The sequence below is a fragment of the Motilimonas cestriensis genome, from assembly GCF_021295315.1.
Taxonomy (GTDB): domain Bacteria; phylum Pseudomonadota; class Gammaproteobacteria; order Enterobacterales; family CBDFNC01; genus Motilimonas; species Motilimonas cestriensis.
The window spans coordinates 1-57,671 of the sequence record NZ_JAIMJA010000008.1 but is presented as its reverse complement, the minus strand read 5'-3'; the positions used below and the strand labels follow the sequence as shown (position 1 = coordinate 57,671).

The following is a 57,671-nucleotide window of genomic DNA, read 5'->3' as shown; positions in this document are numbered from 1 at the left end:
GTTAAATAGTGCTTGTTGCGCCGCCTTTACTTCTGGATGGGTCCAGTAATAGCGAATGCGATCGCTCAAGCTATAGCTACAATCAAGAAACTGCTGATGGCCCTTACTGGAGTAATATGAACGCCAATAGTCAGGCTGTTCATGCATCACCTGCTCTATGGTGTCGCGTAAATGGGACGCATGATGTGAGCCGAGCCATTCTTGCTCGGCGCGATCGAGTCCATATAGGGCTTCACGTAATGCAAAAGTCAGGGCTGGACCTACTTTTAAAATAGCGAAATGATCTTGTATCAGCTGGTGGTAAGCAGGGGCATTCTGGTAATCGGTAGAGTGGGCTTCAAACACTAGGTGTGGTTGACCCTCTATTATTTGGCTCAGTGATTGCGCTTTGTCACTGTTATAGTGATGCACATGATGATGATCAAACTCAACACCAGGTTGCACCACCAAACCAATGACGCGAGGCCAAACATAACCCACACCGACATCACTAAAAGCTTGATGATGAGCATCGAGTGTCGCTAAGGCTTCTTCCGGTTTGGTCACTTCAATGCCCTCGTGCTCCAATGATTCAAGGGCGCCACCTGGGGTGGGAACTTCCGTGCCGATAACATAAAGCGGCGCTTCACCACCCACTTTTTGCCATGCTTGCTCGGCCACTAAACAAAGTTGTGCCGCGCGCGCTGCCATCACAGCCTCACTTAACGGCATGGTGTCATCGGCGCACGACATGGAGCAATCAAGATGGATCTTTTTAAAACCAGCGCAGACGTAGTCATTAATCATTTGCGATGAATATGCCATCGCTTGTTTGGCGGTGAGATTTTGCCAACAGTTAGGACCTAAATGATCACCCCCCAAGATGATGTTTTGCGCAGGGAAATTGAGACGCGCTGCCAAAGCAAACACATGATCAGCAAAATCTTGTGGTGTCATTCCGGTATAACCGCCAAATTGATTGACTTGATTCGAGGTTGCTTCAATTAAAACCAACTGCTGATCGTGAGCGGCTTGCTTAATCGCCGCTTCGAGCACCAATGGGTGCGCAGAGCAAACCGAGTAAATCCCCGTGGCGCGGCCTTGTTTATGTTGCCCTATCAGTGAAAGTAACGTTGTCATAATGATTCCTAATTTCCGGCTTGGTCAGCGAGGATCACATCGACCCCCATCTCAAGCAGTGCTTGATGTGTTTCGTGAGGAATATTGCTGTCAGTCACCAGCCCATCAATTTGATTAGCGGCTCTGATCATGCAAAAACTTTTACGGCCAAATTTGCTCGAGTCTGTCACCGCGATTATCTTTCTCGCGACGGCACACATGGCGCGGTTAACTTGAGCTTCATGGTTATCCGGTGTCGTAATACCTGCGTGCAGGTCAAAGCCATCCACGCCTAAAAACAATGTGTCGAATAAGTAAGAGCGCATTTGCTGTTCGCCGTGATGGCCTATCAATGAGCAAGAAGCGCGGCGTAAACGTCCACCTACTACATGTAAGTCGATGTTTTCAAACTGACTGAGTTGGTAAGCAGTATTGAGAGCATTGGTCATTACAACCAATTGTTTTTTATTGGCAAAATATTGCGGCATTAAGCCAATCGTTGAACCTGAATCGAGGATGATGGCTTCGCCATCCTTAACTAAATTGGCCGCCGCCAGTGCGATATTTTGCTTGGCACTGCGGTTCAGTTGATCTTTACGATAAAGGGGCTGATCGAAAGCAAAATTGGGATTAAGGTTAGCACCGCCATAACAACGAAACACGCACCCTTCTTTTTCCAACACGTTAAGATCATGACGAACAGTGACAGCAGACACATTAAACAAGCCCACAAACTCATCGACCTTACCGCTACCGTGAGTGCGAATATGCGCCATGATAAGTTGTCTTCGCTCTGAACTAGTCATTGTTCCGCCCTTCTTTCGTTACATTTCACTTTCGTGATTTATTTGTTTCGATTCATTTGATTGCTATTAAATCAGGTCCAAAAAAATAAAAGTGAAAGCTAGATCACAAGCAAAATGGTTTCGTTTTTTCGCAAAAAACCTTTCGATTCAGTAAAAGTGAAAGTAATACATTTCAATTGAAAGCAGATATTTATTAGAGGAAAGTGCGGTAATGCTGGCTTCTAGAAACAGAAAAGTGAAAGAGGGACATGAAAGAGGAGAAACAGTAGCATTTCGAACTGCGATCTGCGCGAGATCACATAACCAGAGCTTGGCTAAGTTGATGACCAGAATAAAGCAACAACATCAACCCGATTAGACAGATGGTTAACCATGGGTGAATGAGGGGATAGGCACAATAAGAGCAGCTAAAAAAATAGCAGAAGCGAACGGTCAGGGGAGAATTAGTCGACGATTCTTACATCCACCCCTAGAGCGGTCAAGTATTCAACATAATCAGGTGGAATGCCACTGTCGGTGATTAGCATGGCAAGTTGCTCAGGGCGCGCAATCAAGCAAAAGCTTTGCCGATTAAATTTTGAAGAATCCGTGATCGCAATAACCTGTTGCGCGGCTTCAACCATTTTTCGATTGATATCTGCTTCACCTTGATGGGGTGTCGTGATCCCGGCTATTTTATCAAAACCGTCTACCCCTAAAAATAAGGTATTGAAGCGAAAGCTAGACAGCAGGCCTTCACCACTCGCGCCATTGATAGAATATGAACGCTTACGAATAGTGCCACCAGTGAGCATGACTTCTATATCAGGTTGATTGGCGAGGTGATAAGCGATGTTGATTCCATTCGTCATCACAGTAAGGTGACGCATAGAGTGAAGATGGTAAGCAATTTGTTCAGTGGTCGAGCCAGAATCAAGAATGATCTTATCGCCATCTTTAATTAATGAAGCGGCGTATTCGCCAAGCTTGGCTTTAATGCTGGTGTTGAGCTGCTTTTTGTCGTTCAGTGGTTTATCGAAGGTAAATTGATTATTAAGTAACGCGCCACCATAACAACGGATAACACATCCTTTTTTTTCTAAATAATTTAGGTCGTTACGAATAGTCACAGTAGAGACTTGGTACAATTCAGCAAACCAACTGACCTCACCTTGTTGATTTTTTTGAATGTATTCTAAAATCGCTTTACGCCGCTGCGCAGTATCAAGAGCCATGTCAATTCGCCAATAGAGTTAACCTAGCAATGAGTCTACCCAGTAGTGGTGAAAATTAACAACCCGAATTATCAATTTTTAGCCTGAGAGGTGTTATTAATTGCTTTGACAACAAGTGGTTGGAGATAGCTATACGTTGCAAAATCAAGCTGCTTGGGTCTAGATAAAATAAAACCCCAAACTAAATATTTGGGGTTTTTCACTAACCACAAGCTGCTAGTGCAGACATGGGATTAACCAGTATGAATTAAACGAAATCCACGCCTTTTTGAATGTCACCTTTTAGGGTATCTAGCATTTCGGTTAATGCTGTTTGTTCAAATGCGCTGATGTCGCCGTAAGGCAGTACTTTCTCTACGCCGTTTTTACCAAGTAATACTGGTTGTGCGAAGAACTCTGCATGCTCGCTGCCAGCATCCACATAAGTACATTCAACAACACCTTGCTTACCGTTTAGCGCTGCCACTACTGACAGACCAAAACGCGCTGCCGCTTGACCCATTGAAAGTGTTGCAGAGCCGCCACCGGCCTTCGCTTCAACTACTTCAGTACCCGCGTTTTGAATGCGTGTGGTTAGGCTAGCGATTTCTTCATCAGAGAATTCAACACCTTGAACTTGTGAAAGTAGCGGAAGGATAGTAACACCTGAGTGACCACCGATAACGTTAACTTTAATATCCGTTGCTTTTAAGCCTTTCGCTTCAGCGATGAAGGTTTCAGAGCGGATAACATCCAAAGTAGTGATACCAAATAATTTGTTCTTATCGTAAACACCAGCATTTTTTAACACTTCACGCGCAATCGCAACAGTCGTGTTAACAGGGTTAGTGATAATACCGATACATGCTTTTGGACAAGCAGCCGCTACTTTTTCAATCAGGTTTTTAACAATACCTGCGTTTACATTAAATAAGTCCGCGCGATCCATGCCTGGCTTACGTGCTACACCAGCAGAAATAAGCACCAAATCAGCACCAACAAGTGCAGGTGTTGGATCTTCGCCAGCAAAGCCTTCAATCGCAACATCAGTTGGGATGTGGCTAAGATCTTTTGCAACACCAGGGGTAACAGGTGCAATATCGTATAATGATAATTCTGAACCAGCTGGCAAATCATTTTTCAGCAAAAGAGAAAGGGCTTGACCGATACCGCCCGCAGCGCCTAGAACAGCAACTTTCATGTGGTTGTCTCCGTTATGTGTAGGTGAGGATTCATTCCTTTTATTATGTAAACAAAGTCTATGAGATCCATCTAAAAAACACAATCTGTTAACAGAGCTGAAACCCTAAGTTGTGAGCAAATATAAAAAACCCAACCATAACTTATCTGTTTTTTAACATTCCATTAGCATTTGAGCCACCTTTTATACCTAAGACACTTCAAGATGCAGGATTCAGAGCCGCTCATTCTGTTCAGTTTGAGGCAAAAAGACGAAGGAATGGCATTCCCTTTCGAGGCTTTTTAACGAAAAAATGGACATAATGAGCTGCTCCCAAAGGGCGAGTTTTGTAGGCTGTTATGCTTTGTTGCTGATTTTCAACGTAGAATGACTATGTCTCAAATCAGCGTCGCGCCTAACAGCCTACAAATTCTCGCTGAACAAGCATCTTGAAGTAACTTGGGTATAGATGCTATTGCCTCCTGTTCACTAGGCTTAAGTCTGCCTTTTATTGGTGAAAGTACTTCATAATAATCCGCTTGTATTCTCCTGACGCTTTGATTTGCTTTAATGCATTATTTAAATCACGTAGCAGGCGCTTATTCGATTTGTTAACCGCTATAGCATAACCAAGGCCAAAAAAATCCACATCGGTGATCTTTTCCCCCACCATCTCAAACTTGTTATTTTCTGGTAGCAGTAGCCAAGCTTCGGCGACAGCAAAATCTACTAAGACCGCATCAATATCACCCGCTTTAAGGTCGGTAAAGGCCTTCGCGTAGCTGGCATAAGGCACTGTCAGCGCCCCTTGCATCTCTTTTTCTTCAATAAGATAACGCTGCTGCTGGCTACCATTTTGCACACCAACAGCTTGATTTTTAACGTTAACTTTTCCGCTATATACACCTTTTTTAGCAACAAAAACCGCGCTACTATCGTAATATATATCAGTGAATGCCACTAAAGCGCTGCGTGCTTCGGTAGCATTAAGTGCGGCAATCACCGCATCATAATTACGAAACTGTAATGCCGGTATTAAACTATCGAACGCCTTATTATGAAATACACACTCAGCTTTTAAGTGGCGGCAAAGGGCGTTAGCTAAATCGATATCTAAGCCGGCGAATTGCCCTGCATCATCTAAATATTCAAAAGGTGGATAACTGGCTTCAGTAGCAAATTGAATCCGACTCGCAGCAATGCTCTGAAAACTTAAACAACACAATAACAACACTCGCCACATAACACTTTACCCTTTATTTAAATCAACTAGCGCTTGACTCTATTCTAGTTTAGAATCCCGTTTTTTAGTCAGCGACGCCTTTAAACAGAATCAAACTCGAAATTTTACTAAATTTTCGAGTATTTACCTGTTAAATGTATTTATCAGCTTTAATTTGAGCTGTAACAACCTATCTATTGAGACTTTTAAGTTTATTTGGTGATACCGCTCGCTTTTAGCCTTTCTAACTAACCATATCGCTTGCTAGAAAATGATTTTTTATGCAAAATATTGGTTCATTTTTGACTGATTATGTATTTCTAATGAAAAACAACGACAAACAAGATCGCCTTATTGAAGCATTTAAGTCCCTTTTAAAAGAAGAAACGTTCGGCTCACAAGGTGAAATTGTCAGTGCACTGCAATCTCAAGGCTTTGATAATATCAATCAATCAAAAGTATCTCGTATGCTAAATCGCTTTGGTGCGGTGCGTACTCGCAATGCTAAATCTGAAATGGTCTACTGTTTGCCAGCAGAGTTAGGCGTACCTGCCACCAGTAGTCCGTTGAAAAATTTAGTCAGTGATATTGATTATAACGACGCATTAGTCGTTATCCGCACCAGCCCGGGTGCAGCGCAACTGATTGCTAGGCTACTCGACTCGCTCAGTAAAGCAGACGGTATTTTAGGTACGATAGCGGGCGACGATACGATTTTTATCACTCCCACTAATACCAAAGAAATTCAGCGCACAGTGCTTACAGTAAAAAGCTTGTTTGATATGCGCTAAGACCACTAGGCGCTTTGCTTATCGAATAAGATAAGTTCATGAGGCTCTACCGCTAAATCCACTACTTGTTGCGTTGTAAAATGCTGCGCAACCTGACACTCAAATTCTTGCTGCGCCAATTTTACATACACCTTTGAGCTGGCGCCAAGAAACTGCACATCACTCACCACCCCCGCTCCCGCATCATTAGCGGTTAAGCTGATCTGTTGCGGCCTAATGAAAATATCGTAACTAGTCGCATCTGATTTGTGATGAGCCACGGTGCTACACACCCTGCCTAAAGGCGTATTGACGTGGTGTTCATCAATCACAGTGGCTGGTAAGTAGTTGCCACCGCCAAGGAAATCAGCAACAAAACGAGTGGCCGGACGCAGATATAGCTCATCCGGTGTGCCGACTTGCACAATACTACCTTGGTCGAGCACCGCCAGCTTATCAGCAAAGGCAAACGCCTCTTCCTTCGAATGAGTGACAAACACCGCACTCACTCCCGCTTTTTTGAGAATTTGTCGAATTTCAGCTATCAACTTCAGCCTAACCTGACTGTCAATATTAGAAAAGGGCTCATCAAGCAACATTAAATCAGGCTGGTACGCAAGTGCTCGTGCAATCGCCACACGCTGTTGCTGGCCACCTGAAAGCTGATGGGGGTAGCGTTCACTGAATTCACTCAGATTAACCAAATCCAACACTTGCTGGGCACGTGTTTGTTGCTCTTTTTTCGGCAGCTCATCAATGCCAAACACCACATTATCCATCACTGTCATATGTGGAAATAAGGCGTAGTCTTGGAAAATCATGCCAATTTTGCGTTGCTCCGGAGGCAAGTGGAAACCTGTTTTATTCACCACTTTGCCATTGATCGTTATTTCGCCCGACTTTAATGGCAACAACCCCGCAATGGCTTTAAGTAGCGTGGTTTTACCACAACCACTTGAGCCTAATAAACAGAGGATCTCGTTATCTTCTAGCGTGACACTCATATCTGACAAGATATCGAGGCCGTTGTAGCTACAATGAACGTTTGAGATAACCAATGCTGACATAGCTAAGCGTGTCCTTTTAAAAAGAGAGCGTAATAAATTCTGTTAATGCTGTTCGATCGAACGACTCAGTATGATCAGTGGCACTAAACCCACTAAGATAATCACTATCGCAGCCAGTGCCCCCTGCTCGATCATCTCATCAGAAACGAACTGATAAACATAAGTCGCTAAGGTTTCAAAATTAAACGGGCGTAAAATAAGCGCCGCCGGTAACTCTTTCATTGATTCAATAAAAACCAACAAAATAGCGGTAAAACAACCCTTACTAATCAATGGAATGTGAACTTTTCGCACCATTTTCACCGGGGAGTGACCTAAGGTTCGTGACACCATATCAAGTGAAGGTGGAATTTTATTGATACTGCTTTCTACCGCACCGACCGCAATGGCAGTAAAGCGTACAAGATAACCAGCAATCAACGCCAGCATGGTGCCACTAAATAATAGCCCCGGCCCTTTACCGCCAAAATGCTCAATCAAATCATTTAGGCTATGATCAAGCCAGCCAAAGGGAATCAATATACCAATGGCCAACACAGTGCCCGGCACCGCATACCCCATCGAGCTCAAGCGAGCGGGAATATCAGAGCCACGCTGAACATGCAAACGGCGGAACAAGCCGACCAGTATAGCGATAAGACAGGCCAGCACGGCAACCACACCAGCAATGAAAAAGGTGTTTAAGCTAAATTCTATGAATTCAGTGGTCCAAGAATCAGTAAAATATTGCGCAGCAAAATAAATCAACATCGAAAATGGAAACAGAAAGCCTAGCACCACTAAGGACCAACAAAACAATGCCGCCAACCACTGTTGCCATGGCTTCATTTGCAATAAACGCGCACTCTCTTGGCCCATATTTTTTTGAAATACTTTTTGTTTGCGTCGACTAAAACGCTCCAGCGCCAACAATAAAACCACCACAACGAGCATCAGCGTCGATATTTTTGCCGCGGCATGTAAGCTACCGTAGCCCTGCCAAGTGTCAAACACAGCACGCGTTAAGGTGTTAACAGCAAAAAAGTTAACCGTCGCAAAATCGGCTAAGGTTTCCATCGCAATTAAAGATAATCCAACCGCAATAGCAGGCCTTGCTAGCGGCAGACTAATACGCCAAAAGGCTTGTAACGGCGTTTTGCCCAGCAACTGAGCAGACTGCATTAAGGTAACTGATTGCTCTAAAAATGAGGTGCGTGCTAATAAGTAAAGATAGGGGAACAGCACACTGGCGATAATCACAATAGCGCCACCCAAGCTGCGGATATTAGGAAACCAATAATCACGCGCGGTTTGCCAACCAAGTAGGTCTCGCAATACACTTTGCACCGGTCCGGCAAAATCCAGCAATTCAGTATAAATACCGGCAACAATATAAGCTGGCATCGCCAAGGGCAACATTAAAGCCCACTGCAAATATTTACGCCCGGGAATGTCGCACATGGCCATAAACCATGCGGCGGGGATCGCCATGGCAAAGCTTAAAACGCCAACCCCAAGGATCAACAAAACCGTGTTGCGGATATAGTCCCACATCACGGTGTCCATCAAGTGCTGAAATAAATCTCCAGCGGGTTGTAAGCCTTGATAAATAATGGCTATAACAGGAAAAACCAGTAGCAAGCCAATGGCCCAACTACTGGTAATCCAAGATAATGATAATCTTGAGTACATCTATTCACTCAAGGGAAAAACCCTTATAAATCGAATTTAACTTCGTCTAATAGTTTAAGAGCTACTGGACGCTGCTTAGCAATTTCAGCCAGTGGAATCGAGTCTGATTTAAACTCGCCCCAAGACGATACTAGCTCAGAAACAGCCACACCCGGCTTAACTGGGTATTCAAAGTTAACTTCGGCGTATATTTTCTGTGCCGTATCATCAGACAAAAACTCCATCAGTTTAACGGCATTATCTTTGTTTGGTGCAAATTTAGTTAAAGAAACACCGCTGATATTTACGTGCGTGCCGCGATTAGCTTGGTTGGGAAAGTTAATCTCTACCGCATTGGCCCAAGCCACTTGCTTCTCGTCGTTTAACATCTTACCTAGGTAGTAATTATTACCCAGTGAAACATCACAAAAGCCTTCTTTAATTGCTTTTACTTGATCGCGATCGTTACCTTGCGGTTTACGCGCTAGGTTAGCCTTAACACCTTCAAGCCACTGCTTGGTTTTAGCTTCACCATTAGCCGCAATCATTGAAGAGATAAGTGCAACATTGTATGGATGCTTACCGCTACGAGTACAAATTTTACCTTTAAATTTAGCGTCGGCTAAATCTTCGTAGTTCAACTCAGGTTGTTTACCTAGGCGCTCTTTTGAAGAATAAACATTACGAACGCGAGTAGTTAAGGCAAACCATTGATCCGCAGGGTCACGATATTGGGCAGGAATATTACCTTCTAGGGCTTCACTTTGCACGGGTTGAACTAAGTCTTTTTCTACTAGTTCAACTGAGCGGCTAATGTCGGTCGTTAACACTAAATCAGCGGGGCTTAGCTTACCTTCACGCTCCAAACGCTCAATGAGGCCATCTTTAGCAAATACGATGTTTACTTTTACGCCTGTTTCTTCAGTAAACTTGGCCATAATAGGCTCAATTAGAAACGATTGGCGGTAAGAATATACATTCACTTCTTCTGTTGCAGCCCAAGAAGAGGTTGATGCTAAGACACTGCTTAAAACGACTGAAGCAAGAATAAAGCTTTTTTTCACTTGATAACTCCTAATTGAGTGTAATGATAACGATTACTATCAAGGTTATTATAAACAAATTTTTACCGCTGTCACCTTATTCAGATAATAATCATTTCTATTTAGAATACCTTTTAGGAATAAGCATAGATAATAAAAACAAAAAAGCCCCGAATCATCGGGGCAAAAGTAGACAACACACAACTGAAGCTACCAATTAACGGCTTGGACGTACCGTTACAAATTCTGGGTAAGCATCAACACCACAATCGTGAATATCCATACCGGTCATTTCTTCTTCTTCTGTGACACGGATACCCATGGTTTGTTTCAAGATAGCCCACACAATAAATGAGGCGATGAATACGAAACCAAAGATAACTGCAGCGCCAAATAACTGGGCCGTAAACGACGTCTCTGCATTTGAGAACGGCACTACCATTAGACCAAACAGACCGCACACACCGTGTACTGAAATTGCACCTACTGGATCATCAATTTTGATTTTGTCAAAACCAACGATACTGAACACCACAAGGCCACCGGCAACAACACCGATTAGTGCAGCGAATAATGGGCTTGGTGATAACGGGTCAGCTGTTATTGCCACTAGACCTGCCAATGCACCGTTTAACATCATGGTTAAGTCTGCTTTACCCCATTTTACTTTTGTTACCACTAGCGCAAAGATGGCACCTGTCGCCGCAGCAGCATTAGTATTAAGGAAGATTTTGCCAACAGCGGTTGCATTCTCGGCATCCGAAACCATTAGCTGTGAACCACCGTTAAAGCCGAACCAACCCATCCAAAGAATAAATGTACCTAAAGTAGCCAGTGGCATGTTTGAGCCCGGGATCGGGTGAACTTCACCGTTTTTACCGTATTTACCACGACGAGCACCCAGTAGTAACACTGCTGACAGTGCCGCTGCCGCGCCAGCCATATGCACAATACCTGAGCCAGCAAAGTCAGAGAAACCCGCAGCAGATAGGAAACCACCACCCCAAGTCCAGTAACCTTCAATAGGGTAGATAACGCCTGTTAGTGCCACACTGAAAGCAAGGAATGCCCAAAGCTTCATTCGCTCTGCTACCGCACCCGATACAATCGACATTGCCGTTGCAACGAATACCACTTGGAAGAAGAAGTCAGATTCGAGTGAATGGTCAGCGCCATCTGCTTGGCTACCTATCAAGGCACCAAAAGAAGGAATGATGCCACCCTCGGCATTATCGACGTACATAATGTTGTAACCCACTAGCAAGTACATGGTGCAAGCAATGGCGTATAACGCGACGTTCTTAGTTAAAATCTCAGTAGTATTTTTTGAGCGCACTAAACCCGCTTCTAGCATCGCGAAACCCGCGGCCATCCACATCACCAATACACCTGACATTAAAAAGTAAAAAGTATCTAGCGCAAAGCGCAATTCAATCACTGTGTTTTCCATGATCCTGTCTCCCTTACAGTGCTTCGTTGTCTAGCTCACCAGTACGGATACGTACTACTTGAGTTAGCTCATAAACAAAAATTTTGCCGTCACCGATTTTGCCGGTATAAGCAGCGCCAGTAATTGCCTCAATAAGGCGATCAACGTTTTCTTCACTGGTCGCAATATCGAGCTTTACCTTAGGTAAAAAGTCGACATTGTATTCCGCGCCGCGGTACAGCTCGGTGTGCCCCTTCTGACGGCCAAACCCTCTTACTTCTGTCACTGTCAAACCATCTACACCGACTTCTGCAACAGCTTCTCTGACATCATCCAATTTGAATGGTTTGATAATCGCACTGATCATTTTCATAACAACTCTCCCTAAGCATGTATTTTTTAATTTTCTTACACTAGTTATTACAAACTCCGTGCCAAAAATTAAAATAAAACAATTTCAACAACTTAAATAAAATTGATAAATCCAACTGACCTTTACGCACCAAATTAAAGCAACATATTTTTAACAATGCGCAGGATCGGGGCAAAACAAGCCCTTCAGGACATCAAAGCAGGAAAAGGTTACAATATCGCGATGTAGGGCAGATTAGAGAGACGGCATTTGGACAAAATTAAAGTATCAGAGCGCGTATTTATTCCACTTAAAGAAGTTGAATTCACCTTTGTCCGCGCCCAAGGTGCAGGCGGGCAAAATGTAAATAAAGTCAGTACAGCGGTACAGCTAAGGTTTAATTTCTTAGACTCAAGCACACTTCCTGATAGCTATAAAGAGCGCCTGCAACAGGTCAGTGACCATCGCATCACAAAAGGTGGCGATATCATTATCAAGGCGCAAAGTAGCCGCAGCCAAGACTTCAATAAGCAAGATGCCATCGAGCGATTAGTGGCATTAATAAAAAATGCCAACGTGGTGCAAAAATGCCGTATTGCTACTAAGCCGACCAAAGGCTCAAAAACGCGCCGCCTGCAAGGAAAAGCTGTGAAAGGAAATGTGAAGAAACTGCGATCTAAAGTAACTTTTTAAAAGTAACTTTCTAAAAGTAATTTTTTAATTTTCCCGAAAAAGATTAACCCAACCAAGTACTAAACTGCCACACCATATAAAATGAGTGCGATTAGGGGAAAAATTTACGCGGTTTTAAAATTTAGTTTATTTACTCAACGAGCGAGTGAATAGGTTCAATAACCAGTTTGAATAAATCTTTGGTAGGAAAGTAACATCTGCTCGAAATCCTCTAAACCACACAAAGCCAGGCTCTCTTCATCATAAAAGCCCATGTCATCGGGTAATTCGTCGTTATCGGATAGCAGGATGTTGGCAGCTACCTTGGCTTCTTCTTGATTAAGAAACAAGGAAAACTCAGCGCCTAATAATTCAAACTGCTCCACCCCTTGGGTTTGGAGCAGCTGAATTTGGTCTAATAAACGCGATATGCAGGCAAGATCCATATTTATCTCTTGCTCTAACCATGTTCCAAGAGCTTCATGGCCCATGGAAAAATGGCTTTTTATTGTGTTATGTAACATGTCACGTTTAAATTCAAACTCCAAAATCGAACCTCATATTGTCAGTCGTGCTCGATTGAGGATTATACCTTAGAGCTTGAACTTAGTACTTAACTGTTAACTTCTGGTAAACCAGAAAGTCTCGTCCTAAGCCAGCTCTGGTGTTATTTATTGTATTTAAAACTGTCTAAGTTTTGTCAGCGTTTATTTTTAGTTTGTCGCTGTTTTTAATGCTGCTTCTTTGCTTAATACATGAGTTGGTACCAACTCATAAGCGGCTTGTGGTTTAAGTACCACAGCTGATTTGCTAGCAACCATTAACATTTGCTTTAAGCGACTGTCTTCTAATGGTTTTAGTAATAGACCTTGAATATCAAGTAAGCTGTTAATACCGAGTAGCTCACGTTGAACATCAAAGTGCGTCACTAGAACGCGAATATCTGCAACGGCTGAGGTTTCCCCCATACGGATACGTTTTACTAGTTCAATACCCGCAGTGTCATTCAACAATGCATCGATCACTAGTAGGTCAAAGTCTTGTAGAGCAAACGCTTGCTCTGCAGCTTCAACAGTTGCTGCACTTTCAACGTAAGCAACATTTAGGTTTTCAAGCTGTGCAACCATAGCATCACGGTCGCCGTTATTACCTTCAACTACCAATACTTTTAGGTTAGTTGTAACAGCTTCTGGTTTATTCACTAGCGGCGTAGGTTGACCAACTTCAGCACCTTCTAAACGAGCAATGTAGCCACGCTTAGGAATGGTTGAAATGTTCAAGCCATGAATGCTTAGGTTACCAATGCTTTTACGCAATTGTGAAATGTGTTGGTTGATCGTGTGGTCGGTTACCAGACGGCCCCATACATGCTGCGCAAGATCTTCACGTGTTACTACCGTGTTTAAATTCTTACACAAGAAGTGCAATAGCGATGTACGTAGTGGTCCTAAGTAAACTTTACGATTACTATGGATCAGGCTGTTCTGACTCGTATCTATGTGGTATTCACCCACAACAAGGCTTTTTTCTAGCATAATGACACCCATATAATTAAAAAAATAAAATTGTGACTGACAACATAGTTTTATCAAGACTTTGTAAAAAAATCCAGCCGTGTATGCAAATTAATTGACTTTAATTTAATCAAATCCCTGCAATCTAACTAATTTGTATCGCTATCTTATATTTATCCAATAAAAAACCCTCCTGAGAGGGTTTTTTTTGGTGTTTTTTACTTTTTAAGCGATTTAAACGGCTTGTGTAAAAATTACCTTCTCAGCCTTCTTAGTATAACTTGGAAGCTGATCAAAGTTTAGATATCTATACGTATCTGCCGAAGTAGCATCTAATTGTTTGGCATATGTCATATATTCATCAACTGTTGGTAATTTTCCGATAATCGCTGCAACCGCTGCCAGCTCTGCTGAACTGAGGTAAACATTGGCACCGGTTCCCAAACGGTTAGGGAAGTTACGAGTTGAAGTCGATACAACCGTTGAGTTGTCAGCCACACGCGCTTGGTTACCCATACATAAAGAACAACCTGGCATTTCAGTACGTGCGCCTACTTTACCAAAGATGCTGTAGTAACCTTCTTCGGTTAGTTGTGCTTCATCCATCTTAGTTGGCGGAGCTACCCAGAGACGAGTTGGTAATTGACCAGAGAAGTTATTAAGCAGTTTACCTGCGGCGCGGAAATGACCAATGTTAGTCATACATGAACCGATAAACACTTCATCGATATCCGTGCCTGAAAGCTCGCTTAACAGTTTCACGTCATCTGGATCGTTAGGACAAGCTAAGATTGGCTCTTTCACTTCGTTCATGTCGATTTCGATAACAGCAGCGTATTCAGCGTCAGCGTCAGCTTCCATTAGTTCTGGATTAGCAATCCACTCTTGCATCGCAGTAATACGACGCTCGATAGTGCGCACATCACCGTAACCTTCGGCTAGCATCCACTTCAGCATCACGATGTTAGAGTTTAAATACTCAATAATCGGCGCTTCATTTAGCTTGATAGAACAACCCGCAGCACTACGCTCAGCAGATGCATCTGACAGTTCAAATGCTTGTTCAACTTTCAGATCAGGTAAACCTTCAATTTCTAGTACACGACCAGAGAAGATGTTTACTTTACCTTTCTTCGCAACCGTTAATAGACCATCTTTGATCGCGTAATAAGGGATAGCATTAACTAGGTCACGCAAGGTGATACCTGGTTGCATTTCACCTTTAAAGCGGACCAATACTGATTCAGGCATATCCAATGGCATTACGCCTGTTGCAGCAGCAAACGCCACTAAGCCAGAACCAGCAGGGAAAGAAATACCTAATGGGAAACGAGTATGAGAGTCGCCACCAGTACCAACGGTATCTGGTAATAGCATACGGTTTAACCAAGAGTGGATAACACCATCACCCGGACGCAGTGATACACCGCCACGGTTCATGATGAAATCAGGTAGCGTGTGATGCGTGTTTACATCGATTGGTTTCGGGTATGCCGCAGTGTGACAGAAAGACTGCATGGTTAGATCTGCAGAGAAACCTAAACACGCTAAATCTTTTAGCTCATCACGCGTCATTGGGCCGGTAGTATCTTGCGAGCCTACTGTAGTCATCTTAGGCTCACAGTATTGACCTGGGCGTACGCCAGCAACATTACAGGCTTTACCAACCATCTTCTGCGCTAAGGTGTAGCCCTTAGTGGAAGCGGCAACATCTTCAGGTAGCTTGAAGATATCTGTTGGGCCTAAACCTAAAGATTGACGCGCACGATCCGTTAAGCCACGGCCAATAATTAATGGAATACGGCCACCAGCACGTACTTCATCAAGAATAATAGTGGTCTTTAGCTCAAACTTAGCAATTTCTTCACCGGTTTCGGCATTTTTAACCACGCCAAGGTGTGGGTAAATGTCAATTACATCACCCATGTTTAAGTCGCTTACATCCATTTCAATCGGTAGTGCGCCTGAGTCTTCCATAGTATTAAAGAAGATAGGGGCAATTTTACCACCGATACACACACCGCCAGCACGTTTGTTAGGTACGTTTGGAATATCATCACCCATAAACCAAAGCACAGAGTTAGTGGCTGATTTACGAGAGGAACCGGTTCCCACTACGTCACCCACATAAATTAACGGATGACCTTTAGCTTTAAGTGCATCAATTTGCTTAATTGGACCCACTTCGCCCGCTTGATCGGGTTCAATACCTTCGCGCGCATTTTTCAACATCGCAAGTGCATGTAATGGGATGTCTGGACGAGACCATGCATCTGGTGCAGGAGACAAGTCATCAGTATTGGTTTCGCCAGTTACCTTAAATACGGTACCGGTAATTTTTTCTGCCACTTGCGGTTTCTTTAAATACCACTCGGCATCCGCCCAAGACTGCATGACCTGTTGTGCATACGCATTACCTGCTTTGGCTTTTTCTTCTACGTCGAAGAAAGCATCAAACATCAGTAATGTATGAGATAACGCTTTAGCCGCAATTGGGGCTAACTCGTCATTATCTAGCTGAGCAATCAAAGGCTCAATATTGTAGCCCCCTTGCATGGTACCGAGTAACTCAGTAGCACGGGCAGCTGATAAAATAGGAGAGTTGGCTTCGCCATTAGCAACAGCAGCTAAAAAGCCTGCTTTTACGTATGCCGCTTCATCTACGCCAGGGGGTATACGATCGGCTAGTAATTCAAGAATAAACTCTTCTTCGCCAGCAGGTGGCGTTTTGATTAGTTCGATTAGGGCAGCGGTTTGTTCAGCATCTAACGGCTTAGGAACCACTCCTTGGGCAGCACGCTCTGCGACGTGTTTACGATAAGCTTCAAGCACGACTCGTTCCTCTTTTTAATGTATATCACCTATTTGCGGTGATTTTTATCCTTTGACGGGTACATTGCTGTTAATGCGATAGATCGACTTAAATAACGATTTAAAAGCAAAAATGCAGGCAATATGACCATTTCGAAGCAGCAAGAGTATATAAGATTCAAGTAAAAATTAAAATTTAATACGTCAGTAAATTATTTCATTTATGTTATCAAGTTATTAAAATGCGAACTTAAACCCACTTAGGTAAGTACCCATGAATTTTTTGCAATTAAACGATAATCAATTGATAAAGCAAGCAAACTACCTTAATGGAGAATGGCAAGCGGGTAACAAATCCATAACAGTTAGCAACCCGGCTAACGGGGTAAATCTAGGCTCGATACCTGTGATTAATGAGATAACCCTTGAACAAACCATTGCAGCTGCAAGCAACGCGTTTGATACCTATTCAAAAACAAACACTTATCAACGAAGTGAGTGGTTACTCAAGTGGTACAATTTAATCTTAGCGGCGCAAGATGACTTAGCCAGTATATTGACTCAAGAACAAGGCAAAGCACTAGCAGAAGCCAAGGGTGAAATTCTTTATGCCGCCTCGTTTATTAAGTGGTTTGCCGAGCAAATCAATGCCGACCACGGCTTAACCTTAAACTCACCCGTGGATAACAAGCAGTTTCACACTCGTAAACAAGCGGTGGGCGTGGCGGCATTGATTACCCCATGGAACTTTCCCGCCGCGATGATCACCCGCAAAGCCGCTGCCGCCCTTGCCGCTGGCTGTACCATTATCATTAAACCCTCAGAGCTTACGCCCTTTACTGCCATTGCTCTAGTCGAACTAGCTCACCGTGCCGGTTTTCCAAAAGGTGTTATCAATCTTGTTACCGGGGACGCGCCAATGATTGGCGATGCACTGTGTCACGATCAACGAGTAAAAAAGCTTTCTTTTACAGGTTCAACGCCCGTCGGACAAAAATTGTTTGCCCAAAGTGCCACCAGCTTAAAACGCTTATCGCTTGAACTCGGCGGCAATGCGCCCTTTATAATTTTTGCTGATGCCGATCTCGACGCAGCGATTGACGCCTTGATGATCAGTAAATTTAGAAACAACGGTCAAACTTGCGTCGCAGCTAACCGTATTTATGTTGATCAAAGCTTACAGCAAGCATTTTTAACTAAGCTAAAAGCAAAGTTGCCATCACTAACAGTCGGTAATGGCATGGATAAAAATGTGCTGCTTGGTCCGCTGATTAACCAAGCCGCTGTTGATAAAGTAAATAACTTAGTTGCAAGCGCGATCAACGCAGGCGCTAAACTTGAATACCAAGCTGATTTAAGTGAATTAAGCGGCCCCTTCTTTCCCGTTACCTTGCTGAGCGACATCACCCCTGATATGGCCATCGCCCAACAAGAAATTTTTGGTCCGGTATTGGCGGTGCAATGGTTTGCTCAAGAAGATGAGGTGATTAAGCGAGCCAACAACACTGATGCTGGGCTCGCTGCGTATTTTTTTAGTAATAACATCCATCGCTGTCAGCGCGTTGCTGCGGCATTAGATTACGGCATTGTAGGGATAAACGATGGCATGGTGTCAAATGCGGTGAGTCCTTTTGGTGGCATCAAGCAGTCAGGCTTAGGCCGAGAAGGAGGCCACACAGGTTTAGCTGAATATCAATTTATTAAAGCCCATTGTTATGGCCAGTTAAGTTGATATAGTCAAAAGCCCCCTGTTCATGGGGGCTAAACTGTTAAGATGAGGTTATATTTTCGATCCTAAGAAGAAATAAACGCTGGAGTGGCCTCCTTCCGCCAATCCCGTCGCTAATGTAATTGGTCCTAAACCTGTATCCACAGACACGCCCAAACTACCAGCCGTTATCATGTTGTCAAAGCGTATGTCTCGACTACTTTGCCAAACATTGCCTTGCTCAAACGAAGCGGAAAAATACAAGGGCAACCGCACCGCTCCAAAATTGTTATCGAGAATGCGATAGCGATATACCACTGAACCAAAAACCTTATAACGCCCCGAAATTTCGTTGCGCAGTAAGCCAGATAAGTTCTGAAAACCACCTAAATCCTGCATCACAGAAGGGATCCCTACTTTTGTAGTCACCCCACCGTAACTAGCATTTAGCTCCAACACATGGCGATCCCAACTCTGCACGTTCATCCAATCGACTTGCCCTAGCCAACCATCGTCTTTTTCGCCATCACTGCGCTCGGTGATCCATTGCAATTTTGCATCAAACACACCGCCTTGGCTGGGAAAAAAGGCGTTATCTAAACTATCAAAGCCTAGCAACAGATAAGGGCCATAAAAGGTAAAATCGCTGTTCAGGTTAGAGCCGATAAACTCCATATCGCCATCTTCAATCGACCACCCTCCTTCCAAAATGGCGCGTGAAGAGATATTGAGACCAAGGGCTGTATCAAAACCAAGGGAGCTATATTCCGTTTGCCAATATTTTATACCGCCATTACTGCCCCTTTCATCGGGGAAAAAGTAATTGCGCTTATCTTGCTGATAAAAGACTTCCGCATCCCAGTAGTAATTTTGTGTCACATTCAGCGGAACATGCACTTCACTGGATAGCCAAGTCCGCGTGCCCATAATGACGCGGTTGCGCCACTCAGCGCCATGAGAAGTCAAATCTGTGAGGGTATAAGAGAGACCAAAGGCAATTTTTGAATTTTCAGCTTTAGTTTCTTCAATTCCCAGCAGCATGTCGAAATAGCCTGGCCCCCAAGGCTTCTCTTTTGCCGTCACTTTGAGAACGCGCTCACCTTGATCGGTGGTAAATTCATAATCGACCCGTTCAAAAATGCCTTCGGCATAAAGGCTCTGAATATTTTTTTCGAGCTGTTTTTGGTTATAGGGTTGAGCAGGTTTCACTTTTAACCGCGATCTAATAGTGGCTTCAGATAATTGAGCATCGGTTTCAATGTCAACGCGATCAACAATAAACATATCCCCTGAGCGTAAACCAGCCCTAATGGTCATCTTATTAGCAGCATATAGCGCATATTCATCTGTCGACACAGAAAGCCTCTTCAATTGTGTCAACTTCCCTTGTGCAGCAGCAATCCCTAACGGCAAAATTTCCGCCATGCGTTCAAACTCACCAGTACCGATTTCACTAATAGCAGGCTTGAGTAAAATATCTTGTTCCGACATCAGGGCGATTTGCTTTTGTGTACTGGATTGCGTCATGTAGTTGCTGAGCTGATCTAAAATAGTCAGGTAAGAATCTAATTTATCTTTACCCACTAAAGGAGAACCAATATCGACTGCAATAATGATATCTGCTCCCATTTCTTTTAATACATCAATGGGCAGGTTATTCACTATGCCCCCATCAGCGAGATAGCGGCCATCTATTTCCATCGGCTTGAGAGCACCAGGGACCGACATACTGGCTTGCATCGCATTAACTAAGTTACCTTGCTTTAATACATAAGGTTCCATTTTCTCTAGGTCAACGGCCAAGGCGCGATAAGGGATTGGCATATCATCAAAGCTATCAAAATTGGGTAAGTTTAACGTTGACTCACGCAATAGCCGCGCCATGGTTTCACCTTGAATAACACCATGGGGTAAGGCAATACTTTTGCCATCAAAGCCGATGTCTGATTGCAGTAAAAACTGCTCATTTTGTTTTTTCTTGCGGTAGCTTAATTTTTCGCGAGCAACCTTGTCAGAAAAACCTCGATTCCAATCGGTTGCAAACATGCGTTGCTCTATTTCTGCGGCGCTTAAGCCCGAAGCATACATACCTGCTACATAAGCGCCCATCGACGTGCCCGCGATGTAGTCCACCGGAATATTGAGCTCTTCAAGCACTTTAAGCACGCCGACATGAGCAGCCCCTTTCGCACCACCGCCACCCAAGGCTAAGCCAATTTTTGGCCGCTCAGACGCCAGTACCACGGCACTAAAACCAGACAACAATAAAATAAACATTAAGCGGATCATGGTCTTCCCTAAGCGAAATGGAGATTCAATAGCGCTGCAATTATACCTATCAGCCAAATTTATGCCCTATCCAAGATGATTATTTTTCCTACAAAAACGCCTTAAATATATCCCGATACGCTTAGCTTATCTAAACTGGCCAAGGCCAAAACAATAAAGCCTATTAGCGACCAACTAAGAATGGCTTAAGCACTCTGCAGAGTTAACATTTCAAATGCCTTAAATATTAAAAAGCCCGATACAGCAAGCTATATCGGGCCTATATTTAATCAACTAGCGCTTGGCACTACGGGCGAGGAATAAACCCTACTGCGTCGTACACGGCTTTTAACGTCACTTCAGTACGCGCTGACGCTTTTTCCGCTCCTTGCTTCATAATGCGATCAAGCTCAGTTTGGTCTTCACGAATTTGATGAAAGCGCGCTTGGATCGGCTCGATCATTGCCACCATCGCCTCAGCGGTATCTTTCTTGAGATGGCCGTACATTTTGTCTTCGTAGTCAGGCACTAAATCAGCAATACTGCGCCCTGTTGCAACAGAAAGTAGTGTGAGTAAGTTAGACACGCCCGGCTTTTCAGTAGTATCAAAGTAGATTCGCGCTTGCTCATCAGAATCCGTTACCGCGCGCTTTAGCTTTTTCTCAATTTGCTTTGGCTCGTCAAGTAGCATGATGTAACCACCCGGATTCTCATCCGACTTCGACATCTTTTTAGTCGGCTCTTGTAAGCTCATCACCCGCGCCCCCACTTGTGGAATAAACGGATCAGGCACTTTAAACACCTCACCATAGAGGTTGTTAAAGCGGGTTGCAATATCGCGAGTCAGCTCAAGATGCTGCTTTTGGTCTTCCCCTACCGGCACTTTATCCGCTTGATAAATCAAGATATCTGCAGCTTGTAGCACAGGGTAGCTAAATAGGCCCACATTCACGTTGTTAGAATGTTTATCTGATTTATCTTTAAACTGCGTCATCCGGCTTAGTTCACCCATTTGGGTGTAACAGTTAAGCACCCAAGCCAATTGCGCGTGCTCACGCACTTGCGACTGCACAAATAATGCTGATTTTTCAGGATCAATACCACAAGCGGTATAAAGAGCTACGCCATCTAATACACGATCACGTAGCGCCTGAGGATCTTGGCGCACCGTGATAGCATGCAAGTCGGCAAGCATAAAGAAACAGTCATGGTCCTGCTGTAACGTTCGCCACTGGTTGATAGCACCTATATAGTTTCCTATTGTCATGCCACCGGTTGGCTGAATGCCACTTAGTACAACTGGGTTTGCCATAAAACGTTCCTTTATTTTTACTGTTCTTGCTGATGCATCGCTTAAATTAAGCGTTAACTTTGCAAGCTAATGAATTCAATAACTCTGAAATATTATCTAATACTAAATCAGGCTCAGATATGCGAATATCTTCACCGTAGTTATACCCGTAGGTTAAGCCTGCCACTGCCATGTTGGCGGCCTTTGCAGCGAGAATATCATTTTTTGAATCACCTACCATCAAGGTTTCTTCAATCTTGCTACCTAGCACTTCACAGGCATGAAGTAGCGGCGCTGGATCAGGCTTACGTACTGGTAAGCAATCGCCCGCGACAACCAAGTCAAACAACCCGGTTAAGCCATATGCAGACAAAATCGGCGCCATGTATTGGCCCGGCTTGTTGGTCACGATGGCCAGTTTGTAGCCCACTTGCTTTAAGCTGATTAAGGTCATGCGTACATCGGGGTATAATACCGATTTTTCACTTAAACAAGCCGCATAATACTGCTTAAAAAGTTGATGTGCTTGTTGTAACTCTTCAGCACAAATGTTTGCAGTGAGTTCAGTCGAGCCAGACAGTGCGCGCTTGAGTAGCACGTTCGCGCCATTGCCGACCCAGCCTTTTACTTGCTCTTCTGGGAAGGTTGCTTTGTTCATTGCCGTTAGGGTTTGATTAACGGCTTGGGCTAAATCTGGCGCGCTATCAAGCAGCGTGCCATCCAAATCGAACAATACGGTATTTATTTGTTGATAAGCGCTCATGCACCAACCTTAGCGAGTTCGCCACGCATTTCATCAATAACTGCTTTGTAATCGGGTTGATTGAAAATGGCAGAGCCAGCCACGAACATGTCCGCGCCTGCTGCAGCGATTTCGCCAATATTGTTAACGTTAACACCACCATCAACTTCAAGGCGAATGTCGTAACCACTGGCATCAATTTTTGCGCGTACTTGGCGCAGTTTATCGAGGGTGCCAGGAATGAAAGACTGACCACCGAAACCAGGGTTAACCGACATCAGTAAGATCACGTCTAATTTATCCATCACGTAATCAAGATAATGCAGCGGCGTCGCTGGGTTAAACACTAAGCCCGCCTGACAACCATGATCTTTAATGAGTTGAATGCTACGATCGATATGCTCTGACGTTTCCGGATGAAAGGTAATAATAGAGGCGCCAGCTTTAGCAAAATCAGGGATAATACGGTCAACCGGTTTAACCATTAAATGCACATCAATTGGCGCAGTCACACCATGGTCACGTAAGGCTTGGCACACCATTGGGCCTATCGTTAAATTAGGCACATAATGATTATCCATCACATCAAAGTGCACAACGTCGGCACCGGCGGCTAATACATTGTCTACCTCTTCGCCGAGACGGGCAAAGTTTGCAGATAAAATTGAAGGGGCGATCAAAAAGTCTTTCATTTTATTATTCTCATGGTAGGGCTCGCGGGCATTTTACCTAAGGCAGGCGATTCAAGCTAGTGCGGATTATTTGTGCTAGGCAATCTAACTGGATTTAAAGGTTTATAACAACAATTAGGAATAAAATAGATGACTTCTAACGAGCAAAAAACCAGTTTTAAACAGAATTTTAAAAGTGCGTTGGCCGCTTTATTCGGTATTCAAAGCAGTAAGCAACGTGAGCAAGACTTTAAGTCTCACTCACCGTGGCGCTTTATTTTGGCGGGTGTGATTGCGATAGGTTTATTATTAGGAACGCTATTACTCGTGGTGCAATGGGTACTAAGCTAACACGCTGAGTTTTTTTGATTAAAACAAAGCCAATAATTCCGCCACTTTATTACGCTGACTACCTTTGCTACTAATAGTACGCTTAACGTGAACAACGTTTAATTGCGCGCCATGATAGAGCTCACGCGTTAATTCAATATCATGATTGCTTACTAACACAGGAATCTTACGCGCCGCGGTTTCACGACTTAATCGCCCGAGCACGGCTTGATCATCCAAAGTGAAGCCATTAGCCGCATACGAAGTGAAGCTAGCGCTGGTGCTCAAAGGTGCATAAGGCGGATCGCAATAAATTACGTCACCTGATGATGCTCGGGCAAAGGTGTCACTGTATGACTCACATACAAACTCAGCCTGCTGCGCTTTTTCAGCAAAAAACCACAGCTCAGCGGCCGGGAAATACGGCTTTTTATAACGGCCAAACGGCACATTAAAACCGCCCTTTTTGTTATAGCGACACAAGCCGTTGTAACCATGGCGATTAAAGTAAAGGAACATTAACGCTCGTTCGAATTTATCAGAACATAGGTTAAATTGGTTGCGCAAATCGTAATAGCGATCGGAGTCATTAAAGTCAGCAGCAAAAAATTTTTCAGACTCTTTAATATAATCGTCTGGTTGCTGCTGCAAAATTTGATACAAGTGAATCAGATCAGGGTTGATATCATTGAGTAGGTACTGCTTGTAGTCCGTATTTAAAAATACCGACCCTGCCCCTACAAAAGGTTCTATTAATCGCTCTTCTTGTGGGAGGTGGCGCTTAATGTCTTCAATTAAGCCAAACTTGCCCCCTGCCCATTTTAAAAAGGCCCGGTTTTTTTTCATTATTATGGTCGACCTTTAATCAATCGCTTCTTGCTGGATCTGTTTGTAGCCTTTGGCCCAAGGCTTGAGAGTGCGTAAATTAGTGGGTAATGAAGCAATGTCATTCATCGCCGCACGGCGCGTCTTATAATCACCATGAACCACCAAATAGGCGGTTTTTCCCTTACGGCTAATTTTAAAATAGGTCGCGGTTTGTTCAATATTATGCTCTTTAACAAAAGCTTTTAACACCGGCAGTGAACTAACCGCAGCCAGTTGTAAACTATAATGTTGGCTGGGAATTTTTTTAAGTTCGGCCGCTGTGGTTAAGCGAAAGCCAGGCTTTATAGCTGGGCTTGACGTTACGGTCGAAGATGGAGTCGGTGCTAATGTAACAATCGGCGTTTCAGGTTTGGGCTGCTCCGCTTCAGATACACTAGTAGCTTCTTCAGCAGGCTGAGTTAATACTTGCTTTAACTGCTCAACCGATTGCACGGTGACGTCATCAGCATTCATCTGCGCGTCAGTTAAAGCCGCGAGCTCTTCACCTTGCTCTAGCACTTGCGCTTCAACTTGGTCATTATTGCTAGTGGCACCGAGCTTTTCAATCACGTTTTCTGGCACCGTCACGCGCTTACGTGGATCCTCAAGACTGTCCAATTCAAGATCGGAATGCTCCACTTCATTTGGCAGCGGAGCATCATCTTGCCAAGAGGCAACGAGCTCATCTGGAGTAAGCGAAGCAGTACTAGGCTCAACCGATGGGTCAGAGCGCTCATCAATGGTGACGGAGGCTACCGGCTCATCAAGTAGCGCCATCGCTAAGGATTCATTATTCGCGAGGGGTTCGGCAACTTCATCGCCTGGGCTTGGCACAATAAAGTAGTAAAATGCGCCTGACATCAATAGCGCAGCCAATACCATTAACGCAATAAGAGGTAACTGAGAGTTACTTTTCACTTTTTCTACCTCGACTGGGGTTTCGTTAACGATGGTATCGACCAAACGTTGCAAATTTGCAGGCAGGCCAGCACAAGCTTCGATTTGTCGATGAATTGCCGCATTATTTTCAACTTTAGCTTGGTAATCAGCTCGCTGCAGTATGCTGCGGACAAACTGATGACTCTCTTGCTCAGATAATGACGGGATATCCATTTCAATTGGAGGTGTATCAGTTTTACCCGATAACAAGGCTACTTGCTGATCGCACCAAGTTGGGTCAGCAAACAGCAGCACGTTAATCTTATGATTAAAGCCTTGAAAACGATTTTCTAGTAACAATAGCCAAAGTTCGCCAATTAAATCTTGTGGCAGAAAGTGGGCATTATCAACCACCAATAAGATATCAGAGGTGGCATCGTCTAACATGCGAAAGAGGCTTTCACCTAAGTTATCTTCCGGATTAAACAGCGGCTTAGATACCAGTTGTGATAGCAAACCATCACGTGCTTTGTTAGCTCTGATGCCGGGAGAGCAAGAGAGTAAACTCTGATTCGATTCGATATCAAGGCTCAATAAACGTTGGATCAGAATTGTTTTTCCAGATCCAGTTTCACCCGATATAAAGGTGATGTTTGAATTAAAACGAATAAGATGTTGCAGTCGCTCTAACAACTGCAACTGAGAGGGGATGTCAGCCAGTTGGATATGTTGATCCAGCATGGGCTATCTATTTACCTGTAATAACGTTTCTCAGTACATCTTCAGTAACATCTGCGAAGATATCTGATTTACCTATATCGGTAGGTAAAATTAAACGTAATTGACCATTTAATACTTTTTTATCAATCTGCATATGATGCATGAAAGTATCAAAGGTCATATCAGCTGGCGCCGCGGTAGGTAAGTCAAAGGCTGCAACTAAATGACGCATGCGTAGCACTTGCTCTTGATTGACTAGGCCTAGTGCGAGTGATGTCTCCGCGGCTAATACCATACCAGCAGCCACTGCTTCACCATGTAACCAATTACCATAACCTTGTTCTGCTTCAATCGCATGGCCAAAGGTATGGCCAAGATTGAGTAAGGCTCTCGCCCCTCTCTCTTGTTCATCTTGGCTAACGATTTCAGCTTTTATTTCACAGCATCGTTTAATAACATGCACTAAGGCAGTAGCGTCTAATGCTTTCAATTTTGATTGATTTTGCTCCAACCAACAGAACAAATCATAGTCGTAAATAATGCCGTATTTGATCACTTCAGCCATGCCCGCAGCAAATTCACGAGCTGGTAAGGTTTTCAAACAATCAATGTCAATAGTGACCACTGAAGGTTGGTAAAATGCCCCTATCATATTTTTGCCTAAGGGGTGATTCACTGCCGTTTTACCACCAACAGAAGAGTCAACTTGGGACAATAAAGTGGTTGGAACTTGAATAAAGCCAACGCCACGCTGGTAACAAGCGGCAGCAAAACCTGCCATATCACCCACCACGCCACCACCAAGGGCAATAACACTGGTATCACGCGCATGACGCTTAGACAGTAATCCATTGAGTATCAATTCAAATGAAGCTAAGGTTTTAAATTGCTCGCCATCGGGCAAAATAACCTCATCGATTGAATACTCAGCTAACGTTTGTTTAAGCTGCTGTAAATAAAGTGGTGCGACCACATCATTAGTTACAATCATTACTTTCTTGGCTTTTATTGCAGGGGCAAATAATTGCGCTTGCGCCAACAAACCTGAACCGATATAAATCGGGTAACTGCGTTCACCTAAATCAACGTTAAGGATTTCCATATCTGCTTAAAAGTCCAATAGTTTGATGATTTGATTAGCCACAATTTTAGCGCTTTGCTCATCCGTTTTTACGGTGTAATCCGCAATTTCTTCATATAAAGCATTACGCTCGTCGGCTAGGTTTTCTAGCACGTCACGTGGGTCATCTACTTGTAATAAAGGTCTACGTTTATCTCTTTGAGTACGAGCTAACTGTTTATCAACCGTAGTTTCTAGGTAAACAACTATGCCACGCGCCGATAAACGGTTACGATTATCTTTGTTTTTTACTGAGCCACCGCCAGTCGCAAGAACAATGCCTTGTCGCTGAGATAGGTCGTCAATCGCTTCCTCTTCGCGCTTACGAAATCCTTCTTCGCCTTCCACATCAAAAACCCAAGCGACATCCGCGCCTGTGCGTTTTTCAATCTCAGTGTCTGAATCGAAGAATTCAAGATGTAACATCTGTGCTAGATGTCTGCCAATTGTACTTTTGCCGGCACCCATTGGGCCGACCAGAAAAATATTTCGTTTCTCTGCCATGGTCCTACGTTTTTTCTATATATAGCTGTTTAAACGTCAGCACGATTCGACTGACCCGTATAACCTGTAAATCTGTGATTAAGACGGTGATTATCTCAATTGTCGGGGGGGATTTGCAACCATTGAAAAAAAATGAGGCCACATTTTATCATGTGGCCTCACTTAAGTGCTTATATTACTCCGAGAATGCGTCTTGAGTAATAATTTTTGGTGTGACGAAAATCAGTAGCTCACGCTTAGAATTTTCTTGAATCGTATTTCTAAACAAGGCACCAGCCCAAGGAATATCGCCTAATAATGGCACTTTAGTAATGGTGTCTTTAATTTGTTGCTGATAAATACCACCAAGAACAATCGTTTCACCATTATCAACTAATACCTGAGTACCAATTTCTTGTGTATCAATAGAAACAGCTTGCCCAACGGCTGTTGCAACAACTTCACCTTTACTATCCTGAGTAATAACTAAATCTAAGATAATTTTATTATCAGGTGTTATATGTGGTGTTACATTGAGGCTTAATACCGCTTTTTTGAAAGCTACTGATGTTGCACCACTTGATGCAGATTCAACATATGGAATCTCGGTACCTTGTTCGATATAAGCCGTTTTTTGGTTTGCTGTTGTAATACGCGGACTAGCAATAATTTCAGCCTTATTCTCACTTTCTAAAGCAGAAAGCTCTAAGTCTAAAATCTTACCATCGGCTAACTTAGCAACCTGAAAAGCAATAGATCCAGCGCTAGTACTCGCGACAGGCAGGTTTACATTGAGCCGATCCGCTAAACTCGGAGCAGCAGGGGTACCAGCTACTCCGGATGTCGAACCTGTACCTTCTAAACTGCCAGAAGTGCTGCCATTGGTAGTAGCTTTGGTTACCCCCCAACGAACACCAAGATCCTGCTGCACACCATCAGTGACTGTCACCATGCGTGATTCGATAAGCACTTGCTTGACTGGAATATCCAGAATTTCAATCATTCGTTTCACGCTGTCGATAACATCTGCGGTGTCTTTAATCAACAAGGTATTAGTACGCTCATCAATTGACACACTACCACGACTTGATAGTAAACTAGCATCGCTACTCGATAGCATGCGTGAAATATCACCTGCTTTGGCATAGTTAATTTGTAAAAACTCAGAGTAAAGCGGCGCTAATTCACTGACTTCTTTCTGACTTTCAAGTTGCTCTTTTTCCTTCGCAGCAAGTTCAGTAGCAGAGGCAACCATTAATACATTGCCTTCCATACGCTTACCTAAACCTTTCACTTTTAAGATAATATCTAGCGCTTGCTCCCAAGGCACCTCATCCAAACGTAAGGTAATGTTGCCCTGAACGGAGTCAGTCGTTACTAAGTTAAAGCCATTCGTGTCTGCGAGGATCTGTAACACGGTCCGAACTGAAATGTCTTGGAAATTAAAGGAAATTAACTTGCCTTGATAAACTGTTTTCTTTTCATCACGTTCTTTTTTCTTAACATCAATGACAAACAAGCTATCAAGCTGATCGTAACGGTATTCAAAATCACCCGCGATATCCATCTCAAAACGCGTTTTACCATTTGCAGTGAAGGTTTCAACGGTTTTCACCGGTGTGGCAAAATCCAGAACGTCCATTACGTAAAGCAAGTCATCGCCGATATGAGTACTTTGGAACTCAGCCAGTAACTTAGTGCCGCGTTTACGGATGTCTACCGCGATGGTTGAGTTGTCTAACTTAACCAATAGCTGACCATTACCTACTTCTCCGCGCTTAAAGTCGATAGACTCAATGCTATTAACGAAACCTTTTGGCGTACCTTTAACAGCCGACTGGGTGACGAGAGTCGGCTTAGCAGCGGGGGCCGGTTTAGCGGCAGGTTTAGCTTGCTTAACTGGCTCTACTACCTTAACGGGAGCAGGAGTGGGCTTAGCTACTTGCTGCGACGCTTTTTTTGGTGGTTCAACAACTGCCTTCGGCGCGGGTGTCACCAAAGCGGCTTTAGCAGCTAAAACCGCTGCATTTTTAGCTGTCGTCTCATTTTGACTAACTGCGGCAACCACTGCATCTTGTTGAGCTGTAGTTGGCTTTTTCTTCGCCGAAGACACATCACCGAAGCGCACGGTGAGCTTATTATTGTCATGCTGTAAGCGATAAGGCATCAACTGACGTAGACCTATCACGACTTTAAGACCATCAGCCGTGCGCTCTGCTTTAACTAACTCAACGCCATCTTTATCAACGGGCACAGGGTTAAGCTTCAACACAGAAGAGGCATCTTTTACATCAATGACTAACTGGTTAGGCCGATAATGTAGTTTATCTGTATAACGCAATACAGGCTCACTAAACTCAAGTTCCAGTTCAACCTTGCCAGCCATTAACGAGTTCACATTAAGCTTGTTTAATTGTGGTTCAGCGTAGCTTAGGCCAGAAAACAGCGTAGCCCCTAAAATGGCAGCACTTAGCTTAGCCATATTAAATTTTAATTTATTGGTGCTCATTAAGACTTCCCTGCTCTCTCTTATTCTTCTTCGCCAACCAGTGTAAGTTGTGTAGCACGTTCGCTCCAACAACCTTCACCATCTGGTACCAACTCTAACAAGTTAATTTGATCTTTTTTCACTGATAGAATACGACCGTGATTTTGACCCATGTAATAACCCGCTTTCACTCTGTGTAGCTCACCACCACTCACCTGCACCAGCGCCCAAAGCTCATTATCTAATTCTATCGTGCCACGCATAAATAAATTATCCGCAGAAAAATATTCTAGCGGCTGCTTCTGTCTGGACAGGTTTGGTTGTGGACAACTACTTGGCGCACCCGGATTACCCGATGCTGTTTCTGGTTTAGGAATAGAGAAAGGCTTACGTTTGACAGTGCCAACATAGGGCTCTATTTCTATTTCCTTGATTTCAGGTATTTTGTCGTTAATAGGATAACTTTTTGACTTAATATTTGCCACATAGGAATTGAGATCTTCATCATTAGCTTGGCAACCTAACAGTGACATACCCATAACGACTAACAAGATGCGCTTCATTTTTTCGCCTCCTTGTAAGTATAGGTTTTCGCTGTTAACTCCACATTAAGGGTTTCATTATCAATTTTTTTTATATTAATGTTGTCCAAGATGATGATTCGCGGCAATTTAGCTATATCTGCCGAAAACTGGCCGATTTGATCGTAAGTACCAATCATTTCGATACCGTAAGGGACCTCAACCGAAAACTCTTTCTCTATTTCAGCAGAAGGTTTAAAGCGTTTAAATTGGAGACCATTATCACTACCAATAAAGTTAACGTTATCAAGCAAGGTAGACACCTCACTTTTACTCGGTAGCTTTTTAACCAGTTCAGCTAGCAGACCTTCAATCTCAACCATCTGCTTACGATACGCGTCCAGATTAGAAGCGAGGGCAGCTTTAGCTTCAAACTGGCGCTTAATTTCAACTTCTTTATTCTGCGCCTGCTCTAATGATTGAAGTTGGTCGCTAAACATAAAATAGTAAAAGCCGCCAACAATCAGCCCAGCAATAATAATTAAGAAAATACCTTTAAATAATGCAGGCCAACTGCCAATATTTTCGAAATCGAGTTCATTGACATTCATTATTGAGCGCCTCCTGCTACTGGCTCTTTGGCTACTTTGCTCAATACCTCAAAGTCCATATCAAATTTGAACAGCTTAATGGGCTTCGTCTCTGCAGCGTAGATGCCACCTAATGATTCATTGCCGACACGACTCGATTCTTCGATATTTCTAAACATACGAGAAATTCGAGACTGAGATTCGCCTTTACCATCAACTGCAATTTTTACGTCATTAAAGCTCAGACTTTCAAGAAACACACCATTAGGTGTAATATCAGGAAGTAAATTAAATAAATCTGTCGGCCAGTTACGCCTTTCTTGTAACTGCTGAATCAAGTTAATACGCTTTTCAACTTCCGCTTTCTTCTCTTTAATGTTTTTAATTTCTGCAATTTGTCGATCAAGAACTGAAATTTCATTATTTAGAAAAGCATTCCGTTGGTTTTGAGTCTCGATTTCGCCGTCCAAATAGATTTTACCGCCAAACATCAGGGCGCCAGTGACTAAACAGACCAAAAATAGCAAGCCGTAGAAATCTTTTTCTTTGCGTTTTCGCTGCTCTTCGCGCCAAGGCAATAAATTTATATTTGACATGGTGTAAAGCTCCTTAAGGCAAGACCTAAGGCCATCATGTATTTTGGCCCATTCATGGCCATTAATTTTTCGTCCGCTGAATTAGCAAAGCTAAACTCTGTGAAAGGATTTGCCAAAATCAAAGGTATCTCTAACTCCGACTCTATTTGACTCACTAATTCAGGCAATAAACTACCGCCCCCCGTCAGCACTAGTTTGTCAACTTTAGAGAATCCACTTGAGCTACAAAAAAGCTGAACGTTACGACGAATATGCTGAATTGCAGAGGTTACAAACGGTGCTAGTACATCTGAATCGTAGTCGGCAGGCAAGGTATTAGCGAGTTTATCTTTCTCGGCCTGCTCTAAGCTCATGCTGTAAAAGTTAGCGATGGCTTGAGTATAATTGTGACCACCATAATTTTGCACCCGCGCATAAACCGTTTCACCTTTGTTCATCATGGCAAACGTCATCATCGACGCACCGATGTCAATGGCAGCAACGACCTTCTCCTGCTCATCTTCTGTTAACACCAACTGGCAGGCGCGCCCTAAAGCGTGAGACTCAAGATCCATCACTTTTGGCTCTAATCCAGCATCTTCTAAACAAGAGGCCTTGGTAACAATGGTGTCGGTACGTGCTGCACTGATTAGCACATCATTTCGAGAAGGATCGGCTAGGTTCTTATTCAACACTTCAAAATCAATGCTGATTTCATCAATCGGAAACGGAATAAGGTGTTCAGCTTCAAGTTCAATTTGCCCTTCCAGTTCCATCTCGTTTAAATCAGCATCCATTTGTACTACACGAGTATAAACGTCCGCTCCAGATACGGCTGAAGCTGCATATTTATATTTGGCTGGAAAATTACGTTTGACCTGTTTGATTACCTGCGCCACTTTATCAACCTCGATAAGTTGACGATCAGACATCGCGCCCTTAGGCACATTCATTTCCGCAACACCTTCAACTTTATAGCTTTTGCCTGATTTTGACAGCGCAACAGCCTTCACGGAATGCGACCCTAAATCGATTCCGATCATTGCGTAGGTTTGCTTTTTCCTTAATCCTGATAACATAACGTCCCAGTTCTGACTTGATAACTAAGTGAAAAGTAGCGTATTTTCGCCGTTATAATAAGCGCAAATATAACATTGTTCCAATGCTTTAAATCACAAATCACTGTTTAACTGCAAGATATACAGGATATACTAGCCACTCTTTTGTGTTTTTTGTTAACTAGGTAGGAATTTTCATGTGGAAATGGTTTAAGCGATTTCTCCTTATCGCACTATTTTTAGGGTTTGCTGGCGTCGCTGCAATTGTCGGGATGTACTATTACATCAAGCCAGAGCTTCCTGACGTAAAAACCATTACCGAGGTTCAGCTGCAAACCCCCATGAAGGTATACAGTGCCGACGGTTTACTCATTTCACAGTTTGGTGAAAAGCGCCGTATCCCACTCGCTATTGAGGATATTCCTCTGCAAATGATCAACGCCTTTCTCGCGACCGAAGATAGCCGCTTTTATCAGCATCCGGGGATTGACCCTATTGGTATTGTTCGAGCGGCAACGGTATATATCGCCAGCGGACATGCAAAACAAGGCGCAAGTACCATTACCCAACAGGTAGCACGAAATTATTTCTTAACCCGAGAAAAAACATTAATACGCAAAATAAAAGAAGTTTTCATTGCCCTGCACATCGAACAACTACTCACAAAAGAAGAAATATTAGCGCTGTATTTAAATAAAATATCTTTAGGCTACCGCTCTTATGGCGTTGGGGCGGCCGCACAAGTGTATTACGGCAAGTCAGTAGATGAGCTGACATTAGCGCAAACGGCGGTAATTGCCGGTTTGCCTAAGGCGCCATCTAAGCTAAATCCTATTTATTCACCAGAAAATGCACGCTCACGACGTGCCGTGGTTTTAATGCGCATGCTAGACGAGGGCTACATTACCCGAGCAGAGTATGATGAGGCCAATGCTGAGGCGATTACCGCCTCCTACCATGGTGCAGAGATCGAACTTAATGCCGCATTTGTGGCCGAAATGGCGCGTCAAGAACTGGTAGAAATGTTCGGCGAAGATCAAGCCTACAATCAAGGCTTGAATGTCTATACGACGATTACAGAAAAATCTCAATTAGCCGCCAACAAAGCCTTGGTTGATAACTTAATTAGTTATGATCTTCGCCATGGCTTCAGAGGGCCTATTGAGAAACTATGGGATCAGAGTAAAGGCGAAGCCGCTTGGCCCATGCAAAAGATCTTTGACCACTTAGCTGAACAACCTTTTTATAATGTACTGAGTCCAGCGGTCGTAACTCAGGTAAACGAAAAAGAAATAGAAGTGCTAGTGCAAGGCGGTAAAGCCGGTACCATTAATTGGGACGGCTTGAAATGGGCGCGCCGCTTTGTCAATGACAAACGCCAAGGTCCGCCACCCAAGCGCGCCAGCGACATTGTAAATGCTGGAGACATGATTTGGGTAAGAGCCGAAGAAGATGAGTTGATATTATCGCAGCTACCTGACACATCAGGCGCCCTAGTTGCATTAAATCCACAAGACGGGGCCATTCAGGCACTAGTGGGTGGTTTCGATTTTAAGCAAAGTAAATTTAACCGCGCCACCATGGCCAAACGCCAAGTTGGCTCTAATATCAAACCCTTCCTCTATTCTGCCGCCTTAGAGAATAATTATACCCTGGCAACGCTGGTTAACGACTCGCCAATCAATCATTGGGATGCGAGTTTGGGTAAAGCTTGGCGACCGAAAAACTCACCAGCCGTTTACGATGGCCCAATCCGCATCCGTGTTGCGCTAGCTAAATCAAAGAACGTCGTTTCAGTTCGCTTGATCCGCAGTGTTGGCATTGGACCAGTGATAGAACACCTCAGCAAGTTTGGCTTTCATAAAGAAGATTTACCGCCATACGAAACCTTAGCATTAGGTGCTGCGGAATTAACGCCACTTGAGGTAGCAACAGCTTACGCCATTATTGCAAATGGTGGCTTTAAAATTTCACCTTATGTAATTGCTCGCATTGAAGACGCTTATGGCAATTTGATTTATCAAGCCGCGCCCGATTTGGCCTGCACTTCTTGCGGCCCAGATATCGCAGTAGCAGATGGTTTCACAGAAGGATTGAGTGAAGACCAAGCCCTAGCCGCTTTTGACGAACAAATTCTGACGCTCAATGAAATTGAGGGAAATACCGACAGCTCAGAAAATATTGACCCCGTCGCTAATCCATCTAAACCTTACCAAGCCCCAGAATCGAAAATAGCCCCGCGCGTGATCAGCGGTGCTAACGCATTCTTGATCCGTGAAGCTCTCAGCAGTGCTATTTGGGGCGGGACCCAAAACGGAGAACACTGGAATGGTACAGGCTGGCGCGCAGGCAGGGCATTAAATAGACGGGATATTGCCGGTAAAACAGGCACCACCAACGAATCTCGTGATGCATGGTTTTCCGGTATGAGCCCCTACTCTGTCGCAACAGCTTGGGTTGGCTTTGACAATCATAGCCGCGTGCTTGGCTATGCATCCTACAATGCCAACCTAGGCAACCAACAAGTCACTGGTGGCGAGTTTGGTGGGCGTACAGCGATGCCAGCTTGGATCAGTTACATGGCTTCGTTTTTAGAAGACCACCCAGAGCAAAAGAAACGCGTGCCGGAAGATATTGTAACAAAGACTATTGACTTAGAAACAGGCTTGCTCAGCCGCTCTGAAGGCGCTAATACTCGTAGTGAATACTTCGAAAAAGGGACCGAGCCAACCCGTTACGTACCTGAAAATCAAAATGATATTTTCACTAACCCCGATGAAGAAAGCGAATTATTCTAAAATCACTTAGTTTAAGATTAGAGAGCGCAGTCCTACTGCGCTTTTTTATTTATTTTTTGTTTAATCAGCTTAGCTAATTCATTGAAGCAAGGTCTTCTCACACTGTTCTTGCGATACAACAATACGATTTCTCGAGACGGCTTCGGCTCAATGAAAGGGATATAAAATAAGCCATCTTTGGTGCGACCTTTAGGCACTGCCAAACGTGGCAATAACGTAATCCCGATACCAGAACTCACCATATGTCTTAACGTTTCCAAACTCGTGGCTTTAAACGTTGAATCTTCATCCGCTCCAGCAGCAAAACAAAAGCCCATCGCTTGATCGCGCAAACAGTGGCCATCTTCAAGCATCAGCACCCGCTCACCTTTTAACTCAGCGATATCAACCTGCTCAGCGTCCTGCCATTTATGCCCGGCTGGCACAACCAGCTCCAATGACTCTTGATACAAACTAATATGGCCATAAGCCTCCATATCAGGTAGCAAGGCTAGAATAAGGCAATCAAGCTCACCCTCTTCGAGTTGGCGCAACAACACATGGGTTTGGTTTTCGTATAAATAGACATCTAAATCAGGGAATGCTTGCCGCATAGGCGGCACAATTGCCGGTAACAAATAGGGCGCCACCGTGGGAATCAAACCAACATGAAGCGGCCCATTCATTGGCTCACTATAAGAGCGTGCCGCTTCCTTAATTTGTTTAACTTCGAGCAACACTTTGCGAGCTTTAGCTGCAATATCTAACCCCGCCTGAGTGAATAACACCTTGCGCGACGAACGCTCCATTAGTAGCACGCCCAACTTATCTTCGAGCTTGCGAATTTGCCCGCTCAGCGTTGGCTGACTAACAAAACACTTCTCTGCCGCTTTACGAAAATGCTTCAACTCCTCCAATGCAACCAGATACTCTAAATCTCTAATATTCATTTCAACCACTCCAAGCGCCAGACATTGACGAGTTTATCGTTAAAAAACCCACCGACCTCGCATAAATTGCCAATTCATCAGTGTACACATACCCGAATCTCTTTATAAATATTTATTTAATGGGTAACATGCTGCCATATTATTTTTTTATAAAAACGTGACCATCACGTTTTAACACATTGAGGGAGAAGATGATGTGTTGGCGTAAATTAGCTATTTTAACATCTGCAATACTTTTAAGTGCCTGTGGCGGCGGTGGCAGCACCGATCTAAGTGGTGGCGGTAGTGATGGTGGTACGACAACACCGACTGCAGCTCCCTCCATTACACCAACGCCAGAGCCCAAGCCTTACACTTTATCCCTAGACATCTTCGACTGTAATGATGTTGCAGGTGGATGGGATACGACTAAACGAGATCCTAGTGAGTGTAAAGCGACAACCAGCGTCACCACTGCTAAGCCTGCGGTTCTTTATGTTAAGGTAACAGACTCAACTGGAGCCAACGTCGCCAATCATGTGGTATCCGGTAACGCGACCCTAGGTGAGTTAAAACCCGATGCCAAAACAGCACTAACCGATGCGAGTGGTGTGGCTATCCTAAACTTACAAGCTGGCAGTGTTTCTGGAGCCGGCACCGTTACCATTTCAACGATTTCTAATGAGAGTGTATCAAGTCAGGTCAGTCAAGGATTCCAAATTAGTGTAGGTGATATTGCCACTGATGCGCCCGTAACACTAGACCTTAAGCTACTAAACTGCCCTAATGACTGGGATCGCATTGCCCGTGATGCCAACCTTTGTACAGAAGTCACAGAGGTTAAATCTTCGGCTCCTGGTATTCTTCATGTGACAGCCAGTCAAGGTAATTCACCGGTAGCAAATCGACTATTTTCTGCTGCCACCACCTTAGGTGAAATAGCACCAGCATTAACTGCCTTAACCAATGCTAATGGCGTCGGCATCTTAGACTTAAATGCAGGTAATTCCGATGGTGCTGGACGTGCAACCGTTTCAATTGATGTTAACGGCGAGATCACAGCGAGCAGTATCGACTACGCAATTGCCATCGATGGTATCACCAGCGAACAAAACGTCAGTGTTGACTTAAAAATATTAGATTGCCTAGCAAACTGGGATAGAACAACTCGTGACGCCAGCCAATGTAGCGAAACAACAGATGTCAGTACGGGTAACCCTGTTGTTCTGTATGTAAGTTTAAAACAAGGTAACGTTCCTTTGGCCTCACAAGTCATCGCAGGAACCGCTACTTTAGGCATTATTAAGCCTGAACAAAGTAAAACAGCATTAACCGATGGTAATGGTATTGCGTTACTGGATCTTTATGCTGGCGACAAAGACGGCGCAGGCATAGTCACCATTACAACTCAAGCATTAGAATCTGCAGCATCTGCGAAGAAAGGCTTCAACGTTGGTGTAAGTAATATTGAGCTGACCCTTAAATCTAGCTTAGCGGCAGGTGAAGAAGCGCAGCAAAATGCCACCGTTTTAATCACAGCTGAAGTAAGGGAAGAAGGCGGGGCTTTATTTACCACTCCGGTACAAATCAACTTTAGTTCTCGCTGTGCCAGCAGCAATGAAGCAGATATTGATGCAAGTGCATTTACTGTCAATGGTATTGCTACCGCAACTTACAAACCAACAGCTTGTGTTAATCAAGATGTTATTACTGCAGAAGCGCCGGCAAATAATTTAATCCAAGATATCAATATTGATATTGCGGCAACACAAGCACAAAGTATCCGTTTTGAAAGTGCTAGCCCTGAATTTATTGCATTAAAAGGTACTGGTGGCGCAGGTCGCCAAGAAACCTCTGAGGTGAGGTTTAAACTCGTTGATGCGAATGGCAACCCCGCACGCCAACAAGATGTGATGTTTAGCTTAGAAACCGCACCATCGGGTACCATATTTAGCCCAGCGACCGCAAAAACCAATAATGAAGGTATTGCTACCACTGTGGTTGAAAGTGGCACTGTCAATGGTGTTGTACGGGTCAAAGCTAACTACGACATTAAAGATGGTTCAGGTAATGTAATTAAAACCATTTCTAGCGTATCTGACCAATTAACTGTAAGTACCGGTTTACCGGATCAAGCCAGCTTCTCGCTAGCTTTTTCCAAGCTAATTTTGGACGGCCTATCCTTTGACGGTAACACCAGCGAAGTAACAGTGCGTTTAGGCGATCACTTCAATAACGGCGTTCCTGATGGCACGGCAGTTTCTTTTGTCACCGAAGGCGGACGTATCAATAATGGCGGCCAAGGCTCTTGTACCACAACAGATAGTACCTGTAGTGTGACATTAACAACACAAAATCCGCGCCCAATGGGTAACCGTCTCAACTCAGGCGCAGCTTGTGCGTCTTCACCTTATTACACTTTTGCACCTTGTATTAACCCAGGAGGGATGGGTCAACCGTATGGTGGTCGCATAACGGTAACCGCTTTCGCAGTCGGTGAAGAAACGTTCTTTGATAATAAGCCATCTAACGGTCAATTCGATGATGGCGAAACATTCCACGATTTACATGAAGTCGTCTATGACTACAACGAAGATGGATTATTTCAACAAATTGAAGTGCCCAAACGCGCTCATAATCCAGACAATGTTGTCGATGATGCCACTTATAATGCACAAGTCAGTACCTATAAAAGCGCTACCATTTCACCAGTAACAGGTGAAGATGACAATGAAACTTGGCACGAGTTTGACCAGCAAGACATAGGTGATCGCCCTTCTGTAGGTAATAACTTGTATAACGGAACACTGTGTAGCGAAGCTAACGAAGCTGCTAATATTTGTAGCCGCAATTTTGTCGAAGTAAGCCAATCAAGTACGGTTATCTTCTCGGATAACGTTTACTATATCCGGGTACAAAAATGGGATGAGGATTTAGCCGCGCCAGACTGGGTCGATACCGATGAAATTGATCTTTGTAAGCCTGTGGCGGTTACCGTTCCACCAACTGCAGAATGTAGCAATGGCCAACGTTCGGTCAAAGTGCGTTTTTGGTTAGCGGATATCTACAACAACCCACCAGTTTCTGGTTTGACCGTGAGCTTAGAAGCGGACAATGGCTTACTATCTGGCATAACCGAAGTCCAAACCCCAGATACAGTGCCATCTATTTATGGTGTGTCTCCTTTTATGGTTCCTATTGTAATGACTCCAGAAAAAGATCCAAACAACGCCAAAGAAGGCACGGTTACCATTTCACTTGAATCAAGAGGCTTTACCTCTTCCGCTAGCATAAAGGTGAAAGACGCTGGCTAATTAATAACCGTTAGTGCCCTACGCCCTAAACAAAAAGCCCTTCAACTGAAGGGCTTTTTTTCATAAGAGCAAAGAAGTGCTCCGCTTCATAAACACATCCAAGACTTAAAGCATATAATTCTCTGGCAATTCAATCTGCGCCACGCCCGATGCCACGGCGGCTTCTGCAACTGCTCTTGCGACCTTAGGTAACAACCTCGCATCCATCGGCTTAGGGATAATATATTCGCGGCCAAAGCTCAATTCAGAAACACCACTGGCGTCTAATACCGCTTGTGGAACCGGCTCTTTGGCTAGCTCTCTAATGGCATGGACAGCGGCTACTTTCATCTCATCGGTAATGGCTTTAGCACGCACATCCAGTGCTCCTCGGAAGATAAAAGGAAAGCACAGCACGTTATTCACTTGGTTAGGAAAATCACTGCGGCCAGTGGCCATAATCAAATCATCACGTACGCTGTGGGCAAGCTCAGGTTTAATTTCAGGATCAGGGTTTGAACAAGCAAAGATCACCGGGTTAGGCGCCATTAATGCCACCGCTTCAGCAGGAAGCACATCAGGACCCGATACACCCACAAACACATCAGCATCCGCAATCACGTCTTCTAAGGTGCGTTTATCGGTGTTGTTAGCAAACAGTTTTTTATATTCGTTGAGATCTTCACGGCGAGTGTGGATCACGCCTTTACGATCAAGCATGTAGATTTTTTCGCGCACCGCGCCGCATTTAATCAGTAATTCCATACAAGCTATCGCAGCCGCGCCGGCGCCCATACACACTATGGTCGATTCCGAAATATCTTTGCCTTGAATTTCAAGCGCGTTAATCATCCCCGCCGCAGTCACAATTGCCGTGCCATGTTGGTCGTCATGAAACACTGGGATACTGCAACGTTGGATCAGCGCTTTTTCAATCTCAAAACACTCAGGCGCTTTAATATCTTCTAAATTGATACCACCAAAGGTGTCAGCAATATTAGCCACGGTATTCACAAACTCTTCTGCGGTGCGATGCTTCACTTCAATATCTATCGAGTCGATACCGGCAAAGCGCTTAAACAATAGCGCCTTACCTTCCATTACTGGTTTAGAAGCTAAGGGGCCTAAATTGCCTAAGCCCAAAATAGCACTGCCGTTAGTGATTACCGCAACTAAATTCCCTTTCCCGGTATAGCGATAAACCTCATCTGGATTCATGGCAATTTCTTTAACCGGCTCAGCCACACCTGGGCTATAAGCCAATGCGAGATCTTTTGCTGTTTCGGCGGGCTTGGTTAATTCAATACTGATTTTGCCTGGTGTTGGCAAAGCGTGGTAATCAAGAGCTTGCTGGCGCGCATCTGTCATGATGATAGGTCCAATATCCTGTTTTTAAAAAATAAAGAGTTTTATGAAGAAAGTGTGATAATAGTCAAGTATTGACCCAATTCCCAGTAAAAACAATGCAGACTGAACCAAACGCTAAAATAGTGAACAGTTGTTAAAAATAATCGAGCCAGATAAATCACAGGCATAAAAAAAGGCGCCATCGGCGCCTTTATTCAAACTTTTTGCAGGCTTATTTTTTGCCAAGTACTGCAAAACGTTTTTTGAACTTGTCAACACGACCGCCAGTATCAACAACACGTTGAGTACCAGTGTAGAATGGGTGACATGCACCACATACGTCTAGTGTTAGATCTTTACCAACTGTAGACTTAGTTGTGATCACGTTGCCGCAAGAACAAGTTGCTGAAATTTCTTTGTATTCTGGGTGGATACCAGCTTTCATAGGGATAACCTCTTTAGGCCGCGTCGCCATCTGATCTATTTTTCAGATACCACACGTTATTGATAGAGTGCATTTAATGCACGCGAAATTTAGGGTGCGAATAATAATCCATCAGTTGCGCACGAGCAAGCATTGCTTTGCGATATTTGCACTCTTATTTTATCCCGCTTGCCGTTACACTAGGCCTTTATGTTGTTCACGCTGGTTAATCATGATTTGTACTATTGCCTTGCCCGTTCCACTGCGCCGCAGCTTTGACTATTTACTGCCAGAGGGGCTGCAAACCCAAGTCGGTTGTCGAGTTAAGGTGCCGTTTCGCAGTGGCGACAAAATTGGCTTAGTCATTGACGTTAAAACCACCAGCGAGTTTGATTTAAACAAGCTCAAAGCGGTGAATGAGATTTTGGATGATGCGCCGATTATCACGCCGCAATTATTGCAATTATTTCAATGGGCCAGTGCTTACTATCACCACCCTATTGGTGATGTTATTGCTCAAGCTATCCCTACCTTATTAAAACAAGGTGAGCCCGATAGCCTTAAACCATTATCGGCATGGCAACTCACGGCTGCCGGACAGGATGCAACACAACAAGACTTTAGCCGCAGCCCAAAGCAATTAGCCGCATGGGCCTTGCTCAAGGGTAAACCTCTTACCAGCGCAGAGCTCACCACAGCAGACGTCACGTCCGCCACGCTCAATGCATTAGCGAAGAAGAACCTTGCCGAGAAAATCCCCCAACAACCGCAGTATCAAAATAACTGGCCTGAGCAATTTTCCCTGCAGCAACAAAAGCCTGAACTCAATACCGAACAAGCCATCGCCGTGGCCGCAATTAGTAATAAAGAGGCATTTGGCTGCTATTTGTTAGAAGGGGTCACCGGCAGCGGTAAAACCGAGGTTTACCTCAACTTAATAGAGCATGTACTTGAGCAAGGTAAGCAAGCATTGGTACTGGTACCCGAGATAGGGCTGACACCACAGACGGTTTCGCGTTTTAAAGCGCGCTTTAATGTGCCCATTTTTATGGTGCATTCCGAGCTGACCGATCGCGAGCGCCTTGATACTTGGCTTCACGGCCGCGCCGGTAGTGCCGCCATTGTGATTGGTACTCGTAGCGCCATTTTTACCCCCATGCTGAAACCCGGCATTATCATTATTGATGAAGAGCATGATACCTCGTTTAAACAACAAGACTTTTTTCGTTATCACGCTCGCGACTTAGCGGTGATGCGCGCCATGCGTGAAAAAATTCCCATTGTGCTCGGCTCTGCTACCCCTTCCCTTGAGAGCTTAAATAACGCCTTAAGCAATAAGTATCATCATCTGAGCTTAAAAGAGCGGGCGGGTAATGCCCAGCATGCCCGGCATTATTTGCAGGACATTAAAAATGTACGATTAAATTCGGGCCTATCACCACAATTGATTGAGTTAATGCATAAACATCTCAAACAAGGTAATCAGGTGATGCTGTTTTTAAATCGTCGCGGCTACGCCCCTGCCCTGCTATGCCATGAATGTGGTTGGCTGGCAAAATGTCAGCGCTGCGATGCTTTTTACACTTGGCATCAAAGTGATAATGCAATGATTTGTCACCACTGCAATAGCCATCGCCCAGTGCCGCACCAATGTGAAGATTGCGGCTCAACGCAATTACTTGGCGCTGGCGTTGGCACCGAGCAACTTGAAGAAACCTTAGCGGAAGTATTTAGCCAATATAAAGCGGTGCGAATTGATCGTGATAGCACCAGACGCAAAGGCAGTTTAGAAAACTACCTCGATGGCATTCAAAGTGGCGAATATCAGATTCTCATCGGCACGCAGATGTTAGCCAAGGGCCATCACTTTCCTGATGTTACCCTAGTAGGCATTTTAGACGTGGATAGCTCGCTGTTTAGCTCTGATTTTCGCGCCGCAGAAAAACTCGCGCAATTATTCACTCAAGTGGCAGGACGAGCGGGTCGTGCCAGTAAACCCGGCCAAGTAGTCTTGCAAAGCCACCATCCCGATCATTATTTACTGCAAGATCTAGTCAATAATGGCTATCAAGACTTTGCTCGCAGCGCCCTTTCCGAGCGTCAAGATGCACTCTTACCGCCTTTTTCATTTCAAGCTTTGTTTCGCGCTGAAGCGACTTACGCCAATATGCCGGAAACATTCTTACAACAAGTGAAGCAAATATTTAGTGGCTATACCGAGCAGTATAAGCAAATAGAATTAATCGGCCCAATGCCAGCAATCATGGAACGTCGCGCCGGCAAATATCGCTTTCAACTGTTAATTCAAGCGCCCAATCGCGCCTTAATCGCCGGCCTGCTCAGCTCATGTATGGAACAAGTCGAGAAATTAAAATCGGGCATTAAAGTACGCTGGTCATTAGATATCGACCCCACTGATTTTATTTAGTTCGTTAGGCGAGGTTATCGGCGTGCTAAGCCCATTTCCGTTCTGGTTTTCATGGCCGAGACACGTTAAAATCTGACACTCAATTTTTAATAGTCTCAGATATATCGGCGGTCATACTGAATGAAAGTGCAACTTCAACAACTACTCGAGCAAACAGTCGCATCCTTAAAGCAACAAGGCATAATCCCTGCAGATGCACAGCCACGCGTTCAAGTAGACCGAACCAAAGATAAATCTCACGGTGATTTGGCCACTAACCTTGCCATGATGTTGTCAAAAGCAGCAGGGAAAAATCCACGTGAACTGGCGCAACTGATTATTGATAATTTACCTGAGTCAAGCTTAGTGACTAAAGTCGACATCGCTGGCCCGGGTTTTATCAACTTTTTTCTTAATCCGCTATGGCTGGTTGAACAAGTTGAGGCTGCGTTAATCGACCCACGTTTAGGCATCGAGCCAATAGCTGATCCCCAAACCATCGTGGTCGATTATTCATCGCCCAACCTCGCGAAAGAGATGCACGTAGGTCATTTGCGTTCATCGATCATTGGCGATGCCGTAACGCGCACTTTAGAATTCCAAGGCCATAAGCTAGTACGCCAAAACCACGTTGGCGACTGGGGCACACAATTTGGCATGTTGCTCGCCTACATGGAAGAGCTACAAGCCAAAGGCCAAGAGATTAATTCAAACCTGTCTAATTTAGAGGTGTTTTATCGCGCCGCCAAGCAACGTTTTGATGAATCAGAAGCATTCGCTACCCGTGCACGTAACTTAGTGGTGGAACTGCAAAGCGGTGACGAGCACTGTAACCAGTTATGGCGCGAGTTTAACGAGGTCAGCCTGTCACACTGTCAAGAAACTTACGACCGTTTAGGTGTAAGCCTAACCCGCGCAGATGTACGTGGTGAAAGTGCTTATAATGATGATCTTAACCAAGTAGTCGCCGATTTAGACCAAGCTGGCTTATTAAAAGAAGACCAAGGCGCCAAATGTGTGTTCCTTGACGAATTCAAAAATAAAGACGGTGATCCGCTACCAGTCATCATTCAAAAGAAAGATGGCGGCTTTTTATATGCCACCACCGATTTAGCCGCGATGCGCTACCGTCAGCGCGAACTCAATGCTGACCGTGTATTGTACTTTGTTGATGCGCGCCAAGGCTTACATTTCCAACAAGTCTTTACCGTCGCGCGTAACGCCGGTTTTGTAAAACCAGCAACCAGCTTAGAGCATATGCCATTTGGTACTGTTATGGGCGAAGACGGCAAGCCGTTTAAAACTCGCTCGGGCACAGTAGCGAAACTGGCTGATTTGCTAACCGAAGCGCAAAACCGTGCTTACGATTTGGTGAAGTCGAAAAACCCAGACATGGCTGAACAAGATCTGCGTAATATTGCTGACGTAGTGGGGATCGCCTCGGTGAAATACGCCGATCTATCCAAAAATCGCACCAGTGATTACATGTTCAGCTTTGACCAAATGCTTAGCTTTGAAGGTAACACTGCCCCTTACTTGCTATACGCTTACACCCGTGTTGCTAGTGTGTTTGAAAAAGCAGAGGTGAACGCAAGTGAACTAACTGGCAGTGTCCTATTAGAGCACGAAAAAGAGCTCGATCTAGCCAGTAAGCTGGTGCAGTTTAATGAGGTGATCACTAGCGTTGCACGTTTAGGTTACCCGCATTTACTGTGTAACTACCTATACGAACTCGCAGGTTTATTCTCAAGTTTCTACGAAGCGTGTCCAATCCTGAAAGCGGAAACTGAAGCACAAAAGCAAAGCCGTTTGAAACTGGCTTGGCTTACCGCCAGAACCTTAAAACAAGGTTTAAGCTTATTAGGCATTAACACGCTGGAGCGTATGTAATGGCAAGGGACTACGTGCGTAACCAACCGCAAAAACGGAAAACTAACGCTAAGCGTGGTCCCGCAAAATCGGCGCCAACGAGCCGCTTGCCTATCGTGGCAATCGTCATCGCTGTAATCGCTTTATCAGGGTTTGGCTACTTTCTTTATACTATTAGTGGCTCGGCTGATAATGCAGAGATAATAGAAGTGATTGCAACGCCAGCTCCAAAAGCAAAAACACCAGCTGAAAAACCGCTACCAGAAAAACCCAAAGAAAAGTGGGATTACATCGAACAGCTAGAAAATAAAGAAGTAGAGGTTGATGTGCCCGCCGATCCGCCACCAGCCATCCCCTATCAAATGCAATGTGGTTCGTTCAGAGATAAAGGCCAAGCCGAATCGTTAAAAGCTAAAATTGCATTTCAAGGACTCGAAAGTCAAGTTCGTAGATCAGAAGGCAAAAATGGTATTTGGTATAAAGTTGTTTTAGGGCCTTATGAACGCAAACGCTTAGCGCAAACCGACTCTCATAAGCTTACCCGCGCCAAAATTCGCAACTGTCAAATTTGGCAATGGCAAGGGCCCCTGCCAAAATAACCCCAACAAACCTCACCTTGTGTGAGGTTTAGTTTTTTTAGCCCGAAAAACAGCCATAGTGCTTGAAAAGCGTGATCCTCTCCCCCATCTTAGTTTTATCTTGCAAGTTAACTTGCGCTTGAATACTGATGAGGTATCCCGTGACTACGATAGTTTCAGTTCGCCGTGGTAATAAAGTTGTAATAGGTGGCGATGGCCAAGTATCCCTTGGCAATACCGTAATGAAAGGCAACGCACGTAAAGTTCACCGTTTATATAATGGCCAAGTACTGGCTGGTTTCGCCGGTGGCACTGCAGATGCCTTCACGCTTTTAGAACGCTTTGAAGCCAAACTACAAGCCCACCAAGGCCATTTAGAGCGCGCCGCGGTAGAGCTAGCCAAAGATTGGCGCACCGACCGTATGCTGCGTAAATTAGAAGCGTTACTAGCCGTAGCCGATAAAGATAAGTCTTACATTATTACTGGTAATGGCGATGTGGTGCAGCCTGAGCACGACTTAATTGCCATCGGCTCTGGTGGTGCTTATGCCCAATCAGCCGCCCTTGCCCTATTAGAAAATACCGAGTTAGATGCCGATGTGATTGTTGAAAAAGCCCTGACCATTGCCGGCAACATCTGTGTCTTTACTAATACTAACCAGACCGTTGAAGTGCTGGACTACTAACCCATTTTGTCAGCAATCTGACACCTAGACAGGATTAATATTATGTCTGAAATGACCCCAAGAGAAATTGTGAGTGAGCTAGACGCTCATATTATTGGTCAAGATAAAGCTAAGCGCGCCGTTTCTATCGCTCTTCGTAATCGCTGGCGCCGTATGCAATTAGACGCGGATATCCGCCAAGAAGTGACGCCAAAAAATATTTTAATGATCGGCCCAACCGGTGTGGGTAAAACCGAGATTGCGCGTCGCTTGGCTAAATTAGCAAACGCTCCCTTTATAAAGGTTGAAGCCACTAAGTTCACCGAAGTGGGCTATGTAGGTAAAGAAGTTGAAACCATTATTCGCGATTTAGCCGATGTTGCGTTGAAGATCACGCGCGAACAAGAAATGGAAAAAGTGAAATTTCGTGCGCAAGAGCAAGCCGAAGAGCGCGTGCTAGATACCTTGCTGCCGCCTGCTAAAACCACGTGGGATGAAACTGACAAGAAGGCCGAAGATAGCCATGCGCGCCAAGTGTTCCGTAAGAAACTACGCGAGGGCCAGCTGGACGATAAAGAAATTGAGATTGATGTGACCGCGCCACAAGTGGGCGTTGAGATCATGGCACCTCCTGGCATGGAAGAAATGACCAATCAGCTACAAGGCATGTTCCAAAACCTATCAGGTAATAACACCACTAAAAAGCGTAAGCTTAAAGTGAAAGAAGCATTAAAAGCGCTAGTGGAAGAAGAAGCCGCTAAGCTGATTAATCCTGAAGAACTAAAAGAAAAGGCGATTTATGCCGCCGAGAATAACGGCATTGTGTTTATCGACGAGATCGACAAGATTTGTAAGCGCGGTGAAAGCTCTGGCCCAGATGTATCACGTGAAGGTGTGCAGCGCGATTTATTACCATTAGTGGAAGGCTCAACAGTAAGCACTAAACACGGTATGATCCGCACCGACCACATTCTGTTTATTGCTTCTGGGGCTTTCCAAGTGGCTAAACCGTCTGATTTAATTCCTGAGCTACAAGGCCGACTACCGATTCGTGTTGAGTTAGAGGCTTTGAAAGCAAATGACTTTGTCCGCATTTTAACTGAGCCTCATGCCTCACTAACCGCGCAATATGTTGCATTAATGGCAACGGAAGGCGTAAAAATTGAGTTCACAGAAGAAGGCATCCACCACATTGCCGATGCAGCATGGCGCGTTAATGAAAAAACCGAAAACATCGGGGCGCGTCGCTTACATACGGTGATGGAGCGCTTGATGGAAAGCTTATCTTATGAAGCTTCTGAGCGCGATGGTGACAGTATCGTGATTGATAAAGATTACGTATTTAACGCCTTAGACGATCTAGTAGAAAACGAAGACTTAAGTCGCTTTATTCTTTAATTTATTATGCGCATGAAGAAAGGCTGCACTGCAGCCTTTTTTATTGGTCGCTAAAACTCGCGAGTTACTGCAGTAACGCCTTGGCATAACGAATCGGAATGGCGTAAGAAATACCACTCGGATTACTGATCGCCGCTTCTCTTGAACCTTGAATAAACACCTTGTTAATCACACCTATCACATGGCCGGTTTCAGTATCATAAACAGGGCTGCCACTGTTGCCTGGATAGGCTGTGGCATCCAATTGAAACACTTGATAAGGTTTGCGCAGCTGCTTTAGCATTTGTGGCGTTAATTGCGTACTGCTAATTTGCGGGGTTGCGATCGGGGTGATAGCAGAAATGATCCCGGTATGCGTCGCGGCATATAGCCCTAACACGGCGCCAATCGGGTAACCCGTAAACGCAACACTCTGCCCTTCTTGTACTGCGTTATCATTGCCTAAACGTAACGGTGTCAGTTTGACGCCCTTTATTTTAAGGACGGCTAAGTCATGTATCCGATCTGAGGCAATGACCGTAGCGTCATAAACTTTAGGTTTACTGCCCCTACCAACAAAAATAACCAGTTGCTCGCGCTTTGCAGGATTAAGATCGCTCGGGACGACATGATAGTTAGTGACCACTAAGGATCCGTCACCCACTACAAACCCTGTACCACTGAACACCGAACGCGGACTGCCAGTAGGATGATAGCTACCGACAGCCACAATAGAAGGTTTAATTTTGGCGATGGTGGTAACAAGATCAGCCCAAGAAAACGTACTGTAGCAGACTAAAACCAAAGCAAAAAGTAACCTACCATTGGTAAAAATGTTCATCCTAATAACCCGCTCACTCAACACAATAGACTAAGTTTAGTTGATTGCCCCGAGCAAGAATTGAAATTTACTCCATACTTTTATCATGCAGTATCAGGAGTACCACACACATGGAACAACCAAAGCTACGTGATCAACATTATCTCGTGCCTATCTTTGCCGGCGGCGGTACACGTTTACCCGCGCATATCGGCATACTTCAAGCATTAACCGATCTCAACGTGCGCTTTGATCACATTGTCGGTGTGTCGGGTGGCAGCATCATCAGTTCACTCTTCGCCAGCGGCCTGTCTCTTGAGGCAATCAAAAAAATTGCCCTTGAAACTGACTTTGAGCAATTTAAAGGTTTCTCCATTCTTAGCTTACTGAGAAATGGTGGCCTTTGCTCCGGGGATAAATTGGAGTCTTGGTTGGATGAACAATTACAAGGGAAATGCTTTAAAGACCTCCCGGTTAAGTTGCACGTGGTCGCGACCGATGTTCGCTCGGGCACACCTGTGGTATTTGATGCCGTTAATACGCCGAACGAAAAGGTGTCACGCGCCGTGCGATTCTCAATGTCTATTCCGCTGATATTTGCTTTTAAACCTTATGAAAATCACCTAATGGTGGATGGCAGTATTTTATCTGAAGACGCGCTACATCAAGACTGGGACGATAATGGCACGCCAGTGATTTGCTTTCGTTTACGTGGCGACGGGGATAATCAGCCGATTAATACCAATAAAATTTTCCCATTGGCATCCTATATCTCACTCTTGATCCGCACCTTTATGACCACTATTTCACGTGAGTATGTAAATGAGAAATTTTGGCACCGCACTATTGTGGTCAACACTGGCAATACCTCTCCAGTCGACTTTCATATGTCGATGGAAGATAAGAACAAACTTTATTCTATTGGCTATGAAACAGCGCTCAGTGTCGTGCCGATAAAAATATGGCAAGAAGTGGGGAAAATAAGTCATGACCTTGACTCAAAAAATATTCCTTACACTATTTAGGGTAAAATAATCATCATGATTACACTTGGTACAACCCTCGTTCAGACTTATCGTGTTGATATATCGATATTAACAATATCGAATTTTGGAGCAATAAATGAAATCACGTCTCGCTTTTCTTTCTACCGTAGGTTTACTACTTACGGCTTGTGTTCATACTCAAACAACCAAAGTGACCGAAGCTGATGTTATCAATAAGCACTGGCAACTCGTCAGTGTGAATGACCAAGCTGTTACCCCTATGGGTAATAAGTTGCCGCAGATCCATATCGATAGCACGCTAAATGCCACAGGCATAGCCGGCTGTAACAACTTTTTTGGCCAAGCCGAATGGCAAGATGGCCAATTACGCATTGAAAAAATGGGCATGACCATGATGATGTGCCCACCACCGTTAAATGAGATAGAGCAAGACATAACAGCAACACTCAGTAACTGGAGTACTGTGACATTAGAGCAAAATAGGCTCATCTTACAGGGCGCTGAACACACTCTCACCTATCAGCAAGCTGAATAAACAAAGTGCGACAAGCAGGCTAAAGGTCAGTCCCCTAGCCTGCTTGGCTCCGCGCCATTGCAATCAACCGATTTAACATACGACGTAACAATAATGGCACCGCCTCAGGGCCATTTAACTCAACAACTTCTGCGATCGCTAACGCTAAGCGGGGCTTAGAAGAGCGGCCTATTGCTTTATCAATCACCTTGGTGATGCCCAACTTCTCCAAATCACTGACTTTTAACTTGGCTTGACGTAAATAAACATCACTAAAGCCATTATTAAATAGAAAATGTTCTATGTCCTTATCAGGTAAGAAAGTCAGTCGTTCGCGGATCCCTTCTTGATCCAGTAAAGCTTTAGCTTGGCTGCTATACTTTTTACCTGCATCATCACCATCGGTGAGCAAGTGCCATTCGATGCCAAAGTCTTTTGCCACTTTAATTAATGGCGTTAAACCGCATTGGGCAAACTCGACAATACGAACGCCTTCAGCAGCAAAACTATAGCCACAGACACGCGCTAACTCAGTAAGTAGCCATAGCTCTGTTTCGCCCTCAACCATTAGCCAACAACGCGCTAGCAGGCTGGCAGGACGATTAATGCGGACATGAAAAGCGATCCGTCGGAAATCATCACTGAGAAAATGGCTTTCGTTGAGCACATAAACGTGTGTTTTATCAACATGACGAACCAAACGAACGATATCATTTAGCTTAAATGTACCTAGCAAATCTGATGAATTGGTAGTCACTAACTTTTGCACCGGTAATTGCTCAAGAAAGGCCCAACTGGTAAGCAGGTTAATTGGGTGAAGCCGTGCTTCTGGATCTTCCAATAGCAATATAGGACTACTCCCACGACGCAATAAATTAGGCCCGCGGGCACGTAAAAAAGCGCCCAACATCACCAATAAAGCAGCTCGATTATGCTTACCTGCCGTGACTTTTAATAGCTCGCTAAAATCATCAATAGCACGAAAAGAGATTGGTTTAAGCCCCATTTCTCGCACCTTTCTTGGCTGAGATGGGCGTTCTGCATAGGTAAATCGTGGCGTAAGGTAATGCTCGAATAGAAAGCGCGTCGCCATCACGGCTTGCTTCAGCTCTCGCTCTGGTAGTTGTTGTGAAGAAGAATGTAGCCTAAGTACCGTTTTTTCAATCATCATTTCAGATTGAATCCGCTCCGAAGTCTCGGGCAAATCAGCCATCCAAGGTTGTAAGCTGGATTCTTGGCTAATCCGTAACACCGGAAAGAAAGACATTAACTGCTTAGCGAGCTCATTAACATTTTCCAGCGCTAACATTTCCCCTTGGCTATTTAGGAAAGCCCGCTGTGTTGAAACTTGATTATTGGGATCGAGCGCCCCTTCGATCTGATAATAAATACGCTTCTTAAATTTACCACCACCGATCCAAAGAGGAGCAATAGCACGAAAACGAGCCCGTTGGTGCTGGCCAATGTGGGCTTCTTCAAAGGTAAGGACAATGGTAATTTGTCGGCTGAGAAATTCAGTCTCGGGAGAGACATGAAAATCTTCTAGGTGAAATTTATATAATCGCTGTGCACTGTTTAGCAGTAAGCTCAATACATCCAGTAAACTGGATTTCCCCCATGCATTTTCACCAATCAACACACGGGTTTGTGATAAGTCGAGCGATAGCCGTGCAATCCCTCTGAAACCAACAATTTCAATATGTTTGAGCAAGCGCACCTCAATTCAGTATCTGCTACATTGTCTTATAGCTGAAAATCCCCTTGACCGTAACACTTTAAATTAAAATCTGCGATTCGAAAGACTTAGGCGCGCTCAATACCATATTGATTTACCAATGAGATGAGTTTGGTACTCTGAACTTTACCCGGTAATGCAACTTTAGCTCCCGCTTGCATCACTTGAACGGCTTCATTAACCCCTTTACACTCAGTGACCACGACGTTGATATTGTGCTGCAGCCCATGATTCTTTCTTAATAGTTCAATGATGGAATTGGCGCCTAATTGATAAGTTGACAACAACATAGACAACTGAACATTTTGATCGTCTAGTAGAAAGTCGTCTGCCGTTTTATAATGCCTGACCTGCACTTTTGATTGTTCTAACCAATGGGAGAATTCATCAGGCAGATGCTGGTAACCAAGCAAACCTAGATTCATGGTTGATATCGAAACTTCATTATTAAGTGATGAGGTATTTTAACTGGGTGATCAGGTTCAAAAAATTAGGGATAACCCATACCAAGACAGGAGCATTAACTTGAAAAAATACTATAGAGACAGTGTGTTAGCTAAAAAGCTCATTGTTGGCACCGTACTTTGTAGTTCGATTATCACGCTATTGCTCACCAGCTTTCATCTTTACACTCAGTATGCTCGCGATATAGATCAGCTTAGCCAGTCAGAACAAATTATTCGCAACTCACTACTCAATAGCTTAAGCGAGAGTGTTTGGGATTATGATAACAAACTCATTCAACTGCAGTTAGAGGGCGTGCTCAGCCAGCCTTATATCGAACAAACCTATTTAGAATTAAAGGATGGTCAAACTTTTCGCTCAGGTGCGCTGGAGCATGATTGGACCAAAACCTACGTATTTCCGATTGTCCATGAGCAAAAAGGCAAAAGACGGGAACTGGGAACACTCACCGTCACAGCAGACTTACACAATATTTATCAGCAATTAATCAACTCTGCGGCGCTGACATTGCTGTTTAATGCAATTAAGACATTCGGCGTGGTGATATTTATGTTGTTTCTGATTGAACGTTTAATCGGCAGGCATTTACTTCGCATTGTATCGAGTTTAGACAAAATAGATCCTGAACAATCACCAGCAAGTATCGAGCTAGGGCGTCCTGCCAAGCATCTTCCAGACGACATGGATAAATTAGCCGAAGCCATCAATGCGATGCAGCAAAGGATCCATGACGCACATCATGCGCGGTTAATTGCCAGCCAAGAAAAGGCGGAGTTACAAGAAAGGATTATCAATCAAAACCAGCAACTTGCCCAGCTAGATCGGGTGTTTACTATGGGCGAAATGGCCACCTCTTTGGCCCATGAACTCAATCAACCTTTAGCCAGTATTACCGGCTTTGCAGACATTTGTAAACGTCTGGTCAGTCAAGACCAAATAAACCATGAGATGGTTGAAAAAACACTGGAAAAAGTGTCAAGTGAAGCGATTAGGGCATCAGAAATCATTAGGCGAACCAGAGAGTTTGTGCGCGATAGAACTCCCCAACGCGGAGCTCATCACATCAGCCCATTGGTGCATGAATCGATTGCCATGCTGCAAGATATGGCGAACAAAAATCAAGTTATCATAAACTATCAGCCGCAAGAAAAGTCCGCTCAAATTGAAGTCGATAAGGTACAAATTGAACAAGTACTGATTAACTTGATCCGCAATGCCATTGAAGCCCTGAGTCCACAAGCTAATGGTTGTATTAACATCAGCCAAGAAATAGAAGAAAATATGGTATTGCTTCACATTGCTGATAATGGACCGGGACTTGCTGACAAAGTCATGCAAAACTTATTTAAACCATTTATAAGCACGAAAGAAAGCGGTATGGGCGTTGGTTTATCTATTTGCCATAGCATTATTGAAGCTCATGGTGGTCAAATAACGGTAATTAACCAGCCAAACCAAGGTGCTTGCTTTACCATCCAGCTCCCGACTTGCCACAACGAGGAAATTTCATTCTGATGAGCCAAGACAGCCCAATTATATATATCATCGATGATGATGAATCGATTAGAGAAATGCTTGAAATGATGGTCGCAAGTGTCGGTCATGAATTTAAGAGTTTTGCCGCTGGCGCCCAATTTCTTGAACAGTTCGAAGAGCGTCATGGCTGTATCTTGCTGGATATTCGTATGCCGGGCATGTCAGGCATGGTGGTTCAAGAAAAACTCAATGAGCTTAATGCCATGCTACCCATTATCTTCATCACCGGCCATGGTGATATTGCAATGGCTGTAGAAGCTATGCAAAAGGGCGCGTTTGATTTCATGGAAAAACCGTTCCGCGAATTTGAGTTACTGGAGAAAATTAATAAGGCCATTGCTCAAGATAAAGAGCAACGTCTGGATCTAACTAAACAACATGAGATCCAAGAAAGAATTGAATCTCTCACTAAGCGTGAACGAGAAATCATGCAGTTAGTCGCACAAGGGCATGCCAATAAGGTGATTGCTATCGATTTAAATATTGCCCAAGGAACCGTGGAAATTCATCGCTCGCGCATCATGAGTAAAATGAAAGCCAGAAGCTTAGCGCAATTAATGCGGATGTTAATGGTCGCTGGCGAATTAAAAGATGACGAATAATGCCTAACTCACAACAGAGTCAGCAATATTATATTGGGTTAATGTCTGGCACTAGCTTGGACGGACTAGATGTCAGCATCGTCGATTTTAACGACCTAGGAGTTAACTCCCTCTACGGCAAAACCTTCCCGCTCCCACCGTGGATGAAGGAGGAAGTTTTAGCCATATGCCAAGGGCAGTCGTTAACCTTGGCACAGCTTGGCGAACTTGATCGCAAAATCGGTTTATTTCACGGCAGTTGCGTCAATCAAGCACTAGAAGAAACCGGATTATCGCCAAATAATATCAAAGCCATTGGCAACCATGGTCAAACCGTTCATCACCAACCAGAATCTGAGCACCCATTCACCATGCAAGTAGGTGATGCTAATCTGATCGCGGCCACAACAGGTATCGTAACCGTAGCTGACTTCAGACGAATGGATATGGCCTATGGCGGTCAAGGCGCGCCATTAGTCCCGGCCTTTCATCAGGCAATGTTTAGCCACCCAGAGCAAGGGCAGATAGTACTTAATATAGGTGGTATCGCCAATATTACGGTTTTGTCCCCGGGGAGGCCGACCCTAGGCTACGACACGGGTCCAGGCAATATGCTACTTAACGCTTGGGTCTCGACACAACTTAACCAAGAATATGATAGCGGTGGGGCTTGGGCGGCATCAGGGCAACTTATTCCAGAGCTACTTGATGCTTTTTTAGCTGAGCCGTATTTCAGCGTTGCACCACCTAAGAGCACAGGTCGCGAGTTGTTTAATCTCGCTTGGCTAAAATCACACCTAAAGCCTGAATATAAAAACGAGGATATTCAGCATACTTTATCAATGTTAACAGCACGCTCGATTGCTGACCAAATTAAACGTTTTGAAGGGGTGAAAGAATTATTGATATGTGGTGGTGGAGTACACAATAGGCAACTAATCAATACGTTGAGGTGTTTGTTACCTGACCACACAATTCGCTCAACTCAAGCAGTGAATATTGACCCCGACTTTGTCGAGGCCATTGCCTTTGCATGGCTAGCTAAACAGAGAATTGAAGGTCGAGCCGGCAGTTTGCCGATTGTGACTGGCGCGCAAAAAGAAGCCTGTTTGGGCGCAATTTATCAGCCTTAATTATTTTTTTATGGCCAGCCCTTTGCCCTTAGTAAATAACCAAATAGCGATATGAAGAACAAATAGTCCGCCTCCTGCCGTTGCAAAAAATGCAGCGGCAATGGCTTCAACAGAGCGTTTATCATCAATCCAAAGCCAAGTAGAGAAACTCAGCAAAAATATCAGTGCAGTTTGTACCATACAGGCATGACATCGGCCCAACTTCTTTAAAAACCAGTCATTACAACGCTGACAATCCATTAGAAAAACCTTATCCTATTATTGAATTAATTATTTTCAAGGAAAGAACCAAGGCATGAAATTAAATCACAACCTATGGATATTACTCGCCTGCTTAAGTGGCAGCGCCCAAGCTGAGAAAGTTTATACTTGGGTTGATGATAAAGGCGTGGCTCATTTTTCTCAAGATAAGCCAAAGAATGTTGACGCTAAGCAAGTCAAGTTTGTCGCGCCACCGCCGGTGAATAAGCTCCCGCCAGTTTCAAATACAAATACGAATACCACCATCACTGACAATAAATCGAATAACGTCATATCAGGTAATTGGATAACGGGGACGGAGTCAATCAGAAAGTCTACCTTAATCTTAAAACCTAACCAGCAGTTTAGTTATCAGTCCCTTAATGATCCGAAGAATTTTATTGACCTAATAGGCACTTGGCATTACGAGGAAGGTTTTTTACAGCTAAAGGTAAATAAAAAGGTAGTCACTCGCCGCGGTAAAAAATCTGAAAGTTACAATAACCAAGATATCGATGCGCAAGTACTACAGCTAGACAATAATAAGATGAATATAATTATTGAAGACAATCAATTATACCTATCGCGTTTCTAACACTTGTCATCATCACTGCTTAATTAACCACTTTCGAGTGGTTTTTTGTGTCTTGTACGATGGGAATTATTTTTCTGCAGACGTAAAAAAGCCCGACTCTTTCGAATCGGGCTTTCTACTGCTCATAATGAGCTAATTTGGCGCTTGGCGGTGTCCTACTCTCACATGGGGAAACCCCACACTACCATCGGCGCTGCTGCGTTTCACTTCTGAGTTCGGCATGGATTCAGGTGGTTCCACAGCGCTATTGCCGCCAAGCAT

General features: G+C 44.2%; 50 protein-coding genes and 1 rRNA gene (1 of these 51 running past the window's edge). 17 read left to right on the top strand and 34 right to left on the bottom strand.

The annotated features are described in order from the left end of the window. The 5 genes from K6Y31_RS09375 to K6Y31_RS09355 form a co-directional block, all read right to left on the bottom strand. On the bottom strand, positions 1-1,119 hold the 5' portion of the coding sequence (locus K6Y31_RS09375; protein WP_233052530.1) for a D-tagatose-bisphosphate aldolase, class II, non-catalytic subunit. It extends 189 nt beyond the left edge of the window; the window shows 1,119 of its 1,308 coding nt (coding positions 1-1,119); it begins with the start codon at positions 1,117-1,119; its stop codon lies beyond the left edge, outside the window. A gap of 8 nt (positions 1,120-1,127) precedes the next feature. Next, complete coding sequence (gene agaR / locus K6Y31_RS09370) at positions 1,128-1,904, bottom strand: transcriptional repressor AgaR (RefSeq protein WP_233052529.1); 777 nt, start codon at positions 1,902-1,904, stop codon at positions 1,128-1,130. 443 nt (positions 1,905-2,347) lie between these two features. Continuing rightward, complete coding sequence (agaR, locus tag K6Y31_RS09365) at positions 2,348-3,118, bottom strand: transcriptional repressor AgaR (RefSeq protein ID WP_233052528.1); 771 nt, start codon at positions 3,116-3,118, stop codon at positions 2,348-2,350. Positions 3,119-3,365: 247 nt separating this feature from the next. Then, a complete protein-coding gene (gene mdh, locus K6Y31_RS09360; RefSeq protein ID WP_233052527.1) occupies positions 3,366-4,298 on the bottom strand; it encodes a malate dehydrogenase in 933 nt (310 codons plus the stop codon). 487 nt (positions 4,299-4,785) lie between these two features. Then, positions 4,786-5,520: a transporter substrate-binding domain-containing protein gene (locus K6Y31_RS09355; RefSeq protein WP_233052526.1), complete on the bottom strand. Its 735-nt coding sequence runs from the start codon at positions 5,518-5,520 to the stop codon at positions 4,786-4,788. Between the two features lie 302 nt (positions 5,521-5,822). Between K6Y31_RS09355 and argR the strand changes: the two genes are divergently transcribed. Continuing rightward, positions 5,823-6,290: a transcriptional regulator ArgR gene (argR, locus tag K6Y31_RS09350; protein ID WP_233052681.1), complete on the top strand. Its 468-nt coding sequence runs from the start codon at positions 5,823-5,825 to the stop codon at positions 6,288-6,290. A 5-nt stretch (positions 6,291-6,295) separates the two neighbouring features. Here the strand turns inward: argR and K6Y31_RS09345 are convergent, their stop codons facing one another. From K6Y31_RS09345 to glnK, 5 genes are all read right to left on the bottom strand, one after another. Continuing rightward, positions 6,296-7,336, bottom strand: a complete 1,041-nt coding sequence (locus tag K6Y31_RS09345) for an ABC transporter ATP-binding protein (protein ID WP_233052525.1) — start codon at positions 7,334-7,336, stop codon at positions 6,296-6,298. A 42-nt stretch (positions 7,337-7,378) separates the two neighbouring features. Beyond that, a complete protein-coding gene (locus tag K6Y31_RS09340; RefSeq protein WP_233052524.1) occupies positions 7,379-9,007 on the bottom strand; it encodes an ABC transporter permease in 1,629 nt (542 codons plus the stop codon). Between the two features lie 23 nt (positions 9,008-9,030). Continuing rightward, positions 9,031-10,035, bottom strand: coding sequence for a Fe(3+) ABC transporter substrate-binding protein (locus tag K6Y31_RS09335; RefSeq protein ID WP_233052680.1), 1,005 nt, complete (start codon positions 10,033-10,035; stop codon positions 9,031-9,033). A 211-nt stretch (positions 10,036-10,246) separates the two neighbouring features. Next, on the bottom strand, positions 10,247-11,479 hold the full coding sequence (locus K6Y31_RS09330) for an ammonium transporter (RefSeq protein WP_233052523.1): 1,233 nt from the start codon (positions 11,477-11,479) through the stop codon (positions 10,247-10,249). Positions 11,480-11,492: 13 nt separating this feature from the next. After that, positions 11,493-11,831 (bottom strand): P-II family nitrogen regulator, encoded by a 339-nt coding sequence (glnK, locus tag K6Y31_RS09325; RefSeq protein ID WP_233052522.1) that lies wholly within the window; start codon positions 11,829-11,831, stop codon positions 11,493-11,495. Between the two features lie 249 nt (positions 11,832-12,080). On the opposite strand from glnK, the gene arfB reads away from it, so the two are divergent. Further along, positions 12,081-12,503 carry an alternative ribosome rescue aminoacyl-tRNA hydrolase ArfB gene (gene arfB / locus K6Y31_RS09320; protein WP_233052521.1) on the top strand — a complete coding sequence of 141 codons (423 nt, stop codon included), beginning with the start codon at positions 12,081-12,083 and terminating at the stop codon, positions 12,501-12,503. A gap of 155 nt (positions 12,504-12,658) precedes the next feature. Here arfB and K6Y31_RS09315 read toward each other — a convergent pair whose 3' ends face one another. From K6Y31_RS09315 to acnB, 3 genes are all read right to left on the bottom strand, one after another. Further along, entirely contained in the window at positions 12,659-13,030 is a 372-nt protein-coding gene (locus tag K6Y31_RS09315; RefSeq protein ID WP_233052520.1) for a YacL family protein, read from the bottom strand. A gap of 165 nt (positions 13,031-13,195) precedes the next feature. Next, on the bottom strand, positions 13,196-14,017 hold the full coding sequence (locus K6Y31_RS09310; protein ID WP_233052519.1) for a winged helix-turn-helix domain-containing protein: 822 nt from the start codon (positions 14,015-14,017) through the stop codon (positions 13,196-13,198). A gap of 213 nt (positions 14,018-14,230) precedes the next feature. Beyond that, positions 14,231-16,828, bottom strand: coding sequence for a bifunctional aconitate hydratase 2/2-methylisocitrate dehydratase (gene acnB / locus K6Y31_RS09305; RefSeq protein ID WP_233052518.1), 2,598 nt, complete (start codon positions 16,826-16,828; stop codon positions 14,231-14,233). Between the two features lie 253 nt (positions 16,829-17,081). Between acnB and K6Y31_RS09300 the strand changes: the two genes are divergently transcribed. Further along, positions 17,082-18,539 carry an NAD-dependent succinate-semialdehyde dehydrogenase gene (locus tag K6Y31_RS09300; RefSeq protein WP_233052517.1) on the top strand — a complete coding sequence of 486 codons (1,458 nt, stop codon included), beginning with the start codon at positions 17,082-17,084 and terminating at the stop codon, positions 18,537-18,539. 48 nt (positions 18,540-18,587) lie between these two features. Here K6Y31_RS09300 and K6Y31_RS09295 read toward each other — a convergent pair whose 3' ends face one another. The 4 genes from K6Y31_RS09295 to rpe all read right to left on the bottom strand — a co-directional run bounded on the left by K6Y31_RS09295 (position 18,588) and on the right by rpe (position 23,508). Next, the gene (locus K6Y31_RS09295; RefSeq protein WP_233052516.1) at positions 18,588-20,804 is read right to left on the bottom strand and encodes a patatin-like phospholipase family protein; all 2,217 of its coding nucleotides are present in this window, start codon (positions 20,802-20,804) and stop codon (positions 18,588-18,590) included. A gap of 286 nt (positions 20,805-21,090) precedes the next feature. Then, positions 21,091-22,095 (bottom strand): tryptophan--tRNA ligase, encoded by a 1,005-nt coding sequence (gene trpS / locus K6Y31_RS09290; RefSeq protein WP_233052515.1) that lies wholly within the window; start codon positions 22,093-22,095, stop codon positions 21,091-21,093. Positions 22,096-22,141: 46 nt separating this feature from the next. Continuing rightward, positions 22,142-22,837, bottom strand: a complete 696-nt coding sequence (locus K6Y31_RS09285; RefSeq protein WP_233052514.1) for a phosphoglycolate phosphatase — start codon at positions 22,835-22,837, stop codon at positions 22,142-22,144. Beyond that, the gene (gene rpe, locus K6Y31_RS09280) at positions 22,834-23,508 is read right to left on the bottom strand and encodes a ribulose-phosphate 3-epimerase (protein WP_233052513.1); all 675 of its coding nucleotides are present in this window, start codon (positions 23,506-23,508) and stop codon (positions 22,834-22,836) included. The genes K6Y31_RS09285 and rpe overlap by 4 nt, the downstream gene beginning before the upstream one ends. Before the next feature lie 129 nt (positions 23,509-23,637). Here rpe and K6Y31_RS09275 point away from each other — a divergent pair, with 129 nt between their 5' ends. Continuing rightward, positions 23,638-23,838: a DUF2970 domain-containing protein gene (locus tag K6Y31_RS09275; RefSeq protein ID WP_233052512.1), complete on the top strand. Its 201-nt coding sequence runs from the start codon at positions 23,638-23,640 to the stop codon at positions 23,836-23,838. A gap of 18 nt (positions 23,839-23,856) precedes the next feature. On the opposite strand, the gene K6Y31_RS09270 is transcribed toward K6Y31_RS09275, so the two are convergent. The 9 genes from K6Y31_RS09270 to K6Y31_RS09230 all read right to left on the bottom strand — a co-directional run bounded on the left by K6Y31_RS09270 (position 23,857) and on the right by K6Y31_RS09230 (position 33,103). Next, positions 23,857-24,666, bottom strand: a complete 810-nt coding sequence (locus K6Y31_RS09270) for a Dam family site-specific DNA-(adenine-N6)-methyltransferase (protein ID WP_233052679.1) — start codon at positions 24,664-24,666, stop codon at positions 23,857-23,859. Between the two features lie 12 nt (positions 24,667-24,678). Next, the gene (locus K6Y31_RS09265) at positions 24,679-26,304 is read right to left on the bottom strand and encodes an AAA family ATPase (RefSeq protein ID WP_233052511.1); all 1,626 of its coding nucleotides are present in this window, start codon (positions 26,302-26,304) and stop codon (positions 24,679-24,681) included. Between the two features lie 7 nt (positions 26,305-26,311). Beyond that, a complete protein-coding gene (gene aroB, locus K6Y31_RS09260) occupies positions 26,312-27,385 on the bottom strand; it encodes a 3-dehydroquinate synthase (protein ID WP_233052510.1) in 1,074 nt (357 codons plus the stop codon). Positions 27,386-27,391: 6 nt separating this feature from the next. Continuing rightward, a complete protein-coding gene (gene aroK, locus K6Y31_RS09255) occupies positions 27,392-27,907 on the bottom strand; it encodes a shikimate kinase AroK (protein WP_232801512.1) in 516 nt (171 codons plus the stop codon). A 175-nt stretch (positions 27,908-28,082) separates the two neighbouring features. After that, positions 28,083-30,395: a type IV pilus secretin PilQ gene (locus K6Y31_RS09250; protein ID WP_233052509.1), complete on the bottom strand. Its 2,313-nt coding sequence runs from the start codon at positions 30,393-30,395 to the stop codon at positions 28,083-28,085. A 20-nt stretch (positions 30,396-30,415) separates the two neighbouring features. Next, positions 30,416-30,937 carry a pilus assembly protein PilP gene (locus tag K6Y31_RS09245; protein WP_233052508.1) on the bottom strand — a complete coding sequence of 174 codons (522 nt, stop codon included), beginning with the start codon at positions 30,935-30,937 and terminating at the stop codon, positions 30,416-30,418. Then, on the bottom strand, positions 30,934-31,506 hold the full coding sequence (locus K6Y31_RS09240; protein ID WP_233052507.1) for a type IV pilus inner membrane component PilO: 573 nt from the start codon (positions 31,504-31,506) through the stop codon (positions 30,934-30,936). Before K6Y31_RS09240 ends, K6Y31_RS09245 begins: the two co-directional genes overlap by 4 nt. After that, a complete protein-coding gene (locus tag K6Y31_RS09235; RefSeq protein ID WP_233052506.1) occupies positions 31,506-32,081 on the bottom strand; it encodes a PilN domain-containing protein in 576 nt (191 codons plus the stop codon). Before K6Y31_RS09235 ends, K6Y31_RS09240 begins: the two co-directional genes overlap by 1 nt. After that, the gene (locus K6Y31_RS09230; RefSeq protein ID WP_233052505.1) at positions 32,069-33,103 is read right to left on the bottom strand and encodes a pilus assembly protein PilM; all 1,035 of its coding nucleotides are present in this window, start codon (positions 33,101-33,103) and stop codon (positions 32,069-32,071) included. The genes K6Y31_RS09235 and K6Y31_RS09230 overlap by 13 nt, the downstream gene beginning before the upstream one ends. Before the next feature lie 212 nt (positions 33,104-33,315). Here K6Y31_RS09230 and K6Y31_RS09225 point away from each other — a divergent pair, with 212 nt between their 5' ends. Continuing rightward, positions 33,316-35,916, top strand: a complete 2,601-nt coding sequence (locus tag K6Y31_RS09225; protein WP_233052504.1) for a penicillin-binding protein 1A — start codon at positions 33,316-33,318, stop codon at positions 35,914-35,916. A gap of 32 nt (positions 35,917-35,948) precedes the next feature. Here K6Y31_RS09225 and oxyR read toward each other — a convergent pair whose 3' ends face one another. Continuing rightward, positions 35,949-36,845 (bottom strand): DNA-binding transcriptional regulator OxyR, encoded by an 897-nt coding sequence (gene oxyR, locus K6Y31_RS09220; protein ID WP_233052503.1) that lies wholly within the window; start codon positions 36,843-36,845, stop codon positions 35,949-35,951. A gap of 191 nt (positions 36,846-37,036) precedes the next feature. Here oxyR and K6Y31_RS09215 point away from each other — a divergent pair, with 191 nt between their 5' ends. Next, entirely contained in the window at positions 37,037-40,138 is a 3,102-nt protein-coding gene (locus K6Y31_RS09215) for an Ig-like domain-containing protein (protein WP_233052502.1), read from the top strand. Positions 40,139-40,243: 105 nt separating this feature from the next. Here K6Y31_RS09215 and K6Y31_RS09210 read toward each other — a convergent pair whose 3' ends face one another. Further along, positions 40,244-41,485: a malic enzyme-like NAD(P)-binding protein gene (locus K6Y31_RS09210; RefSeq protein WP_233052501.1), complete on the bottom strand. Its 1,242-nt coding sequence runs from the start codon at positions 41,483-41,485 to the stop codon at positions 40,244-40,246. Positions 41,486-41,696: 211 nt separating this feature from the next. Then, positions 41,697-41,909, bottom strand: coding sequence for a 50S ribosomal protein L31 (gene rpmE / locus K6Y31_RS09205; RefSeq protein WP_233052500.1), 213 nt, complete (start codon positions 41,907-41,909; stop codon positions 41,697-41,699). A gap of 211 nt (positions 41,910-42,120) precedes the next feature. Between rpmE and priA the strand changes: the two genes are divergently transcribed. From priA to hslU, 5 genes are all read left to right on the top strand, one after another. Then, complete coding sequence (gene priA / locus K6Y31_RS09200; protein WP_233052499.1) at positions 42,121-44,316, top strand: primosomal protein N'; 2,196 nt, start codon at positions 42,121-42,123, stop codon at positions 44,314-44,316. Between the two features lie 120 nt (positions 44,317-44,436). Further along, positions 44,437-46,185, top strand: coding sequence for an arginine--tRNA ligase (gene argS, locus K6Y31_RS09195; RefSeq protein WP_233052498.1), 1,749 nt, complete (start codon positions 44,437-44,439; stop codon positions 46,183-46,185). Next, a complete protein-coding gene (locus tag K6Y31_RS09190) occupies positions 46,185-46,763 on the top strand; it encodes an SPOR domain-containing protein (RefSeq protein ID WP_233052497.1) in 579 nt (192 codons plus the stop codon). The genes argS and K6Y31_RS09190 overlap by 1 nt, the downstream gene beginning before the upstream one ends. Positions 46,764-46,903: 140 nt before the next feature. Then, a complete protein-coding gene (gene hslV / locus K6Y31_RS09185) occupies positions 46,904-47,428 on the top strand; it encodes an ATP-dependent protease subunit HslV (protein WP_345790248.1) in 525 nt (174 codons plus the stop codon). A 42-nt stretch (positions 47,429-47,470) separates the two neighbouring features. After that, positions 47,471-48,805, top strand: a complete 1,335-nt coding sequence (gene hslU, locus K6Y31_RS09180; RefSeq protein WP_233052495.1) for an ATP-dependent protease ATPase subunit HslU — start codon at positions 47,471-47,473, stop codon at positions 48,803-48,805. Between the two features lie 64 nt (positions 48,806-48,869). Here hslU and K6Y31_RS09175 read toward each other — a convergent pair whose 3' ends face one another. Then, on the bottom strand, positions 48,870-49,625 hold the full coding sequence (locus K6Y31_RS09175) for a S1C family serine protease (RefSeq protein WP_233052494.1): 756 nt from the start codon (positions 49,623-49,625) through the stop codon (positions 48,870-48,872). Between the two features lie 110 nt (positions 49,626-49,735). Here K6Y31_RS09175 and K6Y31_RS09170 point away from each other — a divergent pair, with 110 nt between their 5' ends. Together K6Y31_RS09170 and K6Y31_RS09165 are read left to right on the top strand one after the other, a co-directional pair. Further along, positions 49,736-50,629, top strand: a complete 894-nt coding sequence (locus K6Y31_RS09170; RefSeq protein ID WP_233052493.1) for a patatin-like phospholipase family protein — start codon at positions 49,736-49,738, stop codon at positions 50,627-50,629. A 97-nt stretch (positions 50,630-50,726) separates the two neighbouring features. Then, positions 50,727-51,146: an META domain-containing protein gene (locus K6Y31_RS09165; RefSeq protein ID WP_233052492.1), complete on the top strand. Its 420-nt coding sequence runs from the start codon at positions 50,727-50,729 to the stop codon at positions 51,144-51,146. Positions 51,147-51,180: 34 nt separating this feature from the next. Here K6Y31_RS09165 and K6Y31_RS09160 read toward each other — a convergent pair whose 3' ends face one another. Then, positions 51,181-52,836, bottom strand: a complete 1,656-nt coding sequence (locus K6Y31_RS09160) for a DUF2813 domain-containing protein (RefSeq protein WP_233052491.1) — start codon at positions 52,834-52,836, stop codon at positions 51,181-51,183. A gap of 92 nt (positions 52,837-52,928) precedes the next feature. Further along, positions 52,929-53,285, bottom strand: a complete 357-nt coding sequence (locus K6Y31_RS09155) for a hypothetical protein (protein WP_233052490.1) — start codon at positions 53,283-53,285, stop codon at positions 52,929-52,931. 100 nt (positions 53,286-53,385) lie between these two features. Between K6Y31_RS09155 and K6Y31_RS09150 the strand changes: the two genes are divergently transcribed. From K6Y31_RS09150 to K6Y31_RS09140, 3 genes are read left to right on the top strand one after another with little or no spacing between them, the layout of a single operon-like run. Next, the gene (locus K6Y31_RS09150) at positions 53,386-54,840 is read left to right on the top strand and encodes a sensor histidine kinase (protein ID WP_233052489.1); all 1,455 of its coding nucleotides are present in this window, start codon (positions 53,386-53,388) and stop codon (positions 54,838-54,840) included. Further along, a complete protein-coding gene (locus tag K6Y31_RS09145) occupies positions 54,840-55,463 on the top strand; it encodes a response regulator transcription factor (RefSeq protein WP_233052488.1) in 624 nt (207 codons plus the stop codon). The genes K6Y31_RS09150 and K6Y31_RS09145 overlap by 1 nt, the downstream gene beginning before the upstream one ends. After that, positions 55,463-56,575: an anhydro-N-acetylmuramic acid kinase gene (locus K6Y31_RS09140; protein ID WP_233052487.1), complete on the top strand. Its 1,113-nt coding sequence runs from the start codon at positions 55,463-55,465 to the stop codon at positions 56,573-56,575. The genes K6Y31_RS09145 and K6Y31_RS09140 overlap by 1 nt, the downstream gene beginning before the upstream one ends. Here K6Y31_RS09140 and K6Y31_RS09135 read toward each other — a convergent pair whose 3' ends face one another. Further along, positions 56,576-56,815 (bottom strand): DUF3624 family protein, encoded by a 240-nt coding sequence (locus K6Y31_RS09135; RefSeq protein ID WP_233052486.1) that lies wholly within the window; start codon positions 56,813-56,815, stop codon positions 56,576-56,578. It abuts the gene before it with no gap. 55 nt (positions 56,816-56,870) lie between these two features. Here K6Y31_RS09135 and K6Y31_RS09130 point away from each other — a divergent pair, with 55 nt between their 5' ends. Continuing rightward, entirely contained in the window at positions 56,871-57,410 is a 540-nt protein-coding gene (locus K6Y31_RS09130) for a DUF4124 domain-containing protein (protein ID WP_233052485.1), read from the top strand. Between the two features lie 142 nt (positions 57,411-57,552). Here K6Y31_RS09130 and rrf read toward each other — a convergent pair. Beyond that, positions 57,553-57,668 (bottom strand): 5S ribosomal RNA (gene rrf / locus K6Y31_RS09125). Between the last annotated feature and the right edge of the window lie 3 nt (positions 57,669-57,671).

Excerpts from the sequence above, each read along its gene's own strand:
- argR (WP_233052681.1), top strand. The coding sequence starts at position 5,823 with ATGAAAAACAACGACAAACAAGATCGCCTTATTGAAGCATTTAAGTCC.
- K6Y31_RS09355 (WP_233052526.1), bottom strand. The coding sequence starts at position 5,520 with ATGTGGCGAGTGTTGTTATTGTGTTGTTTAAGTTTTCAGAGCATTGCT.
- K6Y31_RS09250 (WP_233052509.1), bottom strand. The coding sequence starts at position 30,395 with ATGAGCACCAATAAATTAAAATTTAATATGGCTAAGCTAAGTGCTGCC.
- K6Y31_RS09265 (WP_233052511.1), bottom strand. The coding sequence starts at position 26,304 with ATGCTGGATCAACATATCCAACTGGCTGACATCCCCTCTCAGTTGCAG.
- glnK (WP_233052522.1), bottom strand. The coding sequence starts at position 11,831 with ATGAAAATGATCAGTGCGATTATCAAACCATTCAAATTGGATGATGTC.
- K6Y31_RS09300 (WP_233052517.1), top strand. The coding sequence starts at position 17,082 with ATGAATTTTTTGCAATTAAACGATAATCAATTGATAAAGCAAGCAAAC.
- K6Y31_RS09340 (WP_233052524.1), bottom strand. The coding sequence starts at position 9,007 with ATGTACTCAAGATTATCATTATCTTGGATTACCAGTAGTTGGGCCATT.
- K6Y31_RS09275 (WP_233052512.1), top strand. The coding sequence starts at position 23,638 with ATGACTTCTAACGAGCAAAAAACCAGTTTTAAACAGAATTTTAAAAGT.
- K6Y31_RS09155 (WP_233052490.1), bottom strand. The coding sequence starts at position 53,285 with ATGAATCTAGGTTTGCTTGGTTACCAGCATCTGCCTGATGAATTCTCC.
- hslU (WP_233052495.1), top strand. The coding sequence starts at position 47,471 with ATGTCTGAAATGACCCCAAGAGAAATTGTGAGTGAGCTAGACGCTCAT.
- K6Y31_RS09345 (WP_233052525.1), bottom strand. The coding sequence starts at position 7,336 with ATGTCAGCATTGGTTATCTCAAACGTTCATTGTAGCTACAACGGCCTC.
- K6Y31_RS09245 (WP_233052508.1), bottom strand. The coding sequence starts at position 30,937 with ATGAAGCGCATCTTGTTAGTCGTTATGGGTATGTCACTGTTAGGTTGC.
- K6Y31_RS09170 (WP_233052493.1), top strand. The coding sequence starts at position 49,736 with ATGGAACAACCAAAGCTACGTGATCAACATTATCTCGTGCCTATCTTT.
- argS (WP_233052498.1), top strand. The coding sequence starts at position 44,437 with ATGAAAGTGCAACTTCAACAACTACTCGAGCAAACAGTCGCATCCTTA.
- K6Y31_RS09165 (WP_233052492.1), top strand. The coding sequence starts at position 50,727 with ATGAAATCACGTCTCGCTTTTCTTTCTACCGTAGGTTTACTACTTACG.
- K6Y31_RS09135 (WP_233052486.1), bottom strand. The coding sequence starts at position 56,815 with ATGGATTGTCAGCGTTGTAATGACTGGTTTTTAAAGAAGTTGGGCCGA.
- mdh (WP_233052527.1), bottom strand. The coding sequence starts at position 4,298 with ATGAAAGTTGCTGTTCTAGGCGCTGCGGGCGGTATCGGTCAAGCCCTT.
- K6Y31_RS09285 (WP_233052514.1), bottom strand. The coding sequence starts at position 22,837 with ATGAGCGCTTATCAACAAATAAATACCGTATTGTTCGATTTGGATGGC.
- rpmE (WP_233052500.1), bottom strand. The coding sequence starts at position 41,909 with ATGAAAGCTGGTATCCACCCAGAATACAAAGAAATTTCAGCAACTTGT.
- K6Y31_RS09235 (WP_233052506.1), bottom strand. The coding sequence starts at position 32,081 with ATGTCAAATATAAATTTATTGCCTTGGCGCGAAGAGCAGCGAAAACGC.
- priA (WP_233052499.1), top strand. The coding sequence starts at position 42,121 with ATGATTTGTACTATTGCCTTGCCCGTTCCACTGCGCCGCAGCTTTGAC.
- K6Y31_RS09230 (WP_233052505.1), bottom strand. The coding sequence starts at position 33,103 with ATGATCGGAATCGATTTAGGGTCGCATTCCGTGAAGGCTGTTGCGCTG.
- K6Y31_RS09295 (WP_233052516.1), bottom strand. The coding sequence starts at position 20,804 with ATGATCCGCTTAATGTTTATTTTATTGTTGTCTGGTTTTAGTGCCGTG.
- K6Y31_RS09215 (WP_233052502.1), top strand. The coding sequence starts at position 37,037 with ATGATGTGTTGGCGTAAATTAGCTATTTTAACATCTGCAATACTTTTA.
- K6Y31_RS09330 (WP_233052523.1), bottom strand. The coding sequence starts at position 11,479 with ATGGAAAACACAGTGATTGAATTGCGCTTTGCGCTAGATACTTTTTAC.
- K6Y31_RS09140 (WP_233052487.1), top strand. The coding sequence starts at position 55,463 with ATGCCTAACTCACAACAGAGTCAGCAATATTATATTGGGTTAATGTCT.
- K6Y31_RS09310 (WP_233052519.1), bottom strand. The coding sequence starts at position 14,017 with ATGCTAGAAAAAAGCCTTGTTGTGGGTGAATACCACATAGATACGAGT.
- K6Y31_RS09145 (WP_233052488.1), top strand. The coding sequence starts at position 54,840 with ATGAGCCAAGACAGCCCAATTATATATATCATCGATGATGATGAATCG.
- agaR (WP_233052528.1), bottom strand. The coding sequence starts at position 3,118 with ATGGCTCTTGATACTGCGCAGCGGCGTAAAGCGATTTTAGAATACATT.
- aroK (WP_232801512.1), bottom strand. The coding sequence starts at position 27,907 with ATGGCAGAGAAACGAAATATTTTTCTGGTCGGCCCAATGGGTGCCGGC.
- K6Y31_RS09175 (WP_233052494.1), bottom strand. The coding sequence starts at position 49,625 with ATGAACATTTTTACCAATGGTAGGTTACTTTTTGCTTTGGTTTTAGTC.
- rpe (WP_233052513.1), bottom strand. The coding sequence starts at position 23,508 with ATGAAAGACTTTTTGATCGCCCCTTCAATTTTATCTGCAAACTTTGCC.
- K6Y31_RS09240 (WP_233052507.1), bottom strand. The coding sequence starts at position 31,506 with ATGAATGTCAATGAACTCGATTTCGAAAATATTGGCAGTTGGCCTGCA.
- K6Y31_RS09210 (WP_233052501.1), bottom strand. The coding sequence starts at position 41,485 with ATGACAGATGCGCGCCAGCAAGCTCTTGATTACCACGCTTTGCCAACA.
- K6Y31_RS09190 (WP_233052497.1), top strand. The coding sequence starts at position 46,185 with ATGGCAAGGGACTACGTGCGTAACCAACCGCAAAAACGGAAAACTAAC.
- oxyR (WP_233052503.1), bottom strand. The coding sequence starts at position 36,845 with ATGAATATTAGAGATTTAGAGTATCTGGTTGCATTGGAGGAGTTGAAG.
- K6Y31_RS09130 (WP_233052485.1), top strand. The coding sequence starts at position 56,871 with ATGAAATTAAATCACAACCTATGGATATTACTCGCCTGCTTAAGTGGC.
- agaR (WP_233052529.1), bottom strand. The coding sequence starts at position 1,904 with ATGACTAGTTCAGAGCGAAGACAACTTATCATGGCGCATATTCGCACT.
- trpS (WP_233052515.1), bottom strand. The coding sequence starts at position 22,095 with ATGGCAAACCCAGTTGTACTAAGTGGCATTCAGCCAACCGGTGGCATG.
- K6Y31_RS09225 (WP_233052504.1), top strand. The coding sequence starts at position 33,316 with ATGTGGAAATGGTTTAAGCGATTTCTCCTTATCGCACTATTTTTAGGG.
- aroB (WP_233052510.1), bottom strand. The coding sequence starts at position 27,385 with ATGGAAATCCTTAACGTTGATTTAGGTGAACGCAGTTACCCGATTTAT.